This window comes from Fredinandcohnia onubensis, assembly GCF_002734215.1.
Taxonomy (GTDB): Bacteria; Bacillota; Bacilli; order Bacillales; family Bacillaceae_L; genus Ferdinandcohnia; species Ferdinandcohnia onubensis.
Genome location: NZ_NSEB01000013.1, coordinates 1 through 54872 on the forward strand (window position 1 = coordinate 1; position 54872 = coordinate 54872).

Annotated in this window: 52 protein-coding genes, 2 tRNA genes, 1 rRNA gene and 3 riboswitches; of the genes, 45 read left to right on the forward strand and 10 right to left on the reverse strand. The window is 35.8% G+C overall.

Going from position 1 to position 54872, the window contains the following annotated elements; genetic code table 11:
- Positions 1–44: 44 nt before the first annotated feature.
- The 8 genes from rrf (at position 45) to tsaD (ending at position 4783) form a co-directional block, all read left to right on the forward strand.
- A 5S ribosomal RNA gene (gene rrf, locus CKK03_RS17050) occupies positions 45–160 on the forward strand.
- Between the two features lie 14 nt (positions 161–174).
- Positions 175–251: transfer RNA gene (locus CKK03_RS17055), tRNA-Met, on the forward strand.
- A gap of 3 nt (positions 252–254) precedes the next feature.
- Positions 255–330 (forward strand) — tRNA-Asp (locus CKK03_RS17060).
- Between the two features lie 826 nt (positions 331–1156).
- The gene (gene thiL / locus CKK03_RS17065; protein ID WP_099363758.1) at positions 1157–2146 is read left to right on the forward strand and encodes a thiamine-phosphate kinase; all 990 of its coding nucleotides are present in this window, start codon (positions 1157–1159) and stop codon (positions 2144–2146) included.
- Between the two features lie 10 nt (positions 2147–2156).
- Positions 2157–2615: a tRNA (adenosine(37)-N6)-threonylcarbamoyltransferase complex ATPase subunit type 1 TsaE gene (tsaE, locus tag CKK03_RS17070; protein ID WP_099363759.1), complete on the forward strand. Its 459-nt coding sequence runs from the start codon at positions 2157–2159 to the stop codon at positions 2613–2615.
- Positions 2612–3304: a tRNA (adenosine(37)-N6)-threonylcarbamoyltransferase complex dimerization subunit type 1 TsaB gene (tsaB, locus tag CKK03_RS17075; protein WP_099363760.1), complete on the forward strand. Its 693-nt coding sequence runs from the start codon at positions 2612–2614 to the stop codon at positions 3302–3304. Before tsaE ends, tsaB begins: the two co-directional genes overlap by 4 nt.
- A 2-nt stretch (positions 3305–3306) precedes the next feature.
- Positions 3307–3774: a ribosomal protein S18-alanine N-acetyltransferase gene (rimI, locus tag CKK03_RS17080; RefSeq protein ID WP_388040595.1), complete on the forward strand. Its 468-nt coding sequence runs from the start codon at positions 3307–3309 to the stop codon at positions 3772–3774.
- Positions 3767–4783, forward strand: a complete 1017-nt coding sequence (tsaD, locus tag CKK03_RS17085) for a tRNA (adenosine(37)-N6)-threonylcarbamoyltransferase complex transferase subunit TsaD (protein WP_099363761.1) — start codon at positions 3767–3769, stop codon at positions 4781–4783. Before rimI ends, tsaD begins: the two co-directional genes overlap by 8 nt.
- A gap of 286 nt (positions 4784–5069) precedes the next feature.
- Here the strand turns inward: tsaD and CKK03_RS17090 are convergent, their stop codons facing one another.
- Positions 5070–7004, reverse strand: a complete 1935-nt coding sequence (locus CKK03_RS17090; RefSeq protein ID WP_099363762.1) for an ABC-F family ATP-binding cassette domain-containing protein — start codon at positions 7002–7004, stop codon at positions 5070–5072.
- 134 nt (positions 7005–7138) lie between these two features.
- On the opposite strand from CKK03_RS17090, the gene moaC reads away from it, so the two are divergent.
- From moaC to tatC, 4 genes are read left to right on the forward strand one after another with little or no spacing between them, the layout of a single operon-like run.
- Entirely contained in the window at positions 7139–7621 is a 483-nt protein-coding gene (moaC, locus tag CKK03_RS17095; RefSeq protein WP_099363763.1) for a cyclic pyranopterin monophosphate synthase MoaC, read from the forward strand.
- A 27-nt stretch (positions 7622–7648) separates the two neighbouring features.
- A complete protein-coding gene (locus CKK03_RS17100) occupies positions 7649–8308 on the forward strand; it encodes a redox-sensing transcriptional repressor Rex (protein ID WP_099363764.1) in 660 nt (219 codons plus the stop codon).
- 35 nt (positions 8309–8343) lie between these two features.
- The gene (locus CKK03_RS17105; RefSeq protein WP_010285546.1) at positions 8344–8535 is read left to right on the forward strand and encodes a twin-arginine translocase TatA/TatE family subunit; all 192 of its coding nucleotides are present in this window, start codon (positions 8344–8346) and stop codon (positions 8533–8535) included.
- Between the two features lie 16 nt (positions 8536–8551).
- Entirely contained in the window at positions 8552–9301 is a 750-nt protein-coding gene (gene tatC / locus CKK03_RS17110; RefSeq protein ID WP_099363765.1) for a twin-arginine translocase subunit TatC, read from the forward strand.
- A gap of 36 nt (positions 9302–9337) precedes the next feature.
- On the opposite strand, the gene CKK03_RS17115 is transcribed toward tatC, so the two are convergent.
- Together CKK03_RS17115 and CKK03_RS17120 are read right to left on the reverse strand one after the other, a co-directional pair.
- A complete protein-coding gene (locus CKK03_RS17115; protein ID WP_099363766.1) occupies positions 9338–9547 on the reverse strand; it encodes a YdiK family protein in 210 nt (69 codons plus the stop codon).
- 3 nt (positions 9548–9550) lie between these two features.
- Complete coding sequence (locus CKK03_RS17120; protein ID WP_099363767.1) at positions 9551–10276, reverse strand: CPBP family intramembrane glutamic endopeptidase; 726 nt, start codon at positions 10274–10276, stop codon at positions 9551–9553.
- Positions 10277–10621: 345 nt separating this feature from the next.
- On the opposite strand from CKK03_RS17120, the gene groES reads away from it, so the two are divergent.
- Both groES and groL read left to right on the forward strand, forming a co-directional pair.
- Positions 10622–10906, forward strand: a complete 285-nt coding sequence (groES, locus tag CKK03_RS17125) for a co-chaperone GroES (RefSeq protein WP_099355430.1) — start codon at positions 10622–10624, stop codon at positions 10904–10906.
- 55 nt (positions 10907–10961) lie between these two features.
- Positions 10962–12590 carry a chaperonin GroEL gene (groL, locus tag CKK03_RS17130; protein ID WP_099355431.1) on the forward strand — a complete coding sequence of 543 codons (1629 nt, stop codon included), beginning with the start codon at positions 10962–10964 and terminating at the stop codon, positions 12588–12590.
- 114 nt (positions 12591–12704) lie between these two features.
- Here groL and CKK03_RS17135 read toward each other — a convergent pair whose 3' ends face one another.
- Together CKK03_RS17135 and CKK03_RS17140 are read right to left on the reverse strand one after the other, a co-directional pair.
- Positions 12705–13871, reverse strand: a complete 1167-nt coding sequence (locus CKK03_RS17135; protein ID WP_099363768.1) for a site-specific integrase — start codon at positions 13869–13871, stop codon at positions 12705–12707.
- 15 nt (positions 13872–13886) lie between these two features.
- Entirely contained in the window at positions 13887–14315 is a 429-nt protein-coding gene (locus CKK03_RS17140) for a helix-turn-helix domain-containing protein (protein ID WP_099363769.1), read from the reverse strand.
- A 164-nt stretch (positions 14316–14479) separates the two neighbouring features.
- Here CKK03_RS17140 and CKK03_RS17145 point away from each other — a divergent pair, with 164 nt between their 5' ends.
- The 11 genes from CKK03_RS17145 to CKK03_RS17180 all read left to right on the forward strand — a co-directional run bounded on the left by CKK03_RS17145 (position 14480) and on the right by CKK03_RS17180 (position 23558).
- Positions 14480–14770 (forward strand): excisionase family DNA-binding protein, encoded by a 291-nt coding sequence (locus CKK03_RS17145; protein WP_099363770.1) that lies wholly within the window; start codon positions 14480–14482, stop codon positions 14768–14770.
- A gap of 58 nt (positions 14771–14828) precedes the next feature.
- Positions 14829–17375: a DUF927 domain-containing protein gene (locus CKK03_RS17150; RefSeq protein ID WP_099363771.1), complete on the forward strand. Its 2547-nt coding sequence runs from the start codon at positions 14829–14831 to the stop codon at positions 17373–17375.
- 47 nt (positions 17376–17422) lie between these two features.
- Entirely contained in the window at positions 17423–17599 is a 177-nt protein-coding gene (locus CKK03_RS23505; RefSeq protein WP_142354035.1) for a DUF3574 domain-containing protein, read from the forward strand.
- A gap of 554 nt (positions 17600–18153) precedes the next feature.
- Entirely contained in the window at positions 18154–18312 is a 159-nt protein-coding gene (locus tag CKK03_RS23780) for a hypothetical protein (protein ID WP_180271292.1), read from the forward strand.
- A gap of 33 nt (positions 18313–18345) precedes the next feature.
- Positions 18346–18489: a hypothetical protein gene (locus CKK03_RS23785; RefSeq protein WP_180271293.1), complete on the forward strand. Its 144-nt coding sequence runs from the start codon at positions 18346–18348 to the stop codon at positions 18487–18489.
- A 241-nt stretch (positions 18490–18730) separates the two neighbouring features.
- Complete coding sequence (locus CKK03_RS17155) at positions 18731–18952, forward strand: hypothetical protein (RefSeq protein ID WP_099363772.1); 222 nt, start codon at positions 18731–18733, stop codon at positions 18950–18952.
- Between the two features lie 99 nt (positions 18953–19051).
- Positions 19052–19660 (forward strand): hypothetical protein, encoded by a 609-nt coding sequence (locus CKK03_RS17160; RefSeq protein ID WP_099363773.1) that lies wholly within the window; start codon positions 19052–19054, stop codon positions 19658–19660.
- Positions 19661–20218: 558 nt separating this feature from the next.
- Positions 20219–20593, forward strand: coding sequence for a hypothetical protein (locus CKK03_RS17165; protein ID WP_099363774.1), 375 nt, complete (start codon positions 20219–20221; stop codon positions 20591–20593).
- 74 nt (positions 20594–20667) lie between these two features.
- Entirely contained in the window at positions 20668–21879 is a 1212-nt protein-coding gene (gene dcm, locus CKK03_RS17170; protein WP_245864180.1) for a DNA (cytosine-5-)-methyltransferase, read from the forward strand.
- Positions 21880–22023: 144 nt separating this feature from the next.
- A complete protein-coding gene (locus CKK03_RS17175) occupies positions 22024–22923 on the forward strand; it encodes an LlaMI family restriction endonuclease (RefSeq protein ID WP_218962812.1) in 900 nt (299 codons plus the stop codon).
- A gap of 212 nt (positions 22924–23135) precedes the next feature.
- Positions 23136–23558, forward strand: a complete 423-nt coding sequence (locus CKK03_RS17180; protein WP_099363777.1) for a YkyB family protein — start codon at positions 23136–23138, stop codon at positions 23556–23558.
- Positions 23559–23763: 205 nt separating this feature from the next.
- Here CKK03_RS17180 and CKK03_RS17185 read toward each other — a convergent pair whose 3' ends face one another.
- The gene (locus CKK03_RS17185; RefSeq protein ID WP_099363778.1) at positions 23764–24432 is read right to left on the reverse strand and encodes a DNA-3-methyladenine glycosylase family protein; all 669 of its coding nucleotides are present in this window, start codon (positions 24430–24432) and stop codon (positions 23764–23766) included.
- A gap of 11 nt (positions 24433–24443) precedes the next feature.
- Positions 24444–24827, reverse strand: coding sequence for a MazG nucleotide pyrophosphohydrolase domain-containing protein (locus tag CKK03_RS17190; RefSeq protein ID WP_099363779.1), 384 nt, complete (start codon positions 24825–24827; stop codon positions 24444–24446).
- A 159-nt stretch (positions 24828–24986) separates the two neighbouring features.
- Here CKK03_RS17190 and CKK03_RS17195 point away from each other — a divergent pair, with 159 nt between their 5' ends.
- Positions 24987–26597: a hypothetical protein gene (locus CKK03_RS17195; RefSeq protein ID WP_099363780.1), complete on the forward strand. Its 1611-nt coding sequence runs from the start codon at positions 24987–24989 to the stop codon at positions 26595–26597.
- A 57-nt stretch (positions 26598–26654) separates the two neighbouring features.
- On the opposite strand, the gene CKK03_RS17200 is transcribed toward CKK03_RS17195, so the two are convergent.
- Positions 26655–27170 carry a hypothetical protein gene (locus CKK03_RS17200; RefSeq protein WP_099363781.1) on the reverse strand — a complete coding sequence of 172 codons (516 nt, stop codon included), beginning with the start codon at positions 27168–27170 and terminating at the stop codon, positions 26655–26657.
- A 945-nt stretch (positions 27171–28115) separates the two neighbouring features.
- Between CKK03_RS17200 and CKK03_RS17205 the strand changes: the two genes are divergently transcribed.
- From CKK03_RS17205 to CKK03_RS17230, 6 genes are all read left to right on the forward strand, one after another.
- Positions 28116–30467, forward strand: coding sequence for a TOTE conflict system archaeo-eukaryotic primase domain-containing protein (locus tag CKK03_RS17205; protein WP_099363782.1), 2352 nt, complete (start codon positions 28116–28118; stop codon positions 30465–30467).
- Positions 30468–30725: 258 nt separating this feature from the next.
- Positions 30726–31466 carry a Fic family protein gene (locus tag CKK03_RS17210; protein WP_099363783.1) on the forward strand — a complete coding sequence of 247 codons (741 nt, stop codon included), beginning with the start codon at positions 30726–30728 and terminating at the stop codon, positions 31464–31466.
- Positions 31467–32005: 539 nt separating this feature from the next.
- Positions 32006–32107, forward strand: a riboswitch (purine riboswitch).
- Positions 32108–32232: 125 nt separating this feature from the next.
- The gene (locus CKK03_RS17215) at positions 32233–33384 is read left to right on the forward strand and encodes a BMP family lipoprotein (protein WP_099363784.1); all 1152 of its coding nucleotides are present in this window, start codon (positions 32233–32235) and stop codon (positions 33382–33384) included.
- A gap of 112 nt (positions 33385–33496) precedes the next feature.
- The gene (locus tag CKK03_RS17220; protein WP_099363785.1) at positions 33497–35035 is read left to right on the forward strand and encodes an ABC transporter ATP-binding protein; all 1539 of its coding nucleotides are present in this window, start codon (positions 33497–33499) and stop codon (positions 35033–35035) included.
- Positions 35022–36173, forward strand: coding sequence for an ABC transporter permease (locus tag CKK03_RS17225; RefSeq protein WP_099363786.1), 1152 nt, complete (start codon positions 35022–35024; stop codon positions 36171–36173). The genes CKK03_RS17220 and CKK03_RS17225 overlap by 14 nt, the downstream gene beginning before the upstream one ends.
- Positions 36173–37132, forward strand: coding sequence for an ABC transporter permease (locus tag CKK03_RS17230; RefSeq protein WP_099363787.1), 960 nt, complete (start codon positions 36173–36175; stop codon positions 37130–37132). The genes CKK03_RS17225 and CKK03_RS17230 overlap by 1 nt, the downstream gene beginning before the upstream one ends.
- A 105-nt stretch (positions 37133–37237) precedes the next feature.
- Here the strand turns inward: CKK03_RS17230 and CKK03_RS17235 are convergent, their stop codons facing one another.
- Both CKK03_RS17235 and CKK03_RS17240 read right to left on the reverse strand, forming a co-directional pair.
- Complete coding sequence (locus CKK03_RS17235; RefSeq protein WP_245864182.1) at positions 37238–37612, reverse strand: DUF4363 family protein; 375 nt, start codon at positions 37610–37612, stop codon at positions 37238–37240.
- An 11-nt stretch (positions 37613–37623) separates the two neighbouring features.
- Positions 37624–38355, reverse strand: coding sequence for a YetF domain-containing protein (locus CKK03_RS17240; protein WP_099363788.1), 732 nt, complete (start codon positions 38353–38355; stop codon positions 37624–37626).
- Between the two features lie 227 nt (positions 38356–38582).
- On the opposite strand from CKK03_RS17240, the gene CKK03_RS17245 reads away from it, so the two are divergent.
- From CKK03_RS17245 to CKK03_RS17305, 13 genes are all read left to right on the forward strand, one after another.
- On the forward strand, positions 38583–39008 hold the full coding sequence (locus tag CKK03_RS17245; RefSeq protein WP_099363789.1) for a hypothetical protein: 426 nt from the start codon (positions 38583–38585) through the stop codon (positions 39006–39008).
- A gap of 120 nt (positions 39009–39128) precedes the next feature.
- Entirely contained in the window at positions 39129–39836 is a 708-nt protein-coding gene (locus tag CKK03_RS17250) for a hypothetical protein (RefSeq protein ID WP_099363790.1), read from the forward strand.
- Between the two features lie 364 nt (positions 39837–40200).
- Positions 40201–40875, forward strand: a complete 675-nt coding sequence (locus tag CKK03_RS17255) for a metal-dependent hydrolase (protein WP_099363791.1) — start codon at positions 40201–40203, stop codon at positions 40873–40875.
- Positions 40876–41048: 173 nt separating this feature from the next.
- Positions 41049–41645, forward strand: coding sequence for a 50S ribosomal protein L25 (locus tag CKK03_RS17260; RefSeq protein WP_099363792.1), 597 nt, complete (start codon positions 41049–41051; stop codon positions 41643–41645).
- Between the two features lie 616 nt (positions 41646–42261).
- Positions 42262–42636 carry a hypothetical protein gene (locus tag CKK03_RS17265; protein ID WP_099363793.1) on the forward strand — a complete coding sequence of 125 codons (375 nt, stop codon included), beginning with the start codon at positions 42262–42264 and terminating at the stop codon, positions 42634–42636.
- A 663-nt stretch (positions 42637–43299) separates the two neighbouring features.
- Positions 43300–44310, forward strand: a complete 1011-nt coding sequence (locus CKK03_RS17270; protein ID WP_099363794.1) for an ABC transporter substrate-binding protein — start codon at positions 43300–43302, stop codon at positions 44308–44310.
- 96 nt (positions 44311–44406) lie between these two features.
- Positions 44407–45264 (forward strand): ABC transporter permease, encoded by an 858-nt coding sequence (locus tag CKK03_RS17275; RefSeq protein ID WP_099363795.1) that lies wholly within the window; start codon positions 44407–44409, stop codon positions 45262–45264.
- Between the two features lie 2 nt (positions 45265–45266).
- A complete protein-coding gene (locus tag CKK03_RS17280; RefSeq protein WP_099363796.1) occupies positions 45267–46439 on the forward strand; it encodes a quaternary amine ABC transporter ATP-binding protein in 1173 nt (390 codons plus the stop codon).
- Positions 46440–46611: 172 nt separating this feature from the next.
- Positions 46612–47574 (forward strand): AAA family ATPase, encoded by a 963-nt coding sequence (locus CKK03_RS17285; RefSeq protein ID WP_099363797.1) that lies wholly within the window; start codon positions 46612–46614, stop codon positions 47572–47574.
- Positions 47574–48791: a DUF58 domain-containing protein gene (locus CKK03_RS17290; protein WP_099363798.1), complete on the forward strand. Its 1218-nt coding sequence runs from the start codon at positions 47574–47576 to the stop codon at positions 48789–48791. Before CKK03_RS17285 ends, CKK03_RS17290 begins: the two co-directional genes overlap by 1 nt.
- Positions 48788–50965, forward strand: coding sequence for a transglutaminaseTgpA domain-containing protein (locus tag CKK03_RS17295; RefSeq protein ID WP_099363799.1), 2178 nt, complete (start codon positions 48788–48790; stop codon positions 50963–50965). The genes CKK03_RS17290 and CKK03_RS17295 overlap by 4 nt, the downstream gene beginning before the upstream one ends.
- A gap of 33 nt (positions 50966–50998) precedes the next feature.
- Positions 50999–51100, forward strand: a riboswitch (purine riboswitch).
- A gap of 294 nt (positions 51101–51394) precedes the next feature.
- Complete coding sequence (gene guaA / locus CKK03_RS17300) at positions 51395–52915, forward strand: glutamine-hydrolyzing GMP synthase (protein WP_099363803.1); 1521 nt, start codon at positions 51395–51397, stop codon at positions 52913–52915.
- An 85-nt stretch (positions 52916–53000) separates the two neighbouring features.
- A riboswitch (purine riboswitch) is annotated at positions 53001–53103 on the forward strand.
- A 150-nt stretch (positions 53104–53253) separates the two neighbouring features.
- A complete protein-coding gene (locus CKK03_RS17305) occupies positions 53254–54576 on the forward strand; it encodes an NCS2 family permease (protein WP_099363800.1) in 1323 nt (440 codons plus the stop codon).
- Positions 54577–54872: the final 296 nt, after the last annotated feature.

The following is a 54872-nucleotide window of genomic DNA, read 5'->3' on the forward strand; positions in this document are numbered from 1 at the left end:
TAAGTACGTTATCTAGTTTTGAAGGAATGAATCCTTCAACATAGTCTAGTGGCGATAGCGAAGAGGTCACACCCGTTCCCATACCGAACACGGAAGTTAAGCTCTTCAGCGCCGATGGTAGTTGGGGCATTGCCCCTGTGAGAGTAGGACGTCGCTAGGCTTATATATTATTATCGCGGGGTGGAGCAGTCTGGTAGCTCGTCGGGCTCATAACCCGAAGGTCGTAGGTTCAAATCCTGCCCCCGCAACCAAATGGTCCCGTGGTGTAGCGGTTAACATGCCTGCCTGTCACGCAGGAGATCGCCGGTTCGATCCCGGTCGGGACCGCCATTTATACATACACACGAAACTTTGTAGTTTCGTTTTTTTTATGCGGAAATTTAAATGTTTTTGGATTAACCACAGTTAGTAATACTGTGGTTTTTTTTCTATTTATGGAGTGAATATCTTTTACATTATTTATGTTTGATAAAAACTTACAAAGGAAAACCTAAACAAATAATATAGATTTGCTAGCAAAAGTTTTACGTAATGCATTTATCGGAAGCTATGAAGAGGAAAACGACAAAAAAATACTATTGAAATCCCCTTCATAAGGGCTATGAAAGGGAAAACAAGCAAAGAAAACGATTGAAATCCTCTTCATGAGGGTTATGAAGGGGAAAACGAACAAAGAAAACGATTGAAATCCTCTTCATGAGAGATGAAGAACCGACGTATCAAGAACTCTCAAGCAAAGTCCTTCATCAAGCTTATGAAAGCCCGAACCCAGTGAATACCCTCAAGCAAAGTCCTTCATCAAGCTTATGAAAGCCTGAACGCGTCAAGAACCCCCAAGCAAAGTCCTTCATCAAGCTTATGAAAGCCCGAACGCAGCAGAACCCCCAATGCAAAGTCCTTCATCAAGTTGATGAAAGCCCGAACCCAGCAGGCCCCCCAATCAAAAGTCCTTCATCAGTATTATGAAGAATCACCCCCAAAGTAACCATCCCCCACCTATCTTCCTTAACAACCAATTATTTTTTTCTTTTTTTGCTGATTTTGTTGAAATACGGTAAAATTATAATGATGTACTAAGGTCCTTAGGAGTTGTCCTAAGGCTTTTTTTACTACTTTGTATATTATAGTTTCTTTCGACTTAATAGGAGTGACGTTAATGGCTTTGCAGGACGAGTTTGACTTTATTGACCAAATTAAACCAAAGTGTGTTGCCCAATCCGGACTAATTGCCGGTATAGGTGATGATGCTGCGCTGTTTCGTCCAACATCAGGTATGGAACAAATCATTTGCATGGATACGATGGTAGAGGGTGTTCATTTTACTTCTCAAACAATGGATCCTTTTCAAGTGGGTTATAAGGCATTGGCTGTTAATATTAGTGATATTGCAGCGATGGGTGGAATCCCTACCTACTATTTAGTGTCGATTGCAATTCCAAAGGATTGGAATGAAACAGATTTGTTATCGATTTATGAAGGTATGGCAATGCTAGCAGATAGGTACGAAATGGATTTAATTGGTGGCGATACGGTTTCAATTGCTGAAACGTTAGTTATTACGGTGACTGTTCTTGGTGAAGTTGAGAAAGGTACTCATTTATTACGAAGCCATGCACAGCCAGGAGATATTGTTTTTGTAACGGGAACGATAGGGGATTCTGCTGCTGGTTTGAATTTATTATTACATAATGGTAAGGACCATTCTTTTACTGAGCCAGAGAAAACACTTATCCAAAAGCATCAATATCCGAAACCAAGAGTGGAAATTGGGAGATTATTGTCAACCATACAAAGAGTTTCGCTGAACGATATTAGTGATGGTTTAGCAAGTGAAACAAATGAGATTGCAAAAGCTAGTGGTGTCACTTTACTAATAGATGAAGATAAAATTCCATTCAGTAAAGTCATTTTAGATCAATATAAAGACCGTGCACTTGACTTTGCGCTATATGGTGGAGAGGACTTTGAATTGATCGGAACTATGGCTCCATCAGATTGGGATATACTAGAGAAAAAGGCAAAAAAACATGGTTATGCCCTCTCAAAAATTGGGACTGTCTCGGAGGGTGGTCCTGCAGTATTTTTGAATCGAGGCGGGGAACTTCATAAGCTTGAGATGAAGGGGTATAATCACTTTACTAAATAAGGTGGAATATATGGATAAATTTGAGTTTGTTACGAATACACCTGATGAAACGGGGAGTTTTTCATATCGCTTGGCCGAAAAACTTGGGCAAGGTGATGTGTTAACTCTTGAGGGTGATTTAGGCGCAGGAAAAACTACGTTTACCAAAGGTTTGGCAAAAGGACTTGGCGTTACAAGAACGGTGAACAGTCCAACCTTTACGATAATAAAGGAATACCAAGGGAGATTCCCGTTGTATCATATGGATGTGTATCGTTTGGAGCACAGTGATGAGGACCTTGGTTTTGATGAGTATTTTGATGGTGACGGTGTGACTGTTGTTGAATGGGCACATCTTATCGAAGACCGATTGCCTCAGGACCGTCTCACCATTAAGATTGAACACCAAGGGGATACGAAACGTAAGATTACGGTGATACCACTAGGGGAACGGTATCAACATTTATGTGAGGAGTTATTTAGCGAATGAAAGTGTTAGCTATAGATACATCCAATTATGTATTGGGAGTTGCGATTGTGGATGAGGAGAAGGTAATTGGTGAGGTGATTACAAATCTGCCTAAAAACCATTCTGTTCGTGTGATGCCTACAATTGAGCAGTTAATGAAGGAATGTGGGATTAAGCCAAAGGAGCTTGAAAGAATCGTTGTCGCGATGGGCCCTGGTTCTTATACGGGTGTAAGAATCGGAGTAACGATTGCGAAAACATTGGCATGGTCATTGCAGATTCCTTTAGTGGGAGTTTCAAGTTTAGAAGTCGTGGCGGCCAATGGCCGGCATTTTAATGGATTTATTTCGCCATTGTTTGATGCAAGGCGTGGACAAGTTTATACAGGGCTTTATCAATATGATGGAAAAAGGCTAATTTGTGTTGAAGAAGATAAAATTATTTTATTAGCAGATTGGCTAGAAGAGCTTAGAAAGAGGGAGACACCGGTTCTTTTTATCGGTAATGATCTAGTTATCCACAAGGAACAGATAGAAACAGATTTAGAACAATTCGCATATGTTGCACCATATACAGATTGGAATCCGAGACCAAGTGAGTTGGCCGTATTAGGGATGGAGAAAGCGCCTGTAGATGTTCATACATTTGTGCCAAATTATATCCGTTTGGCAGAGGCGGAGGCGAATTGGTTAGGGAAGAGGCAGGGGTAAGAATGGAAGAGATCATCAAACAACAAATTTTGTTTCGTTTCATGACGGTAGACGATATTGATGGTGTGATGAAGGTTGAAACTTCAGCATTTACAGTACCTTGGAAGAGGGAAGCTTTTTATAATGAGCTTGTTCATAATCAGTTTGCAAAATATATTGTCATGACTGATAACGATCAAGTGATTGGATATTGTGGAATGTGGCTTATTTTGGATGAGGCCCATATAACCAATATTGCGGTTCTTCCTGAATACAGGGGGAAAAAGCTTGGGGAAGCTTTACTTATGCAGGCGAAGCTTTTAGCGATGCAGCACCAGGCTGCTACGATGACGCTTGAGGTAAGAGTATCTAATCATGTTGCTCAAAACCTTTATAAAAAATTAGGATTTAAACCTGGTGGGATCCGAAAAAATTACTATACAGACAATAATGAAGACGCGTTAGTTATGTGGGTGAATTTAAATGAGTGATAACCAAATAATCATGGGAATTGAAACGAGCTGTGATGAGACGGCTGTTTCAATTGTACAAAACGGACGAGAAATTCTATCAAATGTTGTAGCATCTCAAATCGAAAGTCATAAACGCTTCGGCGGAGTCGTTCCAGAGATCGCATCAAGGCATCATGTTGAAGCTATTACATTGGTAATTGAAGAAGCTTTAAAGCAGGCTGATATGAGTTTTGAGGATATAGATGGTATTGCAGTGACGGAGGGCCCTGGCTTAGTAGGAGCATTGTTAATAGGTGTCAATGCTGCAAAAGCGGTAGCATTTGCGCACGATATTCCTCTATTAGGAGTCCACCATATTGCAGGCCATATTTATGCAAATCGATTGGTTGAGGAGCTGGAGTTTCCTTTATTGGCATTGGTTGTTTCTGGCGGTCATACAGAGCTTGTCTACATGGAGGAGCATGCCTCTTTTAAAGTGATTGGAGAAACAAGGGATGATGCTGCTGGTGAGGCGTATGACAAGGTGGCTAGAACTCTTAACCTTCCATATCCAGGTGGGCCTCACATTGATCGACTTGCACATGAGGGAACAGCAACGATTGATTTACCGAGAGCTTGGCTGGAAGAGGATTCATACGATTTTAGTTTTAGTGGATTAAAATCAGCTGTTATTAATACCCTTCATAATGCTGAGCAACGCGGGGAAACTATAGAACCGAAGAATTTAGCAGCAAGTTTTCAGGAAAGTGTCATCGATGTCTTAGTGACAAAAACAGTGAAGGCGGCTAAAGAATATAAGGTTAAACAGGTATTACTAGCAGGTGGAGTTGCGGCAAATAAAGGGCTTCGTGCAGCTTTAGAGCATGCATTTTCAGACATGCCAGAGGTTAAACTCATTATTCCTCCACTTTCATTATGTACAGATAACGCTGCAATGATTGCTGCAGTTGGTAGTGTGTTATACGAAAAAGGGAAGCGTTCATCTTACGCATTGAATGCAAATCCTGGGTTAGACATTGAGAGATAGTAAAAAAGTCCTCTTTTATAAAAGAGGGCTTTTTTTGTTGATAAATAATCCACAGAATCACAGCTTTTGTGGAAAACTAATAAAAAGTACTGAAATAACTAATGTGTATTTGTGGACATTTTATGTGGATAAGTCTGTTGATAAGTGTGGATAATGTGGATAACGTGGATAACATAGTGTATAACTATATTTTTTTGCAGTAAATGACCAAAGAAAATCCCCATTCTTAAAATTAGAGATGGGGATATCTTTATTTGTTAATAGGTGTATAGTTCTAGGATGATAGTTATCCACTAACTTCGTGGAGAGACTCCCATTCCTCCATAAGAGCTTCAAGTTTTGCTGAGGCTTTTTCGTTTTCTTCATTAATTCGTTGAACTTCCTCATGATTTTGATAGACTTCTGGATCACAGAGAAGCTGTTCATTTTCTTCGATTTTCTCTTCTATTGTGGAAATTTCCGACTCAATTTCTTCGATTCTGCGTTTTCTTTGACGCTCAAGCTTCTTTAATTGTTTTTCTTGTTCATAGGATGTTTTTTCTTGGACCACTTCACGTTTGACGTTCTTTGACTCTTGGGCTTCAAGTCTTGCGAGTTCCTCCATTTCAAACTTCTTTTCAAGGTGGTAATCATAATCACCTAGATATTCTGTAAGTCCTTCACTGGATAACTCAAACACTTTTGTTGCAATGCGGTTGATAAAATATCGGTCATGGGAAACAAAAAGAATCGTCCCGGGATAATCGATTAAAGCATTTTCAAGTACTTCCTTGCTATCAAGGTCTAAGTGGTTGGTAGGCTCGTCAAGAATGAGAAAATTTGATTTCTCCATCATTAGCTTTGATAGGGCAAGTCTTGCTTTCTCGCCACCACTTAAGGTTGAAACGGTTTTTAACACATCATCCCCTGAAAAAAGAAAGTTCCCGAGAACCGTACGGATTTCTTTTTCAGACTTAAGAGGGTATTCATCCCATAATTCATTTAATACTCGTTTGTTCGAGGTGAGGTCCGCTTGTTGTTGGTCATAGTAACCGATGGTCACATGTGAACCAAAGCGAAACGTTCCATCCACGTTGTCGAGTTTTTCAATAATTGCTTTTAATAAGGTCGATTTTCCGATTCCGTTTGGACCCACTAATGCGATGCTATCTTCACGGTAAATATTGAAATTGACATTTTTAATAATCGGTTTGCCTTTTTCATACGAAACGGTAATATCTTTTGCACTTAGTACATCATTTCCACTTTGTCTTTCGATTTCAAATCGGAAGGAGGCCGATTTTTCATCACCTAATGGCCTGTCCATTAACTCCATTCTTTCAAGCTGCTTTCGTCTACTTTGGGCACGCTTGGTGGTTGAAGCTCGAACCAGGTTTTTAGCGATGAAATCCTTGAGTTTTTCCACTTCTTCCTGTTGTTTTTCATATTTTTTCAGCTCAAGCTCATAGTTTTCAGCCTTGAGTTTTAAATAGTTGCTATAGTTTCCGACATATCTGGTGCTTGTGTGTCTAGAAATTTCATAAACTTGGTTGACCACTTTATCAAGAAAGTAACGGTCATGGGATACGATTAACAGTGCACCAGGGTATCCTTGTAGATATTGTTCAAGCCAGGTAAGCGTGCTAATATCAAGGTGGTTTGTTGGCTCGTCCAAGATTAACAGATCAGGCTTGGTTAGTAATAGTTTACAAAGGGCAAGGCGTGTTTTTTGACCACCGCTTAAGCTCGATATTTTGGTTTGGTAGTCTTCTTCTGTAAAATTAAAACCATGTAGAATTGATCGAATATCAGCTTCGTATTGATAGCCGCCCTTTTCCTTAAAATCAACCTGTAGCTGATCATATTCTTCGAGTAATTTCTGGTAATCAACCGGATTTTCAAAGAGGGATGGGTCTCCCATTTTAACCTCTAGGTTTCTGAGGTCTTTTTCAAGCTTTTGTAAGGATGCAAAAACAGTTAGCATTTCCTCCCAGATGGTGAGATTTGATTCAAGCCCTGTGTTTTGGGCGAGGTAATCAATGGTGACACTTTTCGGCTTGATAATTTCTCCGCCATCATGAGACATATGGCCGGCAATAATTTTTAAAAGCGTTGATTTTCCAGCACCGTTTCGTCCAACGATAGCAATACGGTCCCGAGTTTGTACTTCTAATTTTATATTCGATAAAATAAGATCAGCAGCAAAATACTTTTTGAGCTGATTTACTTGTAGTAAAATCATGTTATTTCACCTCTTGTTTCTATCAACAGTGTATCTTATATTATCTAATTAGAGCAACTGCAATGATATTGTTCACAGATGTATCAAAGACAGATGTGATAAAATAGTGTATAGTTTATGGGAGGGTTTGTTTTATGTCATCATTTACCCATTTTAATGAGCAAGGTCGTGCCAAGATGGTCGACATTACGGAAAAGTCAGATACTGTCCGTACAGCAATTGCAAAATCAAGTATTACTGTAAATAAAATCATTTATGAGCAAATAATAAATAATGAGGTTAGTAAGGGTGATGTCCTTGCTGTTTCTCAAGTTGCCGGGATTATGGCAGCCAAAAAGACGTCGGAGTTAATTCCGATGTGTCATCCATTAGCATTAAAAGGCGTTGATATACGTTTTAGCTGGACGACCCAAGACGAATATGTTTTACATATCACGGTTACAGTTAAAACAAAGGGCAGTACAGGTGTCGAAATGGAAGCACTTACCGCTGCATCAGTTTGTGCGCTAACTGTGTATGATATGTGTAAAGCGGTTGATAAAGGAATGGTCATTGGACCAACTTATTTGGCTGAAAAAACAGGTGGAAAGAACGGAGATTTTAAAAGGGAGCTATAGTAGTTCCAAGTTAGTGGAGGAATTAAGGTGAATCTTGAACAATCAAAAATACCACAAGCAACTGCCAAAAGGCTGCCACTTTACTATCGATTTTTGAAAAATTTGCATGCCTCAGGAAAGCAGAGGGTTTCATCTGCAGAATTAAGTGATGCGGTTAAGGTTGATTCCGCCACAATTCGGAGAGATTTTTCTTATTTCGGAGCATTAGGAAAAAAAGGCTATGGCTATAATGTCAATTATTTATTGTCCTTTTTTAGTAAGACCTTAGATCAAGATGAGTTAACGAAGGTTACTCTAATCGGTGTAGGGAATTTAGGTACAGCATTTTTACATTACAATTTTTCGAAAAATAATAATACAAAAATTGAGCTTGCGTTTGATGTGGATTATAATAAGGTAGGTAGTAGTATTGGTGGAGTACAGGTATGCCATCTTGATGACCTTGAAAAAGAATTGCCTGATGATGTAACGGTGGCCATTTTAACCGTTCCGGTTGGGGCAGCTCAGTCGATTACAGACCGCTTGGTCAATAAAGGGATCAAGGGTATTCTTAATTTTACCCCAGCAAGAATCAATGTGCCTGAACATATTCGGGTCCATCACATTGATTTGGCTGTAGAACTACAAGCTCTAGTATATTTCTTAAAGCATTATTCAAATGATTCAAATGATTCAAATGAAGAATAAAAATAGATCTTACAATTGCAGGGAGGTGACTTACAGTGGGAAGTCTTGGATTCGGTAGTATTTTACTGATTGTATTTGCAGCGTTATTAATCTTTGGACCGAAGAAGTTACCTCAACTAGGTAAAGCAGCAGGTAATACATTGCGTGAGTTTAAAAACGCAACAAAAGGTTTAGCAGATGATGATGACGATGATGTTAAGAAGAATGAAACTCAAGATGTGAAGTAATGATAGGATGAGTCACATGAACGAAAAAGAAATGTCCGTCTATGATCATATTGGAGAGTTACGAAAACGACTGATCTACATAGTCGTTTTCTTCTTCATTGTTGCATTAGGCAGCTTTTTTCTCGCAGAGCCAGTTATACTTTATTTGCAAAATGCTGAGGAAGCAAAAGAGCTAACAATGAATGCTTTCCGTATGACAGATCCAATTAAAATCTATATGCAATTTGCTTTTATCATTGCCCTTGTTATCTCATCTCCTTTTCTCCTTTATCAGCTTTGGGCCTTCATCAGTCCTGGCTTATATGAGAAGGAAAGAAAGGTAACCTTGAGTTATATTCCGCTTTCGGTAATCCTTTTTTTAATAGGAGTTTCATTCTCCTACTTTATTTTGTTCCCGTTTGTAGTGAACTTTATGACAAGGTTAGCGGAGCGCCTTGATATCAATCAGGTGATTGGGATAAACGAATATTTTCAATTCCTGTTGCAATTGACTTTACCGTTTGGCTTTTTGTTTCAATTACCAGTTATTGTGATGTTTTTAACAAGATTGGGAATTGTAACACCGATGTTTCTTTCTAAAATAAGAAAGTTCGCGTATTTTATTCTTTTAGTCATCGGAGGTTTAATCACACCTCCTGAAATAATCTCGCATTTAATGGTTACAGTACCATTGTTCGGATTATATGAAATCAGCATTCTCGTATCAAAAAGTGCCTACAGGAAGGCACTAAAAGCAGAAATGGAAGCGGCAAATTCAATGGAGTAGAGAAAATTCCATAAAAAAATAACCTCCGATGTGAGGTTATTTTTTTGTTTTTGCGATTTTTTTTATTTTACTGTGCAGGACAAACATTCGGATTGCCACACCAAAGTCGAAGGTTGCGACAAGTGCTAGAAGGATCGTAGAGAAGTTCCAAACGGTCTCCGTCGCACTATTAATTGCAATATAGGTAAACAGAGTCCCCATTAACGCGTAAATGATGCCCATTACAAAAGGTGAAGTTCTTCGCATAAATTAAAAGCCTCCAATAAATGTCTGTTGCAGCTTCTCGGCTTGCTTCATGATCCTTTCTATATCATCTGCAAAAATCGTTTGAACCACTACAACAAAAGTATTCATTGCAACATGTGCAAAGATTGGAACGATAATCCGCTTTGTTCGTACATAAAGGAAGGCAAAGGTAAAGCCCATCGCTGTATAAATCAGAAGATGCGTAAAGTCCATATGCACTACTGCAAAGATTAACGAACTAATCAAGGCAGAAATGAAAAAGTTGAATTTTTTATATAACGATCCAAAAATAATTTGGCGAAAGATAATTTCCTCAAGGATTGGCCCAATAATGGAAACGACGATTATAAGCAGTGGTAAGGATTTTACCAAGGCCATAATTTCTTGGGTGTTCTCGGAACCAGCCTCAATTCCAAGTAAATGAATCTCAATATTTGCTGCAATAACCTGAGCAGTCATTGCCATAAATATACCTGCAATTGCCCATCCAATCGCTTCCCCTTTTGAAGAACGATGAAGACTTTGATGTCTTTCCTTAATATCTTGTCTTAATAAAAATAATACGATCGGAAGTGCCGCAACAAAACTAACAACAGTCCAAAGGGCAATAATCGTATTCGGGTCTAAACCATCTCCAATGCCTAATAGCAATAGAAGCGGGATACCTAAAATTCCAGAGAACTGCATGATAATGTAAGTTAAAATGACATACCAATAACGAGCTTTCATGAAAATCTCCTTTAGTAGTTGGAATAAATATCAAGTTTTTTATGCTTTTGTCCACTTTTTGTATTGTATCATATATTCACTTATATCCATTAGTATTATGCAAATCCAAATTTTCATTGAAAGAAATTAAATTGTTGGTTTATTTTTCCTTTCATTAACATAGGATAGATAGGTGGGCCAAGTTTCGCTTAATAAAATAGAATTTTTTTGCAAATTTCTATATCAAATGACTTGCAAAATAGGTAGAGATTATTTAATATAATAATTGTGTTAGCACTCATGTTGGTTGAGTGCTAATAAGAAGACGAAACTAATTATTTATATTATTTGAGGAGGTTGTTTCACTTGTTAAAGCCATTAGGTGATCGCGTTGTTATTGAACTAGTTGAATCAGAGGAAAAAACTGCAAGCGGAATTGTATTACCAGATTCTGCAAAGGAAAAGCCTCAAGAAGGTAAAGTAGTTGCTGTTGGTACAGGTCGTGTATTAGACAGTGGTGAAAGAGTAGCTTTAGAGGTTGCGGTTGGTGATCGCATTATCTTCTCAAAATATGCTGGTACTGAAGTGAAATATGAAGGTACTGAATACTTAGTATTACGCGAAAGCGACATTTTAGCTGTAATCGGTTAATAGAAAAACAGCATTTTATATCATAGAATCTTAATTTTTTGAGGAGGGCTTAAGAATGGCAAAAGAAATTAAATTTAGTGAAGATGCTCGTCGCGCTATGCTTCGTGGTGTTGATGCATTAGCAAACGCTGTAAAAGTAACATTAGGACCAAAAGGACGTAACGTGGTTCTAGAGAAAAAATTCGGTTCACCTCTAATCACAAATGACGGTGTAACAATCGCTAAAGAAATCGAATTAGAAGATGCATTCGAAAACATGGGTGCTAAACTAGTTGCTGAAGTTGCTAGCAAAACAAACGATGTAGCTGGTGACGGTACTACTACTGCAACAGTTCTTGCTCAAGCGATGATTCGTGAAGGCTTAAAGAACGTTACTGCTGGTGCAAACCCAATGGTAGTTCGCAGAGGTATTGAAAAAGCTGTAACTACAGCTGTTGAAGAATTAAAAGCTATTTCAAAACCAATTGAAGGTAAAGAATCTATCGCACAAGTTGCTGCTATTTCTTCAGATGACAGTGAAGTTGGCCAATTAATCGCTGAAGCAATGGAGCGCGTTGGTAACGACGGTGTTATTACAATTGAAGAATCTAAAGGCTTCTCTACTGAACTAGAAGTAGTAGAAGGTATGCAATTTGACCGTGGATATGCATCACCATACATGGTAACTGATTCTGATAAAATGGAAGCAGTTCTTGAAAATCCATATGTATTAATTACTGATAAAAAGATTTCTAGCATTCAAGAAATCCTACCAGTATTAGAGCAAGTAGTTCAACAAGGTAAGCCATTATTACTAATTGCTGAAGATGTTGAAGGTGAAGCACTTGCAACTCTAGTTGTGAACAAGCTTCGTGGTACATTCAATGCAGTAGCTGTTAAAGCTCCTGGATTTGGTGACCGTCGTAAAGCAATGCTAGAAGATATTGCTATCTTAACTGGTGGTCAAGTAATCACTGAAGATTTAGGTTTAGACCTTAAATCTGCTGACATCACTCAATTAGGTCGCGCTTCTAAGATCGTAGTAACAAAAGAAAATACAACTATCGTTGAAGGTGCTGGCGAATCTGACAAGATCGCAGCTCGTGTTAACAATATCCGTGTTCAAATGGAAGAAACTACTTCTGAATTTGACAAAGAAAAATTACAAGAGCGCCTAGCTAAATTAGCTGGTGGAGTTGCAGTTATCAAAGTTGGTGCTGCTACTGAAACTGAGCTAAAAGAACGCAAACTTCGTATCGAAGATGCTCTTAACGCAACTCGTGCAGCAGTTGAAGAAGGTATCGTTTCAGGTGGTGGTACTGCACTTGTGAATGTATACAATAAAGTAGCTGCTATCGAATTAGCTGGAGACGAAGCAACTGGTGTGAACATCGTACTTCGTGCTCTAGAAGAGCCAGTTCGTCAAATCGCTCACAACGCTGGTCTTGAAGGATCCGTAGTTGTTGAACGCTTGAAAAACGAAGAAATCGGTATTGGCTTCAACGCAGCAACTGGTGAGTGGGTAAACATGATCGACGCTGGTATCGTTGACCCAACTAAGGTTACTCGTTCTGCACTACAAAACGCAGCATCTGTATCAGCTATGTTCTTAACAACTGAAGCAGTTATTGCTGACCTACCAGAAAAAGATGCTCCTGCAATGCCTGACATGGGCGGCATGGGTGGAATGGGCGGCATGATGTAATCAAGGTGTAAGAACCTTGTTATATCAACGTTTTAGGATGTTTCGGTGAATTTTCGTGTGCATGATTGTGTGCTTCGGTCAAAAATTCACAAACCGAGACAGAGAATAACCTAATTATAGGAGAAGGTCTTTCATCAGTTTACTGAACTGATGGGAGGCCTTTTCTTCCATATTATCTGTCATATGAGCATAGATGTTCATTGTTGTATTTATGTCCGTATGCCCCAAACGCTGCTGTATTTCTTTAATACCTACACCTGCCTCAATCAATAAAGATGTATGAGTGTGTCGAAAAGAATGGGGAGTAATATTTTTTTCTATTTTAGCTTTTTTCAATAAGCGTTTAAGTCTAGTATCCACTACTTTTCTTAATTGTGGATGTCCATCTTCACGGGCAAAAATAAATCCGTTATCTTGGTAAACAAGGCGGTTTTTTAATTTAACCTCTTTCTGTTTAGTTAGATGCTTTTTTAACATGCTTACCAACATACCATCAATACGAATAGTACGGACTGACCCTTTGGTTTTGGGTGTCAAAAGCTGATATTTTTTAAAATTGTTACTGGGATTATAAAGTGTTTTTGTTACCCGAATATTGCTTTGTTTTTCGTTAAAATCAGCCCATTTTAAAGCCAATAATTCACCAATTCTTAAACCAGTATAGGAAAGTAAAGTAAAAATAAGATGGTCCATTTCTAGCCCATTTGAATGGGATAATTTTAAAAAATGAGCAAGTTCTTCTTTTTCAAGAAAGACAATATCCTCTTCGGCTTTCTCTAATTCTTCAACAGTTAGCTGTTTTTTTGGTAGTTTAAAATTTTCTGTAGGGTTAACTTTCATTAATCCCAGCTCTACAGCTTGTCGAAAAAGCATACGTCCACATGCGTGAATACCATCCATATAATTGTGACTATATTGCTCTGATAAATCGATGATCCGATCTTGGTACATTTTCTTTGTAATTCTACTGATTGGATAAAGTCCCCAAACATTAATAAAATGCTTCATTTCCTTTTCCCTAGCTCTTACGCTGCTCACCTTAACACCACTACGACTATAGGTCTTTAACCAATCTTGAGCAAATTTTTCAAACGGGATGTCAGATTCTTTTACATAGGTACCATTTTCTTTTTGAATTTCCACAAGCCGAGCAGCTGCTTTCGCTTCCCGTTGAGTTTTAAAACCACCTTTTCTGTCGAACATCCTTTTTTTAGTAAGGGGATCAGTACCCAGGTAAACTTTATATGCCCATGTCTTCCCACGTTGTATGATTTCTGCCATGATATCTTTCCCCTTTCAATCCTTTAAAACGATTTCGATAACGCTTTTTATTTTTGCCTTTTCTTCATTTGTCAAAAGCCTGTCCTGAAAAAAAACCTTGTGATTTATATCTAATATATAACTAAGTTCAAATTGGTCTTCCCCTTCTTCTGCTGCCTCTTTTGGCATTGGAGTACGAGTTTCAATGTCTTCTCCTCGTAATTGTGCTTGTAATTCTTCTATCACTTCCTCCGCAGGAATATATCCTGCTGCAATCATTAAATCCTCATATGGTACGTTTAATCCTTCTGCCAATTTTTCTAATATTTTTGGAGAAGGGGTGACTCGTCTACCTCCTTCAATTTGAGAAATATACATAGCGGAAACACCAGATAATACTCCAAGTTTGTTCATTGAAAGATTTTTTTCTTCTCTTTTTAATTTGAGATAATTTTTAAAATCCATTAAAGACCACTCCTTTAGCAGATATTATACCATAAACTTTAGTTTATATAAACAATTGTTTGTATAAAATTTTGTTTATTGTCTATATTGTCATTATAAGCAAATGTTTATACTAGTCGGGATAGACATTTACTTAACAAAAAATTAAAAGGAGGAAAAAGCACATGCTTAATATTTCCGTAGATGAAAATGAATTTAAAAAAATGGCTTTAGAAGAATTCCGTAAACGTATGGAAGATATTGAGGAAGATGTGTTCCTTATTGATACCAAGGAACTTTGTAAATTGCTCTCGTTAAGCAGACCAACGGTAGAAAAACTATTTATTTTTAATCCTGAGTTTCCTTCTATGCGAGTAGGTAAGAAGTGGCTATTTAATCGTCAAGAAGTAAAGGAATATATCAATCGTTGGTCAATAGAAGTTAGAAAAAATGGTGGGATTATAGAGCCAGACTAATTCTGCAGGAAGAAAAGGAGAACGTAACAATTAAAGGATAAAGGAGTTTTTTGTTTTTATGATCAGCGATGCAGCTTTTGAAACAGGTTTGTCTTTAACTGTTACTGCGTATACGGAAGGTTTAAGAAGTAAAGCAACTGAAATAGAGACTGGAAAAATAATGAGTTATATGAAAAAAGTGAACAATTATTTTTCCTCACCACAATTTAAATCGTTAAAAATTTTTCTTTCAATACTAAAAGAAGGTAAACCTCATGTTTGTGCAAGCTGGTTTGGTTCGTCCATTGTTCAGGATGAAATAAAAAATTTCAGCTGCAATCTTCTGTATTTTGATTTTGATGAAGGGATCACTGACTATGTTGAATTTGAAAGAAGAGCAAAAGAAGATTTTCATATTGTTCAAAGGTCATTTTCTTGGTCAGAGGAAAACCCGAAATATCATTGTTACAACATATTGAATGGTTATATTTATGAACTCGACCACTGGTGGCAAGTCTACGAATCATTAATCAATAGGTATGAAGATAAATTCGATTTAAAATTAGACGGGTCAATTCATCCAACAAAGCTATGTTATGCGGGTTCAAGTGACTTTATAGTTTATAATGATTTACCTTTTTTAGAAATACCGGCAATGAAAATGGAAGAATCAAAAAAACAAACTTCACTTCAAAATAGCGGCTATAATCAAGATTTTGATTTTCAACTATTCAAAGAATGCATAGTCGAATTAACAGAAACAGGAATCTTGCTTACATATGAGCATTGGATAAGATTCATCCTTGCTTTATGTAGTTTATTTCAAGAAGAAATGATTACCGAGGAACAAGCTTTGGAAATTTGTTCGATAATAGATGATGGTAACGGCGAGACTTTTACAAAATTTGAAAGAGAAAAAAACCTATTAAATAATTGGTCACTTGGAACCATCATTTATTACTGTAAAAATGCAGGAATTAATGAAATAAAATATGTTTTAAAAACAAACTTTATTCCTCAACCATTTGTCATAATGCATGACGTCTTATATAAAACAATTATTAAAAAAGACGAAGATCAGAAAGAGTTGATAATGGTGTCTCGTATGGCACCACGCATACTAAGAAAGCTGTCCAATGTTGAAAACAACCATGTGTATTATGAAATTGCCTGGAAGGATAATGGGCGGTTAAAAAGACAGGTGGTTCAGGCATCAGTAATTTCCACAAAAAAAGAGCTGCTTACATTAGCAGCCAGTGGATTCTCAATTAATGATTTAAATTACAGAGATATAATCAAATATATTGATGATTATCTAGCTTTTAACGATATAAACCAAGCATTGATGGTTGAACGCCTAGGGCACATACAAGATGCTTTTATCCATCCTTTGCAGTCGCTAGGTGTAGAAATTATACCAACAGATTTTGGAGAGAAACAATTGCTAAATGCATTTCAAGTAAAAGGAAACGTGGAAACATGGACAAACAATGTGTTTGACCGAATTAAGAACTATCCAAAAGCTCTATTCCTAGTTTTAGCTTCATTTGCTTCTGTCATACTGCGTGATTTGAATGTGCCACCATTTATTGTAGACCTATCCGGAAGCACTTCACAGGGCAAAAGCACAGCCTTGCAAGTAGCTAGAAGTGTTTGGGGCAATGAAGGATTAATAAATGAATGGAATGCGACTAGGGTTGCAATAGAGCGTAAAGCAGGATTCTTGAACAGCTTTCCACTTTATATGGATGATACACGTAAAGTTGATGTACGAATTTTAGAGAGCATTATTTATCAATTTTCTGGTGGACGTTCGAAAGGCCGAGGAAGCGTAAGCGGTTCCCAAAAAGAATTGACTTGGAATAACATTCTCATTAGTACGGGCGAAGTGCCATTAACGGAATATGCAAAGAAAGCAGGAGGAGCTGCTGCAAGGGTTATTTCTTTAGTTGACGAACCATTTGGGAAGGTAAAGCGTGATTATTTTTCTGAATTGTACCAAGCACTAGAAGAAAATTATGGTTCTGTAGGGTTGGAATTCTTGACGAAATGGCAGGATGCAAAAAAGGATTTGCTACAGGGGTTTATAACCCTAAAAAACAAATATATTCAAAAGGCAAATGGGGATGAAGTTTTAACAAGGTTGAGTATGTATTTTGCAACTGTTCATTTTGTTGGATCAGTTTTATCAAAACTGCTGAATATTCATATGGATTTGTCTTTGTTGAATCAGCTATTTGAAGAAATGGCAGAAGAAAACAAAGCCATTGATAAGCCAAAGCAATTGCTTGAAGAAATTTTATTTAAGCTTGATTCAAACCGAAAATATATTGCAAATCAAGTTACGCCTGAAATAGTTTGGGCGATTTATAAATACGATACAGTGTGCCTTACACCTGAATTTTTAAGACAAGAACTTGGAGCAGAAGAGAGGATGATACGAAAGGAATGGGCAAAACGGGGGTTCACCCATACTCACCTCACTAAAGAAGGGAAGGAAATTGATTATAAACAGGTTAAGCATAGATATGGCAAATATAATGCTGTGATTGTAAACAAAGAGTTTTATGAAAAAACGGGGCTTGATTTTGAAGAAGATTACGATAAAAAAGATGTTTCGGATTAGTAGCCTTGCACTATTGGAGGGTACAAGCTTGAAAGGAGTTGAGAAAAATGAATGAGAAAATATATGAATATGAGGAAATATATGAGGAACTAACTGAAGCCGAAATGCAAGAATTCCTAGAAGAGCTTAAAACAAGATTTCCTAACGGTTTTACGACAGAGCAATTTATAGAATTTATAGATTGGCTTGATGAAAAAGGTCTTGTGTTGGATAAAAAGTACTAAAGGTACCAAAACATAATTATAAAAATAAAATTTTGGTACCTTACAAAGCATTGATATATCAAGGATTGTTATAACAAAGTACTAAAAGTACTAAGAGTACTAAGGAAAATATATATACATATATAGGAAATCTTTAATCTTTATTAATATTTGTATATAAGTATGTGTTTCTAAAAAAGTGGTACTTATAGTACTCTCGGTACTCAACAGAGAAAAACCTTGATATATTAAGGTTTTGGCATATTACACAAAAAAAATACGTGGTACCTTTTTGGTACACATCGTACCCTTTGTTAGGAGGAACAACAATTTACACTTTTAATTGTCATGTTTGCAATGATGCATATTCACTTCACCTTGATGACCACGAATATTATTCGATTGATGAATTAATTGAAATGACATTACGAGTTTCAGCAATGGAACTGGATAAAGCATGGATTCAAAAGAATGGATTACTTTATTGTGGTTCATGCAAGAATAAAAGCGCAAAGATATATGAATTTAAATTGCGTAACAAATAAATGTGGAGATATATAGGAGGAATTGAAAATATGGAAGTAAAAGGAATGCTATTTAAAGATGGTTCATATGAGGAAACAATCATTGTTACAAAAAAAACACCTAATGAAATTAGAGTAATGTTAAATGAAAGCGGTTATTCTATGCTTTCGAGAATAGGAACTAAAGGTGTAATAGAAAGAACAGTTTAATTCTGTGATAAAACAACAGAATATCCAAGATACATGATTGTATATTTTGATGATGCTGGCTTACTTGAATACTATTTTGTAGATTCGGTTAATGATCCAGATAATGAACTCAATAATAATTTAGAGGGAATCAATTCGTTGGTTGAAACAATAACCGACAAATATCGCACAGTCTAAGAAAAGAAGTTGCGTTAATCATGAAAAAGATTAACCTTGAACACGGACGGTGAGTTACCAAGTGGGATTCGCCCACCATTTAAAAAATAGCCAAATTGGCTATTTTTTTATGACTTGGTTCTTAAAAAGAAGGACATCATGGCGAAGATGAATTTAACATTCTTATAAAGAATGAGAGGTATACAAAAGTATATAGTATGCATAAAAACGACACTAATTATGCAAAATAAGAGAAAAGAAAATGAAAAGAAATGTGGTGAATGTAGTGAAAAAGGATGCCGAGATTCAAACGCTCATTAATGAAGGACGGAAAGCTTATTATCGTAAATATCGGCAGAAACCTGAATACAAGGCAAAGGCTCGAAAATATCGAGACAACTTTTTTCTTAAACAGGGTTTGGAACAGATAAATGCCAAAGGTGGAAATGCGAGTGAAAATTTAATGGGAGAGGAAAGCAGATGAGCGAGTATGTATATAAAATTATAGGTGCACCATCGAAGAAGATACCAGCATTGAAAACAAAATATAATTTTAAAGAAATGAAAAGGGCAGGGTGGAAACGTGAAAATCAATAATTTGAATGTACTAGAAAAAGTTCAAGGGTTTGTAAGAGCTCCAGAAGAAAACTTGATTGAGTTTTATTTAAGTTATGAAGATATTCAGGCTTTAAATAGCTTAAAAAGACGTTGGAACTTATACGGGAAACCGGATTCCTACGGTGAAACCATTAGAAGGGCAATTGATGAACGACGTAGCCTTAAAGTAGTAACACTGACAAAGACGGGACGACATACTAAACAAGGCACGGTTTGGCTTGAAAAGGATGTAAGAAAAGCCTTGATAAAAGAAGCTAATAAAGAGGGACAGAATCCAGCTGATTATATTCGTGGAATCATTTATAGTCTTAATCAAAAGTTTGCTAAAGATGAGATTGCAGAACGTGAACACTATAATCAACTTATGCATGATAATAGGACGATACCAGTACAGCTAGTAATTGATAAAGAATTGCGTGAAAAGTTATATAAACGATTTGAAAAAGAAATGAAGGACAAAGTGTTGAGGGAAAAAGTAACAAGGAGATCATCACCTCGGAACGGTACTACAGTTGAAGATAGAGTGCTGCAAGAGGTGCTGAGCAATCATTTACTGGAGTACTTGGACAAATGATTTGTCCCCCTATGTTTGAGTTAAAAAATACATATGGGGACAAACGGAGGCAAGGGGAGGCATTTCCAACCAAGGAGATTTTTTGAAAAACTTTTTTGTGAACTGAAATGGAAAGGAGGTTAACAAATGGTTTCTTATCAAGTCCATCGATCATCAGATTATTTGGAATCCAGAAAACTAAAACTACAGGAAATTCGAGCAAAGAAAGGTAGATGAAAAAAAGACTGCAAAGATTAAAAGATATGGTTTAAAACTTGCCCCATTTATTTCAAATAGCTTTTGTACTTTTAATTGATTAACTCCTCCAATCTTTTGGCAGCTATGTTATATAATAGCTGCTCTATTTTTTGTCAAATTAAATTACAAACTCTGAAAGAAGAACCGTTATTATTTGCGATGGGAAATTGATTATAGGCATCGAAATCTAGTAATTATAACTTAATTAAATGTTTATCTTAATGGAGATTATTTCCTTTCGGTTTAGAACTAGAGGGATATGACATTTTATATAATTTCGCTTATAATGAATAGTACCACAAAGTGGGTAGGCGATATATTATGTTGAAAATTAGCAAAATAAATACTAGTTTTAAGAATTATGAAGAGCTGATTAACTATCTTATATCTAATAACTCAGGGTTGAAAAACTATGAAAATGTATTAGAACTAATTAGACAGAATTTCGAGTTTACATTTATAGTTCATTCTGATTTTGATAATAAAACTGAGGATAAAGATACTACAATAGTGGTCTTAAACCGTTTTTTGAGAAAAGTGTTCGATATTCCAAAAAGTCAGCAATATATCTTTAAATGGGAAAATATTGAATATAAAATCGGAAGTCATTATTTGGTTGAAACAAATGGAGATTCGTGTTCTTTCCTAATCATTGATGCACTAGAGGGAAAATACTTAATTGTACCTACTCTATAAAACTGTAAAAGATTAGGAAAAAATACAACTCTTTGTGTATGGTTAATGGTGTTATTTTCTTAGGAGGTAATATTGTGAGTGAACAAAATTTTGCGGAATATATTAAAAATAAAAGGTTAACTTTAGACTTAACAGTAAAAGAATTTGCTGATGCGCTAGAATTAGCGAAAGATGGAGATAAAAATCTTAGATTATGGGAAAAAGGTGATTTAATGCCATCTGAAGATGAAATGAAAAAGATAATTGATTTTCCAATTGAACCTCCCTTTAAAAACCCAGAAATAAACTCTTCTAGATTTAAAACAATAGATTTATTTGCTGGAATTGGTGGAATTAGATTAGCATTTCAAAAATTAGGTGGGCATGCGGTTTTTTCATCTGAGTGGGATAAATTTGCCCAAAAAACCTATAGAATTAATTATGGTGATATACCGCATGGTGACATTACAGAAATTCATGAAAAAGATATCCCAGATCATGATATATTATTGGCAGGTTTTCCTTGTCAGCCATTTTCCCAAGCAGGTTTAAAACAGGGATTTGATGATACTAGAGGAACACTATTCTTTGACATTGCAAGGATTATAAAAGAGAAAAGGCCAGCAGCATTTTTGCTTGAAAATGTAAAACAATTAAGAGGTCATGATAATGGTCGTACAATTGAGGTTATAAGAAATACGTTAAAAGAATTAGAATATACTGTCCATATTGATGTTTTAGCTGCTAGAGACTTTGGTATACCTCAAAATAGAGAAAGGATTTTTATTATTGGTTTTGATAATAGAAGAAACGGAAGTTTAGTCCCATTTTCATTCCCAGAGCCAACAGGCAAGGAAACGCGGGTTGGGGATATCCTTGAAAAAACTGTAGATGAAAAATATACTATATCAGACAAGCTCTATGCGGGTCACTTAAGGCGTAAAGAGATGCATAAGAAAAAAGGTAATGGGTTTGGTTTCTCATTGTTTAACGAGAATAGTCCTTATACAAACACCATCAGTGCTCGTTATTATAAGGATGGGAGTGAGATACTTATTGATCAGGGAGCTGAGAAGAATCCTCGTAAACTAACACCTAGAGAGTGTGCCCGCTTGCAAGGTTACCCTGATAACTTTATTATCCCAGTGTCCAATGCTCAAGCATATAAACAGTTTGGAAATTCAGTAACAGTACCTGTAATTGAAGCGATAGCGAAGAAGATGTTAGATGCTATGGAATTGTTAGATATCATACCAGCTAAAGAAGAAAATAAATCAAATATAAATAAAGATTTGGTTGAAGTATGAAAAGTGCCTAAGGGCGCTTTTTTTTTTGGGCATTTTGGGCATTCTACTGGGAAAATATAACTATAATGGTATAATATAAAGTAAACAACTAGTAAATTATTCCTATTAAGAATTAACTCATGTCTTTTTTACCTAGCTAATAGTTTGGAAAAAGAAATGGGGGATTTTGTTTCGATTACTGTAAATATAAATATTTATCTGATTCAATGTTTCAAAATAAGACTACTAGGGGGAAGATTAATGACTGGTAAGGAACGTATAATTGCTAAATTCCGAAAAGATGTGAAAGGGAAAAAGCCAGACACATCTGGAGCAAATGCTAAGCATGATGGTAAGGAAGGACATTGGTTAGAAAAGCAGTTTGGAATAGTTCATAATGCAAATAACAGTGCTGACCTCTATGGATATGAACTCAAAAATGAAACATCATCTAAGATAACTTTTGGGGATTGGTCAGCAAACCTATATATATTTGATGATCCTCGAATATCGCACATATTTGAAGGAAAAACCTCATTGGAAAAAAGGGATAGTTTTATTAGAATGTTTGGTAAACCCAATGAAAAGAAAGGTGGACGGCACTCTTGGTCAGGGGAACCATGTCCTAAAATAGCAGGATTCAATCGATTTGGTCAAAAACTTATGATAACTGCCAAAAAGGATATCGTTGCTGTCTATGATTACAGAGAGGATAAAAGGGATAATAAAAATGATATTATACCAGATGAGATTAGAGATGGATTGATTGTACTAGCTAGATGGTATGGAGAAAAATCACCAAATCCCAAAGCTAAATGCTTAAAGGCACGAGTAGAGGATAAGTTTAATGATAAAGGTTGGTTTACTTGCAAAAAAGATAGTTCAGGTGCTTATAAGGAAGTATGTTTTGGTGAACCAATGAATTTTGATTCATGGCTAAAACTTGTTCAGCAAGGAATCGTATTTTTGGACAGTGGAATGTATATAGGAAACAACCGAAAATATTCCCAATGGAGAAGTAATAACTCGTATTGGGATAGTTTAATTGTAGAGAGATACGAATAAAACAGTTAAACGTGATGTAATTATAATTATACTGACTATAGATTTTCTGACATATATGAACATTTTGTAACGATATTGTGACAACGCAGGAATAGCTTCTCTTTTTGACGAATTTTGTCTATTTAAGGGAAGCTTTTAATATTCCAAAAATGATTTTATGCTCATGGTCATCTCCCTCCTAATTCAACATTACCCCGAAAGGAAAGTAACCAATGATAATAAAAGTAGAACAAATTGCCCAAGCAATACAAGTAATTAACCGCCATGCAAAAACCCCAAAGGATTTTCCAGACTTTTATAAACTTAAAAACGATGCAATCAAATTATCGATTAAAAAAGGTTATGCGAAAAAAATTGGGTTAGATTATTACTACTACCCTCATATGGGAAGAAAAGAAATTTTCACCTCAATTCAAATTGACCGTTATTTCTTTCACACAACACCAACCGATTCTGATCTTCGTAATCTTAAAATGATATATCGTAGGTATCGCAACCCAAATATATGTATGAGTCTTAAAGAAGCGGAAACTGTTATTCTTACGTTTCTTAATAATGAAAAGTATGTGAAAAAGCCAACTAAAAAAATTTCACATCATATGAGGATGATTTCTGATTGGATTGAAAGAAGATAACATCTGTATTTTTCTCATCAATATACAATTGAATAGGACGATTTTGATTGCTTAGGTTGGATTGGTTGAGCAAGCATGGCAAAAGCAAAAAGGTTGATGTTGGTATGTTAAATTCAAATCCACATTAATATCAATGATAAAAAAATAAAGAAATAAGACATCCTGCGTTTAAGCGAGGTGTCTTATTATTTGTTGTAATAGTGTCCTAATATTTTGAAGCAATTGCTTCATCAATATTTTTATAACTTTCTACGAAACCATAATCTATTGCATCCCATAAATATAAAGATGCTATTGAGCGATATGGAGCCCATTGCTTTCCCTTTTCTCTCAATAGAATCTTGTTATCAATGTTGCCATCACAGCCGTAAAGCCACTTACAAGCTCTTTGTAAACCTACGTCACCAAGAGATAAGATATCAATTCTGCCAAGAGAAAAAATTAAAAACATTTCTGCTGTCCATAATCCAATTCCTTTAACTTTAGTTAAGGTTTCTATTACAGCAGAATCTGAATCCTTGTCTAAGTTAGATAAATCTATCTCTTTATTACTTACCTTCGAACAAAGGTCTCTTATGTATTTAATTTTTTGTTTCGATATTCCAACATCACGAAAAGCTTCATCGCTATATGTTCCAATTGTATATGGATTAATATTACTTCCTATAAGGTTGAAGAATCTGGATGATATGGTTGCAGCAGCTTTCGCTGATAACTGTTGACCGATAATTGATCGAATCAATGCAGAAAATCTATCTTCTTTTATCTCAAATGAGTTCCCGCCTATTAATGAAATTAGTTTTGCCATTTGTGAATCATTATCTTTTAGTGTTAATAACTCATTGCCCTCAATATCAAATATTAATTTCTTCATAATAATGACCTTTAAACCCTTGGACGGATAACATCTTTATTTTTACGATTCTTGATTTCATCCATTTTTTTATAAAAGCTATCTTCCAAATCGATCTCAAAAAAGTTTGCGAATTTACAAATATAGGCAATGCAATCTGCCAATTCATTACCTATATCTTCTTTAACACTATTTTTTGCTAATAAAAATGCTTCTTCTTCATTCATACCATCTTGTTTATACTTATATGTCATATTAAATGCTTTGCGAAATTCCTCTGCAACTTCAGCAACCTCGGTAGTTAATAGCATATAGTTGTTCAAAAGAGAAGAACGACTTTTTTCGAATTCAGTATTATTTATCTCCCAACTCATATCTTTTTGGTACTCTTTTGAAAAGTCTTGTAACTTTCTCATAATTCACACTCCATCTTTAGACATCAACCTAATAATAGACTAATTAAAAATCATTTTCTATAAGCAAAGGTGGTTGAATGGTAATGTTGTTATGGAATGTTATGGATAAATTGCTATAATAATGAAATAAGCAATAATACCTACTAAGGGGGATAAAGGTTGGAGCCTATAAGATATGAAAGTATTATAAAAATAGAAGATATACCTTTACAGTGGATATCAAAGTTTGAGCTTTATTATCCTGATTTGCCAGGTTTTCCAATAGTATATGTACACATTTTAATGGATGATATAAGAGTATTTGGATTTCCGGTATCTGTTAATTTTGACATCCATGAAAATAGTTGTGATGCTAATGTTCTATTTCTTTGTAACAAAGACATTGACAATGATACCACTTTGAAAGAAGCAGTCTCTGATGAATTAAAAGAAAGGTTTGGTTCAAAGGATAGAATTGGGTTAGATGATATATTAGAAGGATGTAATGGAAACGAAGTCTATAAGGAATTTTTCACTGACTTATGGACTTATATTTCAGCAACATATGGTGAAACAATTCCTTATGGAAAGTTTTACGATGAAATCTACTCAATAATAAGGTTTGTTTCTGCTTGGCAGCCGAAGACAGGCCGACAAAGTGAAATGAGAATGCTTTATAATTTTCTCAGCATATTCGGTGAACGTATTAATGTTGAGGGCAAATGGCAGGATATTGATTTCTTCTTATTACCTAATTATACAGATGTTAAAAATAAAAGTTTTGATGAGTATCCTAAATTTAAAATCCTATTTTCCGCAATGGAGAAAATATGGAACGAACAGTTTACAAAAACAGTTGGTTTCGATTATCGAGCTAATGGTGGTATCCAGACATTTGAAAACAAAGTAATGAGAAGAGCATGGCCACAATTTAAGGATGGTTTTATAGAGAAGATTAGCTCGGTTTTGTATTCAGAAAATAAAATATCATTAGATGAGAAATTAGCTTTAGAAAGGTTGGTCGATGCATTCAATAGACATGCATGGAGAGCCGCATATTTTATTTCAAGTATAATGACAACATACTTAAAAGACTACTATTCATGGGATAAAGAGTTTTTCATTGCTTATTATAAGGATAATCTAAAAACTGGAAGAGTGGGCAATTCACCGAAGGTAATAGCTTGTTTCTTACAGCAAGGATTTAAGCAAAAAGAATTTATTCCTATTGATACTTGGGTAAAGACATTTTATGAGGAAGTATTGGCAATTGAGTCTGAGGTAGATTTCTTTAATGAATTTGGTAATTTAGGGAAGATTGAAAGAGTCATTTGGTTAGCAAGTCAGGCCAATAAAACTAATATCTTAAATTTCTTTGACATGCTATGGTGTCAAAGGTTTGGAACCACAGGTAATACTGAATTAAGAGGGCCTAATCCAATTGCGTGCTATGAATGTAAGTTAAGATCAACTTGCCCAAGCTATTCTGGTGTGAAAAATGAATCCGTCTTAGTCGTAGATAAAGCAAATGTTGAAGATGGTGTTTTACTTGGGACTACGCAGGATATGGCTGATGAGAATGACTGTACATATGTTTGTATAACAAATAGCAGAGTACCCAAAAAGGTTTATAAGAAAAAGGGTGGAGAATGGAGATTAGTTGATGAATTTTCTGGATATTTGTTAAAGGACAATCAATTACAGACAATTGATGATGTAAAAACAATGGAACAATTAATTGAAGAATTACCGCCATTTGAATTTAATGTTAATGAAAACCATTTGGTTTAAGTAAGCAATTGAGGACTACAGTTGTAGTCCTTTTTAACTTTTATTTTCAAAGCACTATTAGTAGCCAATAATTAGAATCCCTTTCAAAGGTAAGGTTAAACGTCTACTTGCGTATAAAGTATCAAAAAAAGTAATAATTGATTCAAAATCCTTGTATCTCTCTAAGTATATATTTCGGACAGCAATGACAAGGTAATCAACATTTTGCATCATGCAGGCCTGAAATAAGTCTTTTAAGAATTGGTTGTTCATAAAGGCACGCCCTGCCTCTACCTCGAGTACTATCCCACTATCACTCTTATAAGCATCGGCTTTAAAGGATTTCTCAAGCTTTCCATTGGGACCAAATAAAACTGGAACTTCTATAGTTTTACCTTTACTTTTACCTTTCTCTACTTCAAAACCTAATGATTCTAAATCCTCTGTAACCAAAGCCAAGACGTCATTACTTTTAAATGTAAATAAGTCAGAATCAAATCTGTGGTGATTTTTATTAAAGACATTAACTATATCTAATAAATCTTTTGGAATGATATCTGACTTCGGGAAATATTGCCAATTAAGTGTGCCCACTGCACAACCCCCTTTTTATGTAGTTTGTCTTTAAGAATAAAAGTAGGTTCTTACATTCAAGATTATAACAAAATAAGTGAAAGGTTCTGGATAAAATGAAGTTTTAATCCTCAGTTAAATGAAGGAACCCGGTAAATAGTAATTTTTAATGGGGATTAGTACAAACTATTACAAGGAAGTTATTGGGTAGAAATTTGTGACTTCGAGTATTGATGCTTGCCAAGAGTGTTATCCATTGTGGACCTCTGCTCCAAGGTTGTCTAACATGCCTTTAGTTGATTAAGACGAAATGTATATAAAAAGCTCAGAACATTAATATTCCGAGCTTTTTTATAACAATAGTGTTAATGTAGTTTGTGCTTGTTTTTAGGCTGCTAATTCAATTTTTATTTTTGTGTCAAGTGCTACTTTGTACTACATAACCGTACTCATATTGCATCTATTAAGAGTAGTTTTTTGTGTGCGAATTTGTGTGCAATCTTTTTTGCTTATATTAAAATACATTTCATCAAAGGATATTAAAATGTTGATATAAAGCCTTTTTTAGAACCTACTTTCTTCTGTTATATCTAAAAATGAATGGGCGGCATGATGTAATCATGTCCTCCAGCCCTTGATATATAAGGGTTTTGAAGTGATTTGCTAACAAATTGCTAACATAATGAAAAAATTAAAGAGGCTTCCCAAAAGTTCTTCTAACTTTAGGGAAGCCTCTTTTTTATCTTAAAAAATATGGAAGTATTTATTCTACGGCCATAAAGCAAAAAACTCTCTTGTCGTATTATAGTTATAAAGGTTTCCATCATTTAAATTCGTTTGCTGTCTTTCATCAATTTATACGTTAAGCCAGCCCTCTTAATGTATATTTTCATTTGGTTTATCCTGTTAAAGGAGTGTATTCTTGGCTAAACTAGAGTTAAAGAAATTAATGATTGGAGTAGCCTTATGGATATTCAAGAACAGTTCAATCAAGCTTTAAAAGAGATTGATAGACTAAAAAAAGAGAATATACAATTAAAAAAGGATCTCTATAAAGCGCAAGGTCGTAATACAGCCTATAGTCAAACATCTAGTATAAAGAAAACAATTACTGATTTTTCCCCTAAAGAAAAAACTGCAATTTTGCTATTTATGAACCTTTTTCGGGGGAGGTCTGATGTTTTTGCTCAAAGGTGGGAATCGAAAACTACAGGTAAATCTGGTTATTCACCTGTATGTGAAAACGAGTGGGATAAAAAGCTTTGTCGAAAACCTAAAATCAAATGTCAGAATTGCTCCCATCGATTATTTCATACCTTAACTCCTCAAGTTATTTACGAACATTTAAGTGGCATAAAAACTGTAGGAATATACCCGTTACTTGAAGATAATACGTGTTATTTTCTGGCTGTGGACTTTGATAAAAAACAATGGCAAGATGATGTATGTGCATTTATTGAAACCTGTGAAAACTTTGGTTTATCATATCATATCGAACGTTCCCGGTCAGGAGAAGGGGCTCATATTTGGTTCTTTTTTGAAAAGGCGATAAGTGCTTCGCTGGCTAGAAAGTTTGGGAAGATTCTATTATCGAAAACAAATGAAAAACACTCTGAGGTTGGAATGGATTCCTATGATAGAATGTTCCCTAACCAGGACATGCTACCTAAAGGTGGTTTTGGCAATTTAATAGCCCTGCCATTACAGAAACAAGCAAAAATGAAAGGTAATAGTGTGTTTGTTGATGATTCTTTTCAGGAAATTGCGGATCAATGGAAGTATATTTCGTCGATAAAAAAGATATCTGAAAAAAATATTTTACAAATAGTAACAAAATTTTCAGAGGAAGAAGGCTATATTAAGGTAAATGAGAAAGTTGATAATAGTAACTTGCCAACAGAAGTTACCATTGAATTAAATCATGGTATTCAGATTCCAAAGACTTTATTACCTAGTAGGATAGTAAATGAATTACAAAAACTTGGGACATTTGGAAATCCGGAGTATTTCAAAGCGCAAGCAAAACGTTTTTCGACTCATCGAATTCCTAGAATAATTGATTGTACACAGATAAATGATAATATGCTCATATTACCAAGAGGTCTAATAGAAAAAGTGGAAGAAGTTTTCTTCAAGTTTAAAATAACTCTTAAAATAATAGACAATCAATTTGTTGGGAATTCCATTAATGCTAAATTTTATGGTCAACTTACTACCCAACAAGCGGATGCTGTTACTTCTATGGTTAAATATGACAATGGAATATTAGCAGCAGATACTGGCTTTGGAAAAACAGTGACAGCTGCAGCATTAATTAGTAGAAATAAAACCAATACACTCATAATTGTGCATCGCACACAATTAGTTGAACAATGGAAAGAGAGATTATCAACTTTTTTAAATATCCCAGTAAAAGAAATCGGTCAAATTGGTGGTGGGAAGAACAAACCAAGCTACAACATAGATATATCTACAATTCAATCACTTAATCATAATGGTTTAATAAAATCTGATATACACCATTATGGGCAAATTATCGTTGATGAATGTCATCATATTTCTGCTGTCAGCTTTGAAAAGGTATTGAAATCCGTCCGAGCAAAAAAAGTGTTTGGTTTAACGGCAACTCCAATTAGGAAAGATGGGATGCACCCGATAATATTTATGCAATGTGGACCTATTAGATATAAAACGAATAATAGACAGCAAGCCAATATTCGACCGTTTAAACAAACCCTTGTTAAAAGAGAAACATCGGTGAAAACGAATGAAACTGATATACAAGCTATATACTCTTTGTTATCTACTAATAAAGAACGTAACGATATGATTTTTAATGATGTTCTACAAGCCCTAGAGGAAAAAAGATCTCCAATAGTACTAACGGAACGTTTAGACCATGTAAATGAACTACATGAACTTTTTAAGGGATTTGCTAAAAATATTATTACTTTATCAGGAGCAATGAAGAAGAAAGAACGGCATCAACAGATTGAAAAGTTAATGAATTTACCCGATAGTGAGGAGAGATTGTTAATTGCTACAGGAAAGTTTATTGGAGAAGGATTTGACGATTCTAGATTAGATACACTTTTTCTAACAATGCCAATCTCTTGGAAAGGAACATTACAACAATATGTAGGACGACTTCACCGGGATCATCGTGATAAAGATGAGGTGAAGGTGTTTGATTATGTAGATTCAAACGTGGATGTTTTACAGAAAATGTTTGAAAAGAGATTAAAGGGATATAAAAATATTGGTTATAGTCTATATGATCAAAACAAAAAGAAAAGCCAACAAATTCAATTATTCTAGTAGTTTGCTAAAATTAATTAATATAACAATTAAGCAAAACTTCTACTGTTTGTGTGCCTATGTTAACCTCTATAAAGTAAGTGAATATTTGTTATGAAAGATGTTCTAAGAATACTCAACATGAATGAGGGAATCGATTGGTGCAAATTAGAATTTTCCTATTATAAATTATTTGATTAAAATTGGTTTAGAAGATATATTCAATAATCGATGGTATTCTCAATTTAAGTATATGCTTTAGTGAGAGAGGTGAAGTTGGTGTTCGAACATATTAATCAAAAAAAAGCGCTTCTAGATGCTAATAGACCATTACCCAAATATACAGTCAAAAGTTTACGTGAAAAGTTATTACTCGAATGGACATATAATACTAATGCGATTGAAGGAAACACGTTAACTATCAACGAAACAAAGGTAGTTCTAGAAGGAATTACCGTTGGTGGTAAAACGCTGCGTGAGCACTTGGAAGTTATTAATCATCGGGATGCGATTCACTATGTAGAGGAGATTGTACATAAAAGTGAACCTTTGTCGGAGTGGCATATTAAGAATCTACACCGACTTGTACTAAAAGGAATTGATGATGAATATGCAGGTGTATATCGGGACCAACAAGTTTTTATTTCTGGTGCTAAACATATCCCTCCAGCTCCCTTCCTCATAAAAGAAGAGATGGAACAGTTGATGGCATGGTACAAACAAGCAGAAACAAAAAAATTACATCCAGTTGCTCGTGGAGCTATGCTACACGCTATATTCGTTGGTATTCATCCATTTATTGATGGAAATGGTCGAACATCACGGTTGTTATTAAATTTAGAACTCATGAAAGATGGTTTTCCACCAATTGTTATTAAAGTGGAAAATCGAATAGCTTATTATGAAGCATTAGATAAAGCACATACAAAAAAAGAATATGATGACTTTTTTAAGTTAGTCGCGGGCGAAGTAGAAGATTCATTAAACCTATATTTAAGTACAATAAATAGAAACCCTTAGTAAAAAATACAGTAGAATTGTCAGCTCAAGATAAACACCTCTACATCATTTTGACTGCAATACTAACATATTGCTAACGAAATCCCATATAAAGAGGTAAATTCTCGAAAATGATGTTACGGACAGAATTTAACAAAACACTAAATTACCATACTCTAAGCACACCGTGTTAAAGATATTACACATTCTCGCCTTACGGTCGGCATGATGTAATAAGCCGTCCTAGGGCAAAGGGCGTGTTCACTGTCCTAGATAAATAAATGCCCTTTTAAAGAAATTGACAGAGGCTTCTCGTAAGTTGTGCAAACTTATGGGGAGCCTCTTTTTAATTTTTTTTAGAATGATATCATATCTCATCTTCATTTTATGTTTTATGTTGAGATATGCCAGTGTTGAATAAGGACTGCCCTTTTTATCGCGTAAAACACTATTATTATTTTTATATAACAAAATATGTAATTTCCGAACATTAGTTATCAATTATCAAAAAATATACGTATTTTATTGACAGTGAAAATTTATGATGATACTATGAGGTAGTAAAAATTAAATATTATTCTCGTATAATATTGGGGATATGGCCCGAAAGTTTCTACCAAGCTACCATGAATAGCTTGACTACGAGGTTGCGTATATAAATATGGAGATAAAGGTATGCTTTATTTCCGTTATCTACCTTCCTGAAAGTCAAGCACCGGTATAATTCGGTGCTTTTTAATTTTTACAGAAATAATACAACAAGACTTACAGAGGAGGAATTTTTTTAATGAAAAAAAATACAAAGAAAATCGTAATGATTTTATTTATAGCTTTAATGACTGCGGTTATGGCAGCATGCGGAAATGACTCAGCTAACGAAAATAAAGCTAAGTCAGAAAAAGGTGAAGAAGGATTAAAAATTGCTATTGTAACAAGTCCTTCAGGCGTGGATGATGGAAGCTTTAACGAAGATAACTATAACGGAATTTTAAGCTTTATTGAAAAACACCCAACAGCAACGGTAAAAGCTGTTAAAGAAGAAACGGGTGACCCAGCTGCAGCTGTACAAGCTGTTGCTGATATTGTGGCAGATTATGATGTGATTGTAACACCTGGGTTCCAATTTGCTGGTATTTCAAGTATCGCTGAAGAAAACCCTGATAAAATCTTTATTATAAATGATTCTGAGCCAGCACCTGTCGGTGACCAAACAGACTTCGATAATATTTATGCAATGAACTTCGCTGAACAAGAAAGTGGCTTTTTTGCAGGAATGGCTGCAGCACTTGAAACAAAATCGAATAAAGTAGCGGTAGTAAATGGTATTGCTTATCCATCAAATGTAAATTATCAATTTGGCTTTGAATCAGGTGTAAATTATGCAAATAAAGTTTTTGGAAAGAATGTTGAAATGGTTGAATTATCAGGTTATGCAGGAACTGATGTAACAGGTGCTGATGTTGGTGGTAACTATGCAGGATCTTTTGCAGATGAGGCAACTGGTAAAGTGATTGGTAACGCACTAATTAAACAAGGTGTAGATATCATCTTTGTTGCTGCAGGTGGTACTGGAAATGGTGTATTCACAGCAGTTAAGGAAGCTGAAGGCGATGTAAAAGTAATTGGTGTAGACGTTGACCAATTTGATGATGGTGTAAATGGTTCTGAAAACATCGTATTAACATCTGCTGTAAAATTTATGGCGATGAATATCGAAAAGACATTAAATACTGTTGTCGATGGAACCTTTAAAGGTGGAAATGTCGTTCTTTATGCAGATACGGAATCAACTGGTTTTATAAAAGAAGAAGGTCGTCATCAATTATCAGAGGATACACTAAGCAAATTGAATGAAGCTTACGAATTAGTTAAAGATGGTACAATTGTACCCGCATCTAATTTTAATGAGTATACTCCAGAAAAGTTTCCAGGGCTATAAGATTAAAAAGAGCACAATAACGAAGTGAATCATGAGAAGTTTATCATTTCCCCATGTTAGGTGAATGATGAACTTCTTTTATTTCCTATTATTGTGATAAAGGAGAAGAACGATGTCTGATTATATTGTAGAAATGAAACATATAACCAAACGATTTCCTGGAATAGTAGCGAACGATGATGTATCCATTGGTATTAAAAAAGGAGAAATTTTTGCTTTACTTGGAGAAAACGGTGCAGGTAAATCAACATTGATGAGTATTTTAGGTGGTATGTACGAACCCGATGAAGGAGAAATCATTATTCGTGGAGAGAAAGTGAAAATTAGTTCACCTAATCATGCCGCAAAACTTAACATAGGAATGGTCCATCAGCATTTTAAGTTAGTCTCTGATTATACGATTACTGAGAATATTACCTTAGGTGTTGAGCCGATTAAAAAATTTGCAGGCCTTTTTCCATACGTGGATATTCGTAATGCCAATCGTAAAATTGAAGAACTGTCTAAAAACTTTGGTTTAGAAGTGGATCCGACGAAAAGAATAGTCGACCTAACTGTTTCGATGCAGCAACGGGTAGAAATTTTAAAGGTGCTTTATCGTGAAGCTGAGATCCTTATTTTCGATGAGCCAACTGCAGTTTTAACGCCACAAGAAATTGATTTCTTACTCAGAATTATAGAGGGTTTACGAAATGCTGGAAAAACTATCATATTAATTACGCATAAGCTAGAAGAAATTAAGAAAGTGGCCGATCGATGTGCTGTATTGAACAAAGGTAAATTAATTGATGTGTTGGATGTTAAGACAACATCGGTTAATCTTATGGCTCAATTAATGGTGGGTAGAGAAGTTAGCTTTGAATCTGAAAAAGCACCTGCTCAGTTTAAAGAGGAAGTATTAAAGGTCGAACATTTAACAATTAAAAATGAAGATGGATTTGAAGTAGTTAAAGATGTGTCCTTTACCATACATGCTGGCGAAATCTTTGCTATTGCTGGGGTTGCAGATAATGGACAAGTTGAAATTGCGGATGCCATTGCTGGATTAACGAAGGCTAGCGGTGGGAAAATATTCCTTGAGGGTAAAGAAATTACGAATGAAACAATAAGAAACAGAACAGAAGCTGGAATCTCTTATATACCTGAGGATAGACAAAGCTTTGGACTTGTTTTGGATTTTGATTTATCAACTAATCTAGCATTAAAGCAGTATTATAAGGATCCATTTGCTAGTAAGGGAATTTTAAAAACAGAGGAATTTGAGCAATTTGGCAGTCAGTTAATTGATAAATTTGATATTAGAAGTGGGCAAGGCATTAAGACACAAGTTCGTTCGATGAGTGGCGGTAACCAGCAAAAAGCCATTATTGCTCGCGAAATCGAATTACAATCGCCGCTTATGATATTTGTTCAGCCAACACGTGGAGTAGATATTGGTGCGATTGAAAATATTCATAAAATGATCATTCAACAACGCGATCAAGGAAAAGCGATCCTACTTGTTTCATTGGAGTTAGATGAAATTATGAATGTAGCGGATACCATAGGAGTTATATATAATGGCCAACTTCAGAAGATTGCTAGTAGTGAATCATTAACGACAAATGAAGTCGGCGAATATATGATGGGGGCAAAGCATGAGAAAAAATAAAAAGAAAAAAAACTTAAGTTATATTCTTATTCGACCTATAAGTAATGAGAAATGGCAACCTATCTCAATTCCGTTAGTCTCCATACTAATAAGTTTTATCGCTGCGACTATTGTTATCCTATTAATTGGAAAAAGTCCATTACAAGCATTTTACAACTTACTTCAAGGGGCAGGAATCATGCCGAAGCCTTCCTATGCAGGCTATAAGAGCATGATAACTGATTTCTTAAGTTTGCTAAATGCGATGACGCCACTTGTTTTCGCTAGTTTGGCAGTTGCGGTTGCATTTAAAGCGGGTCTCTTTAATATAGGGGTTTCCGGTCAAATGCTCGTCTCTGGTTTTATAGCGACGATTATTGTTGGTTACAGTGGTTTAGATGCCATCATAGCAAAGCCACTTGTGCTAGTTATCGGAGTTGTCGCTGGAGGATTAATGGGAGGATTAGTTGGGTGGCTAAAATATAAGTTTAATATAAATGAAGTAGTATCTACAATTATGTTAAATTATATCGCTCAATATGTCATAAGCTTTTTTATTCAAATGTATTATGTCGATCCAATTTCAAGACAATCCAAATATATTTCAGAAGAAGCCAGATTGACTCTAGTAAATGTCGATATAGCCAATTTGAAAATGGATATTCCATTAGGCTTTATCTTGGCTATCATAATCGCAATTTTTATTAAGTTTTTCATGGACAAAACAGTGGTTGGTTTTGAAATTAAAGCAGTAGGTTCCAACCGTAATGCAGCAAAATATGCAGGGATTAATGTCGGGAGGAACACTGTCTTAGCTATGACGATTTCAGGAGGTTTGGCTGGTCTTGCAGGTGTCACTTATTATTTAGGCTATTTTGCTTCCATCCAACCGAAAGTATTATCCAGTATCGGTTTTGATTCGATTGCTGTATCACTATTAGGTAACTCTCATCCAATTGGTATTATCTTTTCTTCATTTTTAGTTTCTATTATTGATCAGGGAAGCACGTATATGAGTTCACAGGCTGGAATTAGACAAGAAATTTCTTCTGTTATCATCGGGTTAATCCTACTGTTTAGTGCATGTGGTGCATACATGAAACATAAAGTCAGCCACTTGAAGGAGAAAGAAGTGGAACGAAGGGAGATTGAATCATAATGGATACAGTAATTATTGATGGATTATCCTTTGCTCTGCCTCTTTTTATTATCGCAATAGGCGGTATATATAGCGAAAAGAGTGGTATTACTAATCTAGCACTTGAAGGCTTTCAAGGTTTTGGGGCATTCATCGGAGCGCTGTCAGTAGTTTTAATCGCAAATGCTTCTGGTACAGATGTTCAAAATCTATTTTATGTGGCGCTACTGTTTGCGATGGTAGGTGGGATGGCTTTTTCCATTATTCATGCTGTCCTAAGTATTAAGTTTAAGGCAGATCAGGTGATCAGCGGCGTTGTGATTAATATTTTGGCGTTAGCATTAACAACATTCTTAACAACACAAATAAATGCACTCGTATTTGGATCAGCTTCGGACAAGTTTAGATTGGGTGTATCAGAGCGGTTTACGATTGAAGGTTTAGCCAATATACCAGTGATTGGTGCGGTTTTTACGAATTTGTATTCGTTCGAAGTGATTATTGTCGTGATTGCCATTTTTGCTTGGTATCTTTTATATAAAACAAAGTTTGGTATGCGATTAAGAGCGAGCGGGGAGAATCCTCATTCGGTTGATGCTGCAGGTGTAAATGTATCGAAAATTCGATTTACTGCGGTTCTCATATCAGGTCTATTATCAGGCCTAGGTGGTATGTGTTTCGCCTATTCCATCTCAGCTAACTTTTCTTCAAATATTTACATGGGATATGGTTTCTTAGCCATCGCTGCATTAATTTTTGGTAACTGGCGGATTTTCCCTACTTTAGCTGCTTGTCTATTATTTGGTTTTGCAAAATCTGGGGGATCGTTTATTGCTCAATCAATGGCGTTACCAAGTAGTTTCACTGATTTATTCATGATTTTACCGTATGTATTAACATTATTGTTACTAATCTTTTTCTCGAAATCAAATCGCGCTCCAAGAGCATTAGGCGAAATTTATGACAAAGGAAAGAGATAGATAAATTTAGGCTTCTCATGAGTTGAGCAAACTATATGAGAAGCCTTTTTTCTCTTGCTTTCGTCAGTAGGGCGATGCATTGGTGGAATAAACTAACCCTTATAGTTATTTAGCCAACTTATCCCATAGTTCATAAAAATAATAGATTTCTTCCATAATTGCTTTGTCATCTTTCACTTCTATGCCACCTTTTATTCGCGAAAGAGTCTCATTTATCTGGAATATATATTCTTTCTCTACACTAAATTGAATTCTCCGAACAATCTTTTTCCATGCAGTTTCAGCATAATCGATATTATCACTAGCTTTATCCCAATTCTTATCTTTTACGTCAGCTTCTATCTGGTGTACGGTCTCATATAATCGGTCGTCTTTTCCTAAAGGTTTTTTTAATAAAGAGCCACTGTTCATAATCAAAATAAAAATTACTAATGTTAGAAGAGGGATAAGAAATAATAAGAATTTTTTCAATGTCTTCACCTCATATGTTATTAAAATGGTCCCTCGTAGTCACCAATATCTGATTTTTTACTAACATGGTCTTCGTATACATCAATATATAATTCATCATTGGGTAAAATTATTGCATAAAAAACTTGTTGAACATCTTCTATTCCTTTTGAGCGTAATTGCTGCAATAACCAATTCTGATCTTTTTTTCTCTGTAATAAATTTTGTTCAATAACTATACCATCCTGAATGACCTCAGTGGATAGACCGCTTGGAGAAACGGGAATGTTTAAATCCTTTGGAGTTACGGGAAGGTAATCAGATTTTTGTAGAACCGACAGTTTTCCATTTATTTCGAATATCGCTAAATCCACCTGTGTAATATCAAAAACACCTCGATCACGAAGGAGCATTGTTAACTCGCTAATTTTAATTCGCATTTTCACTAAATTCTTTTCTAAAATCTTTCCATCCTCGATTACTACAGTTGGCTCCCCATCAAGCACTCTTCCGATGTAGCGATTTTTTACAGTTATAAATTGTAATAGAAAAGTAAACAGGGCATAACCGGCTAAACCGATCCAATGTGCCCAAGCTTTTGATGATAAGTCAGTGGCTAATGAGGCTGCAATGGAACCGATTGTAATACCGTTAACATAATCAAAAAAGGTTAATTGTCCTACTTCTTGTTTCCCGAGAATTCGAGTGAAAATTAAGAGAGTAAAAAAAGAAATAATAACCCTCACAAAGACTACAAGAGCTTCATCTAACATAATTATCCTCCTTAATTAGTACCTCCTTTATAATATTTCCAGAAGTGAGATATTTAGTAAAATCGGAGAGTGACCGTAAATCGTCCCATGATAAATGACTCTTGTCACATTATGTAATATATAATAATGTAAAAATGCCATCAATGTGCCAATTTTATATTGTCTTTGGTATAGGCAGCTTCATACAATAGATTGGTTTAAATTGATTTTAGGAATGGTGAAGAAAAATGCTATATATGTGGCATATTGAGAAGATAATTACTGATACGTTACTAGACCTCAATCTAAAAATAAATGTTGAATCCAGCGATAAACTCAAAGTACCGATGAGTTATAATGTGACAACAAATACGATAAAGTTTAATTACTTACAAATTAACGGATATAACTCTAAAACTAATTTTAAAGTTAAAGAAACCGATGATAATTTTGTAAAGCTTATTCTATATCGTCAGCTTGGTTATTACTTAGAATTTAGAAAAAACACACAAGTTTTAAAGACTCTCATTTATGGTGAAGAAAAAGAGAAGGAACAGCTTTTAGCAGAAATCGAAGAGAATGCTTGGGAATATGGGAGAACACTGGTACCTGAATATCTATTAAAAGCATATGATCAAGTACGTAAACTGGATAAATTTCTGTTAAAAGATTAAAAATTGTAGGAGTCTTTATGAATGGGACTGTACAGCTCATTTTCGTTTCATATCGCCGGGCGATATAACACTTGCAAATAACTCTAAAAACCCTCATATTTAATAGAAAGGAGGTGCGATATGAGACGCGATATACAACCTAATGAACAAGCTTACTCTTCCAAGGAAGTGGCAGAAAAGGTGGGGATTGCAACACCTACTGTCCGAAAGTATGGCCAAATCTTGGAGCAAAATGGATATGAGTTTTTAAAAGATGGCGATCGGCGTATTTTTGTTCATTCTGACATCGAAGTGCTTATAGCGCTACGCGATACGGACAAGTCTCTAGAGGATACAGCTAAAGACCTTGTGGAACAACAAAAAGAGAGATTAGTAGAATCCAATGAAACAAAGATTGCGGTAACCAATACATATGAAAATCTACCTCAAGATCCTAACCAATTAAAAGAGGCCTTAATGTTTCTAGCAAATGAACTTGCAGCCACACGCGAAATGAATATTCAACTGACAAACGATATGGTAGAACTTAAAACAAAGGTATCCCGACTTCAGCAAGATCATCATATTATAAGTTCTACGATTGGAAATTCAGCGCAAAAAACGAATGCTAAAATCGAAAAACTAACTGAACAACAAAAGAACCATTACGAAACATTGCTACAACAAGAAAAACAAAAAACGGATCTTTTACAAAAAGAAATACAAAATATGCGGGACGAACAGAAAAAAGAATGGAATTCCCAAAATGATTTTAATAAGCGTTTAGAAGAAGCGATACATAAACCAAAAGAAAAATGGGGAGGAATCTTCTCGATATTTAGAAAATGAGTCATCTTTGAATAGAGTAATCTTGAAAGGGTTGAAGGACTCTTTTTTTTTTATCGCTGGGCGATATACGGTACTTACGTGCGTAGTTAGATGCAGCCAATAAGCGATACGTTTCAGTTTGAAAAAGATTTGCTGTTCCAGCGACTCAATAATAGTATTCAACAGGCAAGGAGCTGTCCGCTATTTTTTGATTCGTATCGCCATGCGATATATAAGATTACGAGACAAGATACATTAGAATAAATACCCCTCGTCCCAATAAATAGCACTATATTTCAAAATTCACCAAATTCCCGGGAAATATCTACAAATTATGAGCATTTTATTGACAAATTAAGATAATTAACAACATAGAGGTGACAACATGAAAGGTCGAACACATTTAGCAATAGGGTTAGGGATCGGAACGGTGGCGTCTGTTAGCCAACCGCTTGAAATGATGCCTGTCATTTTAGTTGCGTCAGGCGTGGCTTCCCTTGCTCCTGATTTAGATGGTAATAATCTATTAAATAAGCGTGTAACGAAGACAGCTAAACTAATAAAAAAGAGTGGAGTTTTTGTAAGTGGTACATTAATGGCACTGGCTTTAGTTACTTTCTTTTTTGATTTAAGTTTCCTGTCTTTCCTAGATGATAAATGGTTTAAACAACAAAACAGTCTTTTGCTTTTTGGGTGGGGAGCGGTCATTTTAGGGCTTTCCTTTAAAGGTCAGGAAACTTTGAAGAATATTCTAATGAGCATTTTAAGTTTGTTCTTACTGTACTATGCAGTTACGAATGAATTGTGGTGGTTGGTTATGTTTGCTTTATACATAGGTGGAGCAGGGTGGTTTGCACACAGAGGGCCAACGCATACGATTTGGGCATTGATTTATTGGTGGTATATGTCACATCTATTGGAAGTTAACACGAAGGTAGACGGTTTGGCTCTAATTTCAACGCTCGCTTATCTTTCACATATTTTAGGAGATATGCTTACGAAAAAAGGGGTTAAATTTCTGTATCCGATCATCAATAAAGTATTCCGATTTCGATTTTAATAGTTAGAAATGTAAGTGTGATTTACACTGCTTAAATCAGTAAGCCAATTACATGAAATAAAATGCAGGATTAGGTATACTAGAAATATAAGTAATTCTAATATTTCTTAGACCATTTTTTATATAAAAACTAATGTCTAAGATTTAAAGCTTATCAGAAAGGTGGAAATAAAATGAGTATGCTAGTAGCAGAAAAAAGGAAAGAAACTAAAAAAACGATCTTGAAAAGATTGAGGAGTGAAGGGAAAATCCCTGCAGTTGTTTATGGAAGGGCCATTCACACAGAGTCAATCTTGATTAACAACACTGATTTAAGAAATGTAATCAAGACTGTTGGTAGAAATGGTATTTTCTCGTTAAATCTTGATGGGACTTCAAAAAACGTTATTTTAAGAGATTACCAAAGTAACCCTGTAACCAAGGAAATCATTCATGTAGATTTGCTTCAGGTAAATCAGAATACAGAAATTGATACAAGAGTAAGTGTCATTCTAAAGGGAACTTCGAATGGAGAGAAAGTCGGTGGAGTTGCAAGGCAATTTGTTCATGAATTAGATATAACAGCTAAGGTGAATGATCTCCCTGACTTTATTGAAATTGACATTACAGAATTTGAAATCGGACATTCCGTTCGAGTAGCAGATATTAAAAAAGAGTATAGTAACTGTACAATCAAACATGAAGACGATGAAACGATTGTGTCAATCGACTATGTGAAAGCACAAACCAATGAAGAGGAAGAAAATGAAGTTGAAGTTTCGGGCGTCTAATCCTGCGATCTAACCTGGTAAGTTGAAAATAGGAATATAAGACAACCCAAAACTGCGTTTATAAGTGTAAAATAAAACGAATAAAGATAGCAATACTTTTTATAGAAAATTTTTTAGGGAGTCTATAGTAGAAGCATTTATTTGTTCTTCTAGTATAGGCTTTTTTGTGGAGAAAATAGTTTTTCGCTTATCTGTTCGGGTAAACGCACGATTCTGCAAAAAAGAGTCAATAATCGGCTAATACGCAATTCCGCGAAATAACGCGCAATTATCGGAAGTAAAGCGCAATTCCACGGATTAACACGCAATTATTAAAAATAATGCGCAATTTCGCAGAATAGAACGCAATTCCCCGTTAGCCTTCACTATTTAATACCTCTTGTAGCATTTTTTCTAAACGGTCTAAACGCTCGATAATCGGTTGTATGGCTTCGTCAAGTTGTGACCGTAATCGATCTGCTTTTTCATTTTCCATGCTTTAATTTCTCCGTTTTATATTTTGTTAGTCACATATTGTTAGGGACTTCTTTCATATAGGATGTGTTACAATGTGGATATATAATCAATCTTTTGTACTTAGAAAGTATAGTGATATGAGGGCGAGGGATTAGGGGATATGCAATTAGTTTTTACATATATAGTAACCCTTATTGCGATAGGGATATCAGTGTTTATTTCGCTTTTTTTCAAAGCTGAACTGGAGCGAATGTTTCGCGAAAAAACGAGCGTGATCGCGTTCCATATATGTAATTTGCTTATTGTGTTAATGGTGTCGTTTGCGTTTCATATCGTATTTACTATTTATATATTTGAAAATGAAATAAATTTGCTGCTACAAATGCTTATTAACTTGTTCATCATCCTCCCAATTTATGCTATTGGGAATATCATATTTGAAAAAAATAAATTTAAGTTTCGAAAATACAGACCAGCTGAAGATGGAAAAGTGCTCGTAATCAATGAGAAGTTCTTGCAGAAGAAAAAAAGGTAAATTGAATAGTAGGAAAGACCAAAACCAGGCTCTTGAAAAAGAGACCTGGTTTTCTTCGTCTTATCAATCATGTGTTGAGAGAAGCTATGGCGCATCGAGCTATGTATCCTAAATACGGTGCAAAGGTACTATCTGGATACTACATATAGTGTATTTTGAATAAAAAACAGAAAATTTCAGCATATTCGGAGGATATTTGAGGATTTGGGAGGATCTTGGAAGGATAAACCACTATTCACCCTCAAATTTTTCGAAAGAGCGAAATATGCTAGTTTATCACGAGATATGCTAGATTATCAGGTTTGTTCGAATTTTATTATTCCTCTATACTTTTAATGTAACCCTAAAAGTAATGGCTGTTAAACAAAAAATGCTCATTCCTTCCAAGAACAATAGTTCAAAAGATATATCCTCCAACGTCCTGAAAAATGTTGCCTTAATAATCCTCTGCATTTTTCGTTGGACTGAATAATGAATTATACCTATCTATTATTCTAATCAACCTTAAAATTCAATAGGGAAGCTGTTTTATAAAGGTATGGAGGAATATGCTAACGATTGAAAATGAATGACTCTTCATTTTGGGGGTTATTCTCGAGATAAACTCAGTAAATAAATAGGTTTACTGATAGATTGAAACTTAAAAAAGGGGAGAAGTTATTTATGAAAAGAAAGTTATTTACATTACTAACTGTTTTATTACTAGCCTTAGTTGGTTGTAGTAGTGAAGGATCTTCAGGAGATGGAGAGCCAGAAAAATTAGACAAAATTGTGCTAGCTGATGCTGGTTGGGATAGTATTCGCTTCCATAACAGTATTGCGCAAAGAATCCTTGAAGAAGGATACGGATATGAAACAGAGGTGACTGTGGGTTCAACACCTGCAACATTAGAAGGTCTACGTCAAGGTGACATTAATGTCTATATGGAAGTATGGACGGATAATGTCAAAGAGCTTTATAAAGAAATGACAGATGCTGGAGATATTGAAGAAGTATCTACAAACTTTAATGATAATAGCCAGGGTCTGTATGTTCCGACTTATGTCATTGAAGGGGACGAAGAAAGAGGAATTGAGCCGTTAGCTCCCGATTTAAAAACGGTTGAGGACTTGAAAAAATACCCTGAGGTGTTCCCAGACCCTGAGGATTCAAGCAAGGGACGTATTGTAGGGGCTCCTACTGGTTGGGCAGTTAACGAAACAATGACAGCAAAATACGAAACATATGGATTAGGTGAAACATTTAGCTATATTAGCCCTGGTTCAGATTCAAGTGCAGTAGCAACGCTTGTTGATGCATATGAAAAAGGTGAAGGTTGGGTTGGATACTATTGGTCTCCAACATGGGTAACTGCAAAATATGATCTAACTCTTTTAGAAGAACCGGAATATAACGAAGAACAATGGAACAAAGATTTTGGTACAGCATTCCCACCTAACGATGTTGTTGTAGCTGTTCATAAGGACATGCCTGAACAAGCACCAGAGGTTGTGGAGTTCCTAAAAAATTACGAAACGAGTAACGACTTAACCGAAGAAGCACTTAACTATATGAATGAGAATGATGCTTCAGCCGAAGAGGCTGCAGATTGGTGGATGAAGCAGCACGAAGACATCTGGACTACATGGGTTCCAGAAGATATTGCAGAGAAAGTAAAAAGTTCATTAGAGTAATAGATTTGTAGTAGTTGGTAACTGCCAACTACTACATTTTTCAAAGATTTTTGTCGAAAAAAAGTGAGGTGAATGGTTACATCATGTAACCTGTTTATGGGTAGTTTTCCAGATATACGATGGGAATTTCTAGGTAAATACGTTGAAAAATTTATAAAGTGGATCGATACAACATTCGAAGGGTTTTTTGATTTCATACATCTTATCTCCTCTCAAACAATCAATGGAATTGATAGTTTTCTTAGCTTCATTCCGTGGTGGCTCTTCTTAATCATTATTTTCCTTTTAGGATGGCGCTTTAAATCAGCTCTTTCCGGTGTATTATATGCATTCTTTATCTTCTTAATTGGAACGTTTGGACTTTGGGATGTATTGATGATCACGATTGCCATCGTCTTAACCTCCGTGGTCATATCACTGGTCATCGGGATTCCAGTTGGAGTGTGGATGGCGTTTAGTAAAAAGTTCTCCATCATCATGAGACCAATTCTAGATGCCATGCAAACAATGCCAAGTTTTGTTTATTTGATTCCGGCTATTTTCTTCTTCAGTCTAGGAAACGTTTCAGCTGTATTTGCGACGTTAATTTATGCATTGCCACCAGTTATTCGATTAACTGAGCTCGCAATACGGAATGTTGATGAGGATGTCATTGAATCCGCTCAATCATTTGGTTCTTCGAGATGGCAAATGCTCACAAAGGTCCAATTACCACAGGCACTTCCAACGATTATGGCTGGGGTAAACCAAACAACAATGATGGCACTTGCGATGGTTGTTATTGCGTCAATGGTAGGTGCAAAGGGACTAGGTGAACAGGTTCTAATTGCGATTAACCGTATTGATATGGCACTCGGATTTGAGGCGGGAATTAGTATTGTGTTTCTAGCCATTATTATTGACCGCGTGACATCAGGGGTAGCGAATTCCTTCCAGAAACACAGGGGGTCTTAATCATGGAAACAAAAATTAAAATAGAAAACGTCTCGAAGATATTTGGTTCGAAACCAAAATCTATCATTCCAATGGTCGAAAAAGGAATGAGTAAAAAAGACATTTTAGAAAAAACAAATCATACCGTTGGTGTTTATAACGCATCAATGGACATAAATAAAGGTGAAATCTTTGTTATTATGGGGCTTTCCGGTAGTGGTAAATCTACATTGATTCGCTGCTTTAACCTTTTAAATAAACCTACATCTGGATCGATCTATGTAGATGGCGAAGATGTTGTTCGCTATAATTCATCCCAGCTGAAAAAGTTCAGGCAGGAAAAAATTGCAATGGTATTTCAGCACTTTGGCTTATTCAGTCACCGCACGGTTCTAGCAAATGTTGAATATGGCCTTGAAATTAAAAATGTCTCAAAAGAAGAACGTAGAGACATTGCATTAAAGAATATTGAAAGTGTAGGGTTAAAGGGATATGAAGATAAATACCCAGGTGAACTCTCTGGTGGGATGCAGCAGCGTGTTGGCTTGGCACGTGCGTTAGCAAATGATCCGGATATTCTATTAATGGATGAACCTTTCAGTGCACTTGACCCACTCATCCGTAGAGAAATGCAACTTGAACTTTTAGAGCTTCAGGACAAGCTTCAAAAGACAATCATCTTTATCACGCATGATATCAATGAAGCTTTTAAACTAGGAGATCGAGTTGCGGTCATGAAGGATGGTGTCGTTGAGCAAATTGGTACACCAGAAGAGATTATTGAGACTCCTGCGAATGACTATATCTCTGAATTTATAAAGGATATTGATCGCTCTAAAGTATTACAAGCAGAGCATGTCATGATTAAGTCAAGCGCAATGGTTTCTTTAAAAGATGGGTTACAGGTTGCGGTAAAAGAAATGCAAAAGAATGGTATATCGAGTGTATTCGTTGTAAATAAGCATCGACAACTACAAGGAATAGTCACGATTGACGATTGCATTGATGGTATAAAGGAAAAGAAGACACTCACTGATGTGCTTCGAGATGATATCTTTAAAGTATCAAAGGATGAATATATCCAAGATATTATTCCGAAAGCATTGGAGACAAAGTTCCCACTAGCCGTAGTCGACGAAGATTCTCGACTATTAGGCATTATCCTTCGGGTTCATGTTTTATCAAGTTTAGTCTAATAGAATACGAACTTACTATGACTCAGATTATTTTATGAATCTGAGTCATTTTTTTATAGTCACTTCTAATTTTAAAGGGAAATGTTGGTTAACCATAGAAATCATAATATGGTGGATAGTATAATGGTTACATATATTGTAAGAAGATGCTAGGTAAATAGGGGGACGGAAAATGGCGCAGCTTGATATGTTACATCCAGTTTTAGGAAAAGTTATTGAAAACATTGAAAAAGTAATGATCGGAAAAAGAGATGTAGCCACACTGAGTTTGGTTGCATTATTGTCAGAGGGACATGTCTTATTAGAGGATGTACCAGGTGTCGGGAAGACCATGATGGTGCGTTCTCTTGCAAAATCAGTGAGTGCGGAATTCAAGCGGATTCAGTTTACGCCCGACCTATTGCCGTCAGATGTAACTGGAACGTCCATCTATAATCCGAAAGAACTCCAATTTGAGTTCAGACCGGGTCCAATTATTGGTCATATTGTACTTGCGGACGAAATCAACAGAACCTCTCCGAAGACACAATCTGCCCTACTCGAGGGAATGGAAGAAAGCAGTATCACTGTTGACGGAGTAACCCGAATGTTACCTAGGCCTTTCTTTGTGATGGCAACCCAAAACCCGATTGAATATGAAGGAACATACCCACTACCAGAAGCGCAACTTGATCGTTTTCTATTAAAAATGAAAATGGGGTATCCATCCGTTAATGAGGAAATTGAGGTATTGAATCGAGCGGAAAAGTCCAAGCCAATTGAAAAACTAGAAGCGGTAATTACACTTGAAGAACTCATTTCTCTTCAAAATGAAGCAAAAGAAGTTTATGTAGACCAAACAATTAAAGAATATATTGTAGATTTAGTGAGCCGAACGAGAGAGCATAGTTCCGTTTATCTAGGGGCTAGTCCGCGTGGGTCGATTGCATTAATGCGGGCATCTCAGGCCTATGCGTTGATACACGGTAGGGATTTTGTGATACCGGATGACATTCAATATCTTGCGTTATATGTTCTTCCACATCGAATCATATTAAAATCAGAAGCAAGATTTGAAGGAATGACAACTGAAAAAATAGTAGCGAAAATCATTGAAAGAACACCAATTCCAGTGCAAAGGTCGTTGAATCGTTAATGAGGAGACTATTTCGAAAACTAAAAGAAATGGGGAAACTCGTCAATATTTTTCTTCTGATTGTAGCTACATTTGTATATGCGATGTTTCAAGGTGGGTTCGTAAGCTGGTTTCTATTTTATAGTTTTATCCCGTTTGGATTGTATTCTTTTGTTCTATCAATCTATCCTCTTAAAGATTTTAAACTGGAACGTCACATCAGCCACAGCGAGTATGTAGCAGGGGAGGAATTTGAAGCAACGATCTTGATTCGAAGAAATATCCCTTTCCCACTTATGTATCTAATTGTTGAGGAGCTTCTTCCACCTCAATTGAAAAAATATGAAGAATCTAAACAATCAAAGGTTATCCTGTTCCCTTGGTTTAAGCGGGAGTTAACTTACAAATACAAGTTTGACTCAGTCCCGCGGGGGGAGCATCTCTTAGAGGGAATCCGAATGAAGACAGGAGATTTATTCGGACTTATTGAAAAAGAAGCTGTTGCGCCAGTACGTGACCAGTTTTTAGTATATCCACAGTACGTAGATATGGTATACCGACAACAGGAAAGTCGCTTTGAACAGGGGATGACTTCCTCAAACGTAAGATTACAGCGGGATACAGCAATTGCAATCGGTGTACGGGAATATACACCTGGTGACCGATTCTCATGGATTGATTGGAAGGCATCGGCTAGACGAAATGGAATTATGACGAAAGAATTTGAGCAGCAGCAAAGCCATGATGTTGTTTTATTTATGGATCGATCCGAATCAGTCCATTTTGAACAGATTGTAACCTTTACAGCCTCACTTACGAAAGCAATATTAAGAAAAGGGGCACAGGTTTCATTTATCTCGGTTGGAGAAGACCAAGCTATCTTCCCGTTAAAAAATGGAGAATCCCAGCAACAAGCAATCTATCACCACCTTGCGAAAGTAAAAGACAATAGTCCACTATCATTTTCGCAAATTGTGGAATCAGAAATCAAAAAAAATTACCAACCTGTAACTTTCATGCTAGTCACAAGTGAATTAAGTCAGGATACGATTCATTTAGTGGGCAGGTTTTCGATGCGAAACGCTGACTTACAGCTTTTTGTGGTGAAAGAAAGAGGAACCCAGCTGACGCAAGAAGAGTTTGGTGTCCTTGAAGCAATCAGAAAGCATCAAGTTTTTGCAAAAGTTGTTTATGAAGGACAATTTACCGAAGTATTTAATGAGGTGAGGAAATCATGAAGCCTAAAATTCCAGCAAAACGTGATGTTCGAAACCTATTATTAAATATATTTGGTTTTCTCTTGCTTTGGGAATGGTTAAGGCCCCTTGAAACTGTGACAGATACAAAGGAAACTGCAGGGTTTGTCATTTTCATTGGTGTCAGCTTTCTATTGTTATATCTGCGAGTGCCGTTTGTGTTTAGTGCATTGATTAAAATTTTCCTTATTTTATATATGATTCACTCTTTGTATTTTAAATATGATTTTTTAGATTCAACATGGTTAGGTATTTTTATTAGTGATTTTATGAAAAACATCGGGCTTATGTTCCAAGCGAATTGGTTGGGGATGACGCCGATCTTTCGGACGATTCTCTTTTTCATATTACTTTGGTTAATGAGTTATTTGCTTCATTATTGGTTTACTCATCAAAAAAGAATACTTCTGTTTTTCGTATTAACGATCGTTTATATCACGGTGATTGATACATTTAGCCCATATGATGCAAAAGCAGCCATTATTCGAACGGTCTTTATTGGATTTTTTATGCTCGGAATTTTACAATTTGAGCGTTTAAAGGATAAAGAGCTTTCTAAACATGTAAACATCGGGAAAAAATGGGCGATACCATTAGCCATTTTTATTTTGTTTTCTACATTTATTGGTTATGTTTCACCGAAAGCATCTCCTCAGTGGCCCGACCCAGTTCCATTTTTAAAGGGATACGGGCAAGAAAATACGAACGGCTCCATCAATGGAGTAAAGAAAATTGGATATGGAACCAATGATCAAAATCTAGGTGGGCCATTTATCGCAGATGATACAGTTGTGTTTACCGCTGAGACAGAAAAACGCCATTATTGGCGAGTTGAATCTAAGGATACCTACACAGGGAAGGGTTGGAAATTATCTGGTCAAGCCGACAAAGAAACCTTTAATGTTGAAAATACCGTGTTGAATTGGTACGAGCCAAAAACCGAGGTTGAGGAATTCGAAACCGAGATTCAGATGGATTTAAAGTATTCCCATATCGTGTATCCATTAGGGTTAACGTCAGTTGAGACAGCCCCAGATATTTATTTTAGCGTAAACCCATTATCCGAAAAAATTTCGACTTTAAGAGGCGATGATGAAGTCAAATTGGATAGCTATACCCTGAATTATCAGTATCCGAAATACTATATTAACCATTTAAAAGAGATCAAACAGCCGGGTGGCCTTGAGCAGGATAACGGCTTTAAAGAAAGATATACTCAATTACCTGATGACCTTCCTGAACGTGTAAAAGAACTTGCAGTAGAAATCACGAACTCACAGACGAATCGGTACGATAAAGTAAAGGCAGTCGAAGGCTATTTCCAAGCCAATGGATTTGCGTATGATACGCAAAATGTGGCCATTCCAACAGCGGATGAGGACTATGTCGATCAGTTCTTGTTTGATACAAAAATAGGCTATTGTGATAACTTTTCAACATCCATGGTTGTCCTATTACGTGCAGTTGATATACCGGCAAGATGGGTAAAAGGCTATACAGAAGGGCAACGAGTGGAATTAAATTCATATGAAATCACAAACAATAATGCACACTCCTGGGTTGAGGTATACTTTCCGGAATTTGGATGGGTTCCATTTGAGCCAACAAAAGGATTTAGTAACTCAAATCTATTTTCCTATGATCTATCAACGACAGGAAATACAAACAGTCAAACGCCACAAACTTCACCAGAGGTAGTCCCTGAAGAAGAAGAGGTTGAAGAAACTGTTGCTAAGCCTAAGTCAGAAGAGAAGGAAACGAGCATCTTTGATACAATAGCAGATACGTTCTCATGGAAATATGTGCTGATATTCTTATTAAGCATCTCTTTGATAGTTTATCTCGTATTTCAGACTCGAAAAAGATGGATCCCATATCTTTATATTTGGCTATACAAAAATGCAAAAGATGAAGAGGCATATTTTAAAGCCTATAATGCCTTGTTAAAACAATTGTCACGAGTAGGCTTCCCGAGAAGAGAAGGGCAAACCTTAAGGGAATACTCTGTTCAAGTTGATAAGTTTTATAAAGGACATGAAATGGAGCAATTAACGTTAAACTATGAACGTGCCCTATACCGCAAAGATAATGCTGCTGTAGAATGGGAAAAGTCAGTTGAATTATGGGAAAATTTAATTAAAAAGATATCATCTTGACCAATAGGTACCTGGTTGATAGAATTAAAACACAATTTTAATAGAAGTATCCTTCGTATATCCTCGATAATATGGATCGAAAGTTTCTACCGGGCCACCGTAAATGGTCTGACTATGAAGGCAGTTATTCTATTTAAGTACGTGACCTAGAATTCTGCCTTTATTAGGTGGAATTCTATTTTTTTTACCTTTACTCAGTACCAAAGGTAAAAAAGCCTCCGGCGGATGCCACAGATTTTCAAAGGTAAGTTTTCGAGCTTAGGATCAAAGACTAAGGGCGCCACATCCTGTGGCAACGTCTTTGTGACCCACCTCGTGTGGGCCTAAAAAATCTGGGCGCAAATTCGCCTTGGCGAATTTGATATGCATAATATCTGGTGGGTATATTACAAAATATAACGAGGTGATTTTGTGGATAACGTTCAAGAAATGATAGTTGTTTTAGATTTCGGTAGTCAATACAATCAATTAATTACTCGAAGAATCCGTGAATTTGGTGTTTATAGTGAACTCCATCCTCACACAATGACAGTTGAAGAAATTAAAGCAATGCAACCAAAGGGAATTATATTATCTGGTGGACCGAATAGTGTGTACGATGAAAACTCATTCAGATGCGATGAGAAAATTTTCGATTTAGGTATTCCTGTGTTAGGAATTTGCTACGGAATGCAACTCATGACACAACATTTCGGAGGCCGTGTAGAAAAGGCACATAATCGTGAGTACGGAAAAGCAACGATTACTGTTCAAAATGAATCAGCACTTTTTGCAAATATCCCAAATGAGCAAGTAGTTTGGATGAGCCACGGAGATTTAGTAGTTGAAACGCCAGAAGGCTTTTCAGTTGATGCAGTTAGCCCATCTTGCCCAATTTCAGCTATGAGTGATGAATCTCGTAAATTATATGGTGTTCAGTTCCACCCAGAAGTACGCCATTCAGTATACGGAAATGATCTTCTTAAAAACTTTGTTTTTGGTGCTTGCGGATGTTCAGAAAGCTGGTCAATGGAAAACTTCATTGAAATTGAAATGGAAAAAATCCGTCAAACAGTTGGCGATAAAAAAGTTCTTTGCGCACTTAGTGGTGGAGTAGATTCTTCAGTTGTCGCTGTTTTAATTCATAAAGCAATAGGCGACCAATTAACATGTATGTTCGTTGATCATGGCTTGCTTCGTAAGGGAGAAGCTGAAAGTGTTATGAAGACTTTTACAGAAGGCTTCCATATGAATGTCATTAAAATCGATGCAAAGGATCGCTTCTTAAGTAAATTAAAAGGTGTAAGCGACCCAGAACAAAAACGTAAAATTATCGGTAATGAGTTTATCTATGTGTTTGATGATGAAGCTGCAAAGCTAGAAGGAATCGACTTCCTAGCACAAGGCACTCTTTATACAGATATTATTGAAAGTGGAACTGCTACTGCACAAACAATCAAATCACATCACAATGTTGGTGGATTACCAGAAGATATGCAGTTCAAATTAATTGAACCACTTAATGCTTTATTTAAAGATGAGGTACGTGCACTTGGAACGGAACTCGGTATTCCAGATGAAATCGTATGGCGCCAACCATTCCCAGGACCTGGACTAGGCATTCGTGTTTTAGGTGAGATATCCGATGATAAACTGGAGATTGTTCGTGAATCAGATTACATCTTACGAGAAGAAATCCGAAAAGCAGGCCTAGAGCGTGAAATTTGGCAATACTTCACTGTTCTTCCTGATATCCGAAGTGTTGGTGTAATGGGTGATGCAAGAACATATGACTACACAATTGGTATTCGTGCCGTGACTTCAATTGATGGAATGACTTCAGACTGGGCTCGTATCCCTTGGGACGTACTCGAAGTCATTTCAACAAGAATTGTAAATGAAGTAAATCATGTAAACAGAGTTGTGTATGATATTACAAGCAAGCCACCAGCAACAATTGAATGGGAATAATACACGAACGATATAAAATGAATTTAAATTAATGTTCGTTTTTAGGTTGACTCTCTAGGTACATTGTCATATAATAAAGTCGAAATCAGATTTTGTTGAAATACGTCGTATAATCTTGGGAATATGGCCCAAAAGTTTCTACCAGGCTACCGTAAATTAGCTTGACTACGAGGTATAACTGATAATGGAGAGTGTCAATTAACTATGATTCTCCTTTTCTATCGTTATCCTTGATGTCAAGCGCTTCAGATATTAATCTGGGGCGCTTTTATGCGTCTGTTACCAAATCGAAGCTCTTAAGTACGACGATATGGATCAAAGGGAGAGGGAATCTATTTATGAAAAAGTATTTTCAATTCGATGAGCTTGGAACTACTTACAAACGAGAAATCATTGGTGGACTAACAACGTTTTTATCCATGGCTTATATCTTATTCGTTAACCCATCAATTTTATCATTAAGTGATGTACCGGATTTACCGTCAGAGTTAAGAATGGATGCTAATGCAGTATTTGTTGCAACCGCACTTGCAGCTGCTATTGGTACACTTATCATGGGGATTGTTGCAAAATACCCTGTTGCTTTAGCTCCTGGTATGGGACTAAACGCATTCTTCGCTTATTCAGTTGTATTAGGAATGGGAATTTCATGGCAAACTGCTTTATCGGGTGTTTTAGTATCAGGAATCTTTTTAGTTCTCCTAACGTTAACACGCATCCGTGAAAAGATTATCGATGCCATTCCGCAAAACCTAAAGCTAGCAGTTGGTGCGGGGATTGGATTGTTTATCACATTTATAGGATTTAAAAACGCAGGGATTGTAATTGCAGATCCAGCTACTCTAGTAGCGTTGGGTGACCTATCAAACGGAAACACATTATTAACTATTTTTGGTCTTGTCATTACAGTAATCTTAATGGTTCGTAAAGTAAACGGTGCTGTATTTATCGGTATGGTAATCACAGCTATTATAGGGATGATTGTTAATTTAATTGAAGTACCGGATAAGGTGGTTAGTTCTGTACCAAGTCTAGCACCTACATTTGGAGCAGCTTTTGCTAACTTTGGAGATATTTTTACAATGGACATGCTGATTGTGATTCTTACATTAATGTTCGTTGACTTCTTTGATACAGCAGGAACATTAGTAGGGGTAGCGAACCAAGCAGGTATCATGAAAAATAATAAACTTCCTCGTGCAGGAAGAGCGTTAGTATCAGATTCAACTGGTACAGTAATCGGAGCTATCTTAGGAACATCTTCAACAACTTCTTACGTTGAATCAACAGCAGGTGTTGCTGCAGGTGCAAGATCCGGATTTGCTTCAGTTGTGACAGCAGTATTTTTCTTATTAGCCTTATTCTTCTCTCCATTATTAGGAGTTGTAACACCAGCCGTTACATCACCAGCACTAATTATTGTTGGGGTGTTGATGGTTGCAACGTTAGGCGATATTGAATGGAAAAAGTTCGAGATTGCTGTTCCGGCATTCTTAACAATCCTGACAATGCCTTTAACTTCAAGTATCGCAACTGGTATTGCAATTGGCTTTATCTTTTACCCAATCACTATGATAGTTAAAGGAAGAGCAAAAGAAATACACCCTATTATGTACGGTTTATTCATTATCTTTATCTTATATTTTATCTTCTTAGTTTAAAAAATGAAGGGATACCGGATTTAAAAATCTGGTATCTTTTTTTTATTTTGTTAGATCTTTTGGAATTGGTTTTTGTCGAGATGTGTAATAACGAGAATAATATGGTCAAATATTCCAGAAAAAATTAGGTTGACGGTGAACCTTAAACTTGGTATATTAAGTAGGTCGCTATTACAGTACTTTAAAAAATAAATCAATTTTTAAAAGTTGTTGACATAAACTTTTAAAGATGATATATTATAAAAGTCGCTGATGAACAGCGGGTTAAAAAGTTCTTTGAAAACTGAACACAATAC

Coding starts and splice junctions, on each gene's coding strand:
- moaC (WP_099363763.1), top strand. CDS start 7,139: ATGTCATCATTTACCCATTTTAATGAGCAAGGTCGTGCCAAGATGGTC.
- CKK03_RS17240 (WP_099363788.1), bottom strand. CDS start 38,355: ATGTTAGATGAAGCTCTTGTAGTCTTTGTGAGGGTTATTATTTCTTTT.
- CKK03_RS17250 (WP_099363790.1), top strand. CDS start 39,129: ATGAGACGCGATATACAACCTAATGAACAAGCTTACTCTTCCAAGGAA.
- CKK03_RS17305 (WP_099363800.1), top strand. CDS start 53,254: ATGAAAAAGTATTTTCAATTCGATGAGCTTGGAACTACTTACAAACGA.
- CKK03_RS17270 (WP_099363794.1), top strand. CDS start 43,300: ATGAAAAGAAAGTTATTTACATTACTAACTGTTTTATTACTAGCCTTA.
- CKK03_RS17090 (WP_099363762.1), bottom strand. CDS start 7,004: ATGATTTTACTACAAGTAAATCAGCTCAAAAAGTATTTTGCTGCTGAT.
- thiL (WP_099363758.1), top strand. CDS start 1,157: ATGGCTTTGCAGGACGAGTTTGACTTTATTGACCAAATTAAACCAAAG.
- CKK03_RS17285 (WP_099363797.1), top strand. CDS start 46,612: ATGGCGCAGCTTGATATGTTACATCCAGTTTTAGGAAAAGTTATTGAA.
- CKK03_RS23505 (WP_142354035.1), top strand. CDS start 17,423: ATGAATGAGAAAATATATGAATATGAGGAAATATATGAGGAACTAACT.
- CKK03_RS17180 (WP_099363777.1), top strand. CDS start 23,136: ATGATAATAAAAGTAGAACAAATTGCCCAAGCAATACAAGTAATTAAC.
- CKK03_RS17205 (WP_099363782.1), top strand. CDS start 28,116: ATGGATATTCAAGAACAGTTCAATCAAGCTTTAAAAGAGATTGATAGA.
- tsaE (WP_099363759.1), top strand. CDS start 2,157: ATGGATAAATTTGAGTTTGTTACGAATACACCTGATGAAACGGGGAGT.
- CKK03_RS23780 (WP_180271292.1), top strand. CDS start 18,154: ATGGAAGTAAAAGGAATGCTATTTAAAGATGGTTCATATGAGGAAACA.
- CKK03_RS17120 (WP_099363767.1), bottom strand. CDS start 10,276: ATGAAAGCTCGTTATTGGTATGTCATTTTAACTTACATTATCATGCAG.
- guaA (WP_099363803.1), top strand. CDS start 51,395: ATGATAGTTGTTTTAGATTTCGGTAGTCAATACAATCAATTAATTACT.
- CKK03_RS17155 (WP_099363772.1), top strand. CDS start 18,731: ATGAAAAGAAATGTGGTGAATGTAGTGAAAAAGGATGCCGAGATTCAA.
- CKK03_RS17165 (WP_099363774.1), top strand. CDS start 20,219: ATGTTGAAAATTAGCAAAATAAATACTAGTTTTAAGAATTATGAAGAG.
- CKK03_RS17140 (WP_099363769.1), bottom strand. CDS start 14,315: ATGGATTTTAAAAATTATCTCAAATTAAAAAGAGAAGAAAAAAATCTT.
- CKK03_RS17260 (WP_099363792.1), top strand. CDS start 41,049: ATGAGTATGCTAGTAGCAGAAAAAAGGAAAGAAACTAAAAAAACGATC.
- CKK03_RS17280 (WP_099363796.1), top strand. CDS start 45,267: ATGGAAACAAAAATTAAAATAGAAAACGTCTCGAAGATATTTGGTTCG.
- CKK03_RS17230 (WP_099363787.1), top strand. CDS start 36,173: ATGGATACAGTAATTATTGATGGATTATCCTTTGCTCTGCCTCTTTTT.
- CKK03_RS17245 (WP_099363789.1), top strand. CDS start 38,583: ATGCTATATATGTGGCATATTGAGAAGATAATTACTGATACGTTACTA.
- CKK03_RS17265 (WP_099363793.1), top strand. CDS start 42,262: ATGCAATTAGTTTTTACATATATAGTAACCCTTATTGCGATAGGGATA.
- groL (WP_099355431.1), top strand. CDS start 10,962: ATGGCAAAAGAAATTAAATTTAGTGAAGATGCTCGTCGCGCTATGCTT.
- CKK03_RS17220 (WP_099363785.1), top strand. CDS start 33,497: ATGTCTGATTATATTGTAGAAATGAAACATATAACCAAACGATTTCCT.
- CKK03_RS17290 (WP_099363798.1), top strand. CDS start 47,574: ATGAGGAGACTATTTCGAAAACTAAAAGAAATGGGGAAACTCGTCAAT.
- CKK03_RS17115 (WP_099363766.1), bottom strand. CDS start 9,547: ATGCGAAGAACTTCACCTTTTGTAATGGGCATCATTTACGCGTTAATG.
- CKK03_RS17135 (WP_099363768.1), bottom strand. CDS start 13,871: ATGGCAGAAATCATACAACGTGGGAAGACATGGGCATATAAAGTTTAC.
- CKK03_RS17255 (WP_099363791.1), top strand. CDS start 40,201: ATGAAAGGTCGAACACATTTAGCAATAGGGTTAGGGATCGGAACGGTG.
- CKK03_RS17215 (WP_099363784.1), top strand. CDS start 32,233: ATGAAAAAAAATACAAAGAAAATCGTAATGATTTTATTTATAGCTTTA.
- tatC (WP_099363765.1), top strand. CDS start 8,552: ATGAACGAAAAAGAAATGTCCGTCTATGATCATATTGGAGAGTTACGA.
- CKK03_RS17225 (WP_099363786.1), top strand. CDS start 35,022: ATGAGAAAAAATAAAAAGAAAAAAAACTTAAGTTATATTCTTATTCGA.
- CKK03_RS17185 (WP_099363778.1), bottom strand. CDS start 24,432: ATGAAGAAATTAATATTTGATATTGAGGGCAATGAGTTATTAACACTA.
- CKK03_RS17145 (WP_099363770.1), top strand. CDS start 14,480: ATGCTTAATATTTCCGTAGATGAAAATGAATTTAAAAAAATGGCTTTA.
- CKK03_RS17150 (WP_099363771.1), top strand. CDS start 14,829: ATGATCAGCGATGCAGCTTTTGAAACAGGTTTGTCTTTAACTGTTACT.
- CKK03_RS17190 (WP_099363779.1), bottom strand. CDS start 24,827: ATGAGAAAGTTACAAGACTTTTCAAAAGAGTACCAAAAAGATATGAGT.
- CKK03_RS23785 (WP_180271293.1), top strand. CDS start 18,346: ATGATTGTATATTTTGATGATGCTGGCTTACTTGAATACTATTTTGTA.
- tsaB (WP_099363760.1), top strand. CDS start 2,612: ATGAAAGTGTTAGCTATAGATACATCCAATTATGTATTGGGAGTTGCG.
- CKK03_RS17295 (WP_099363799.1), top strand. CDS start 48,788: ATGAAGCCTAAAATTCCAGCAAAACGTGATGTTCGAAACCTATTATTA.
- tsaD (WP_099363761.1), top strand. CDS start 3,767: ATGAGTGATAACCAAATAATCATGGGAATTGAAACGAGCTGTGATGAG.
- CKK03_RS17275 (WP_099363795.1), top strand. CDS start 44,407: ATGGGTAGTTTTCCAGATATACGATGGGAATTTCTAGGTAAATACGTT.
- rimI (WP_388040595.1), top strand. CDS start 3,307: ATGGAAGAGATCATCAAACAACAAATTTTGTTTCGTTTCATGACGGTA.